General features: G+C 64.2%; 56 protein-coding genes (2 of these 56 only partly in view). 31 read left to right on the forward strand and 25 right to left on the reverse strand.

Annotated elements, in window-relative coordinates:
* A protein-coding gene (locus tag NKG59_RS07260; RefSeq protein WP_253536119.1) for a glutathione peroxidase crosses the window boundary here: on the reverse strand, positions 1-93 show its start. 603 nt of this gene lie to the left of the window's left edge; only the first 93 of its 696 coding nucleotides appear in the window; it begins with the start codon at positions 91-93; its stop codon lies beyond the left edge, outside the window.
* A 404-nt stretch (positions 94-497) separates the two neighbouring features.
* On the opposite strand from NKG59_RS07260, the gene NKG59_RS07265 reads away from it, so the two are divergent.
* Both NKG59_RS07265 and rfaE2 read left to right on the forward strand, forming a co-directional pair.
* The gene (locus NKG59_RS07265) at positions 498-1,352 is read left to right on the forward strand and encodes a ferritin (RefSeq protein ID WP_009239234.1); all 855 of its coding nucleotides are present in this window, start codon (positions 498-500) and stop codon (positions 1,350-1,352) included.
* A 74-nt stretch (positions 1,353-1,426) separates the two neighbouring features.
* Positions 1,427-1,924 (forward strand): D-glycero-beta-D-manno-heptose 1-phosphate adenylyltransferase, encoded by a 498-nt coding sequence (gene rfaE2 / locus NKG59_RS07270; protein WP_253536121.1) that lies wholly within the window; start codon positions 1,427-1,429, stop codon positions 1,922-1,924.
* A gap of 4 nt (positions 1,925-1,928) precedes the next feature.
* Here the strand turns inward: rfaE2 and NKG59_RS07275 are convergent, their stop codons facing one another.
* The 3 genes from NKG59_RS07275 to NKG59_RS07285 all read right to left on the reverse strand — a co-directional run bounded on the left by NKG59_RS07275 (position 1,929) and on the right by NKG59_RS07285 (position 4,566).
* The gene (locus NKG59_RS07275) at positions 1,929-2,705 is read right to left on the reverse strand and encodes an SPOR domain-containing protein (protein WP_253536123.1); all 777 of its coding nucleotides are present in this window, start codon (positions 2,703-2,705) and stop codon (positions 1,929-1,931) included.
* A 101-nt stretch (positions 2,706-2,806) separates the two neighbouring features.
* Positions 2,807-3,688: a type III pantothenate kinase gene (locus NKG59_RS07280; protein WP_253536125.1), complete on the reverse strand. Its 882-nt coding sequence runs from the start codon at positions 3,686-3,688 to the stop codon at positions 2,807-2,809.
* Entirely contained in the window at positions 3,685-4,566 is an 882-nt protein-coding gene (locus tag NKG59_RS07285) for a biotin--[acetyl-CoA-carboxylase] ligase (RefSeq protein WP_253536127.1), read from the reverse strand. Before NKG59_RS07285 ends, NKG59_RS07280 begins: the two co-directional genes overlap by 4 nt.
* Positions 4,567-4,753: 187 nt before the next feature.
* Here NKG59_RS07285 and NKG59_RS07290 point away from each other — a divergent pair, with 187 nt between their 5' ends.
* The 5 genes from NKG59_RS07290 (at position 4,754) to NKG59_RS07310 (ending at position 9,703) form a co-directional block, all read left to right on the forward strand.
* Positions 4,754-5,878 (forward strand): MlaE family ABC transporter permease, encoded by a 1,125-nt coding sequence (locus NKG59_RS07290; RefSeq protein ID WP_045202416.1) that lies wholly within the window; start codon positions 4,754-4,756, stop codon positions 5,876-5,878.
* Positions 5,875-6,753: an ABC transporter ATP-binding protein gene (locus tag NKG59_RS07295; RefSeq protein WP_045202418.1), complete on the forward strand. Its 879-nt coding sequence runs from the start codon at positions 5,875-5,877 to the stop codon at positions 6,751-6,753. Before NKG59_RS07290 ends, NKG59_RS07295 begins: the two co-directional genes overlap by 4 nt.
* Positions 6,753-7,721 carry an MlaD family protein gene (locus tag NKG59_RS07300; protein ID WP_253536129.1) on the forward strand — a complete coding sequence of 323 codons (969 nt, stop codon included), beginning with the start codon at positions 6,753-6,755 and terminating at the stop codon, positions 7,719-7,721. The genes NKG59_RS07295 and NKG59_RS07300 overlap by 1 nt, the downstream gene beginning before the upstream one ends.
* 9 nt (positions 7,722-7,730) lie before the next feature.
* Positions 7,731-8,396, forward strand: a complete 666-nt coding sequence (locus NKG59_RS07305; RefSeq protein WP_045202420.1) for an ABC-type transport auxiliary lipoprotein family protein — start codon at positions 7,731-7,733, stop codon at positions 8,394-8,396.
* A gap of 104 nt (positions 8,397-8,500) precedes the next feature.
* Positions 8,501-9,703: a VanZ family protein gene (locus NKG59_RS07310; RefSeq protein ID WP_301288102.1), complete on the forward strand. Its 1,203-nt coding sequence runs from the start codon at positions 8,501-8,503 to the stop codon at positions 9,701-9,703.
* Here NKG59_RS07310 and NKG59_RS07315 read toward each other — a convergent pair.
* Both NKG59_RS07315 and NKG59_RS07320 read right to left on the reverse strand, forming a co-directional pair.
* Positions 9,691-10,935, reverse strand: a complete 1,245-nt coding sequence (locus NKG59_RS07315) for a rhizoferrin export MFS transporter (RefSeq protein WP_253536133.1) — start codon at positions 10,933-10,935, stop codon at positions 9,691-9,693. The genes NKG59_RS07310 and NKG59_RS07315 overlap by 13 nt on opposite strands.
* Positions 10,932-12,899 (reverse strand): NRPS-independent rhizoferrin synthetase, encoded by a 1,968-nt coding sequence (locus NKG59_RS07320; RefSeq protein WP_253536135.1) that lies wholly within the window; start codon positions 12,897-12,899, stop codon positions 10,932-10,934. Before NKG59_RS07320 ends, NKG59_RS07315 begins: the two co-directional genes overlap by 4 nt.
* Positions 12,900-13,282: 383 nt before the next feature.
* Between NKG59_RS07320 and NKG59_RS07325 the strand changes: the two genes are divergently transcribed.
* Positions 13,283-13,501 (forward strand): hypothetical protein, encoded by a 219-nt coding sequence (locus NKG59_RS07325; protein WP_253536137.1) that lies wholly within the window; start codon positions 13,283-13,285, stop codon positions 13,499-13,501.
* An 80-nt stretch (positions 13,502-13,581) separates the two neighbouring features.
* Entirely contained in the window at positions 13,582-15,684 is a 2,103-nt protein-coding gene (locus tag NKG59_RS07330; RefSeq protein WP_253536139.1) for a phosphocholine-specific phospholipase C, read from the forward strand.
* A gap of 179 nt (positions 15,685-15,863) precedes the next feature.
* On the opposite strand, the gene NKG59_RS07335 is transcribed toward NKG59_RS07330, so the two are convergent.
* The 3 genes from NKG59_RS07335 to NKG59_RS07345 form a co-directional block, all read right to left on the reverse strand.
* Entirely contained in the window at positions 15,864-16,166 is a 303-nt protein-coding gene (locus NKG59_RS07335) for a hypothetical protein (protein ID WP_253536140.1), read from the reverse strand.
* Positions 16,163-17,233: a DMT family transporter gene (locus NKG59_RS07340; RefSeq protein WP_253536141.1), complete on the reverse strand. Its 1,071-nt coding sequence runs from the start codon at positions 17,231-17,233 to the stop codon at positions 16,163-16,165. The genes NKG59_RS07335 and NKG59_RS07340 overlap by 4 nt, the downstream gene beginning before the upstream one ends.
* Positions 17,234-17,421: 188 nt before the next feature.
* On the reverse strand, positions 17,422-18,867 hold the full coding sequence (locus NKG59_RS07345) for a PAS domain-containing protein (RefSeq protein ID WP_253536143.1): 1,446 nt from the start codon (positions 18,865-18,867) through the stop codon (positions 17,422-17,424).
* Between the two features lie 270 nt (positions 18,868-19,137).
* Between NKG59_RS07345 and NKG59_RS07350 the strand changes: the two genes are divergently transcribed.
* The 5 genes from NKG59_RS07350 (at position 19,138) to NKG59_RS26550 (ending at position 24,294) form a co-directional block, all read left to right on the forward strand.
* Positions 19,138-20,661, forward strand: a complete 1,524-nt coding sequence (locus NKG59_RS07350; protein ID WP_045202430.1) for an aldehyde dehydrogenase family protein — start codon at positions 19,138-19,140, stop codon at positions 20,659-20,661.
* A gap of 17 nt (positions 20,662-20,678) precedes the next feature.
* Positions 20,679-22,400, forward strand: a complete 1,722-nt coding sequence (betA, locus tag NKG59_RS07355) for a choline dehydrogenase (protein ID WP_045202432.1) — start codon at positions 20,679-20,681, stop codon at positions 22,398-22,400.
* On the forward strand, positions 22,400-23,209 hold the full coding sequence (locus NKG59_RS07360) for a TorF family putative porin (RefSeq protein ID WP_253536145.1): 810 nt from the start codon (positions 22,400-22,402) through the stop codon (positions 23,207-23,209). The genes betA and NKG59_RS07360 overlap by 1 nt, the downstream gene beginning before the upstream one ends.
* Before the next feature lie 66 nt (positions 23,210-23,275).
* Positions 23,276-23,578: a CBU_0592 family membrane protein gene (locus tag NKG59_RS07365; RefSeq protein WP_045202433.1), complete on the forward strand. Its 303-nt coding sequence runs from the start codon at positions 23,276-23,278 to the stop codon at positions 23,576-23,578.
* Positions 23,579-24,069: 491 nt separating this feature from the next.
* Entirely contained in the window at positions 24,070-24,294 is a 225-nt protein-coding gene (locus tag NKG59_RS26550; RefSeq protein WP_476655362.1) for a hypothetical protein, read from the forward strand.
* Positions 24,295-24,372: 78 nt separating this feature from the next.
* Here the strand turns inward: NKG59_RS26550 and lipA are convergent, their stop codons facing one another.
* From lipA to NKG59_RS07385, 3 genes are all read right to left on the reverse strand, one after another.
* Positions 24,373-25,374 carry a lipoyl synthase gene (lipA, locus tag NKG59_RS07375; protein ID WP_004633801.1) on the reverse strand — a complete coding sequence of 334 codons (1,002 nt, stop codon included), beginning with the start codon at positions 25,372-25,374 and terminating at the stop codon, positions 24,373-24,375.
* A 42-nt stretch (positions 25,375-25,416) separates the two neighbouring features.
* Positions 25,417-26,106 (reverse strand): lipoyl(octanoyl) transferase LipB, encoded by a 690-nt coding sequence (lipB, locus tag NKG59_RS07380; protein ID WP_045202435.1) that lies wholly within the window; start codon positions 26,104-26,106, stop codon positions 25,417-25,419.
* Between the two features lie 159 nt (positions 26,107-26,265).
* A complete protein-coding gene (locus tag NKG59_RS07385) occupies positions 26,266-26,625 on the reverse strand; it encodes a DUF2917 domain-containing protein (RefSeq protein WP_045202436.1) in 360 nt (119 codons plus the stop codon).
* 150 nt (positions 26,626-26,775) lie between these two features.
* On the opposite strand from NKG59_RS07385, the gene NKG59_RS07390 reads away from it, so the two are divergent.
* Positions 26,776-27,738 carry a transcriptional regulator GcvA gene (locus NKG59_RS07390; RefSeq protein ID WP_045202438.1) on the forward strand — a complete coding sequence of 321 codons (963 nt, stop codon included), beginning with the start codon at positions 26,776-26,778 and terminating at the stop codon, positions 27,736-27,738.
* A gap of 89 nt (positions 27,739-27,827) precedes the next feature.
* Here the strand turns inward: NKG59_RS07390 and NKG59_RS07395 are convergent, their stop codons facing one another.
* The 4 genes from NKG59_RS07395 to NKG59_RS07410 all read right to left on the reverse strand — a co-directional run bounded on the left by NKG59_RS07395 (position 27,828) and on the right by NKG59_RS07410 (position 30,454).
* Positions 27,828-28,127, reverse strand: coding sequence for a DUF493 family protein (locus NKG59_RS07395; RefSeq protein WP_253536148.1), 300 nt, complete (start codon positions 28,125-28,127; stop codon positions 27,828-27,830).
* 20 nt (positions 28,128-28,147) lie between these two features.
* Positions 28,148-29,350: a D-alanyl-D-alanine carboxypeptidase family protein gene (locus NKG59_RS07400; RefSeq protein ID WP_045202440.1), complete on the reverse strand. Its 1,203-nt coding sequence runs from the start codon at positions 29,348-29,350 to the stop codon at positions 28,148-28,150.
* A gap of 92 nt (positions 29,351-29,442) precedes the next feature.
* Entirely contained in the window at positions 29,443-30,090 is a 648-nt protein-coding gene (locus NKG59_RS07405; RefSeq protein ID WP_045202441.1) for an alpha/beta hydrolase, read from the reverse strand.
* Positions 30,091-30,124: 34 nt separating this feature from the next.
* The gene (locus NKG59_RS07410; protein WP_045202559.1) at positions 30,125-30,454 is read right to left on the reverse strand and encodes a (2Fe-2S) ferredoxin domain-containing protein; all 330 of its coding nucleotides are present in this window, start codon (positions 30,452-30,454) and stop codon (positions 30,125-30,127) included.
* Between the two features lie 452 nt (positions 30,455-30,906).
* Here NKG59_RS07410 and NKG59_RS07415 point away from each other — a divergent pair, with 452 nt between their 5' ends.
* The 3 genes from NKG59_RS07415 (at position 30,907) to NKG59_RS07425 (ending at position 35,658) form a co-directional block, all read left to right on the forward strand.
* Positions 30,907-32,196, forward strand: coding sequence for a dicarboxylate/amino acid:cation symporter (locus NKG59_RS07415; protein ID WP_045202443.1), 1,290 nt, complete (start codon positions 30,907-30,909; stop codon positions 32,194-32,196).
* A gap of 101 nt (positions 32,197-32,297) precedes the next feature.
* A complete protein-coding gene (locus NKG59_RS07420; protein ID WP_253536150.1) occupies positions 32,298-34,316 on the forward strand; it encodes a sensor histidine kinase in 2,019 nt (672 codons plus the stop codon).
* Positions 34,317-34,341: 25 nt separating this feature from the next.
* Entirely contained in the window at positions 34,342-35,658 is a 1,317-nt protein-coding gene (locus tag NKG59_RS07425) for a sigma-54-dependent transcriptional regulator (RefSeq protein ID WP_045202445.1), read from the forward strand.
* Between the two features lie 57 nt (positions 35,659-35,715).
* On the opposite strand, the gene NKG59_RS07430 is transcribed toward NKG59_RS07425, so the two are convergent.
* From NKG59_RS07430 to NKG59_RS07440, 3 genes are all read right to left on the reverse strand, one after another.
* On the reverse strand, positions 35,716-36,453 hold the full coding sequence (locus tag NKG59_RS07430; protein WP_253536152.1) for a DUF2278 family protein: 738 nt from the start codon (positions 36,451-36,453) through the stop codon (positions 35,716-35,718).
* Positions 36,454-36,596: 143 nt separating this feature from the next.
* Entirely contained in the window at positions 36,597-37,157 is a 561-nt protein-coding gene (locus NKG59_RS07435; RefSeq protein ID WP_253536153.1) for a TlpA disulfide reductase family protein, read from the reverse strand.
* A gap of 102 nt (positions 37,158-37,259) precedes the next feature.
* Entirely contained in the window at positions 37,260-37,775 is a 516-nt protein-coding gene (locus tag NKG59_RS07440) for an O-acetyl-ADP-ribose deacetylase (protein WP_253536155.1), read from the reverse strand.
* Positions 37,776-37,861: 86 nt separating this feature from the next.
* On the opposite strand from NKG59_RS07440, the gene NKG59_RS07445 reads away from it, so the two are divergent.
* Both NKG59_RS07445 and NKG59_RS07450 read left to right on the forward strand, forming a co-directional pair.
* Positions 37,862-38,431: a hypothetical protein gene (locus tag NKG59_RS07445; protein WP_253536157.1), complete on the forward strand. Its 570-nt coding sequence runs from the start codon at positions 37,862-37,864 to the stop codon at positions 38,429-38,431.
* 96 nt (positions 38,432-38,527) lie between these two features.
* Positions 38,528-39,169: a LysE family transporter gene (locus tag NKG59_RS07450; RefSeq protein ID WP_253536160.1), complete on the forward strand. Its 642-nt coding sequence runs from the start codon at positions 38,528-38,530 to the stop codon at positions 39,167-39,169.
* A gap of 65 nt (positions 39,170-39,234) precedes the next feature.
* On the opposite strand, the gene NKG59_RS07455 is transcribed toward NKG59_RS07450, so the two are convergent.
* The 3 genes from NKG59_RS07455 to NKG59_RS07465 all read right to left on the reverse strand — a co-directional run bounded on the left by NKG59_RS07455 (position 39,235) and on the right by NKG59_RS07465 (position 41,918).
* Positions 39,235-40,767 carry a YifB family Mg chelatase-like AAA ATPase gene (locus NKG59_RS07455; protein WP_253536162.1) on the reverse strand — a complete coding sequence of 511 codons (1,533 nt, stop codon included), beginning with the start codon at positions 40,765-40,767 and terminating at the stop codon, positions 39,235-39,237.
* Between the two features lie 215 nt (positions 40,768-40,982).
* Positions 40,983-41,495: a hypothetical protein gene (locus NKG59_RS07460; protein WP_045202452.1), complete on the reverse strand. Its 513-nt coding sequence runs from the start codon at positions 41,493-41,495 to the stop codon at positions 40,983-40,985.
* Between the two features lie 165 nt (positions 41,496-41,660).
* Positions 41,661-41,918: an accessory factor UbiK family protein gene (locus NKG59_RS07465; protein WP_024976770.1), complete on the reverse strand. Its 258-nt coding sequence runs from the start codon at positions 41,916-41,918 to the stop codon at positions 41,661-41,663.
* A gap of 534 nt (positions 41,919-42,452) precedes the next feature.
* Here NKG59_RS07465 and NKG59_RS07470 point away from each other — a divergent pair.
* From NKG59_RS07470 to bfr, 10 genes are all read left to right on the forward strand, one after another.
* Entirely contained in the window at positions 42,453-43,268 is an 816-nt protein-coding gene (locus NKG59_RS07470; protein ID WP_253536164.1) for a TorF family putative porin, read from the forward strand.
* Positions 43,269-43,314: 46 nt separating this feature from the next.
* The gene (locus NKG59_RS07475; protein WP_027678364.1) at positions 43,315-43,653 is read left to right on the forward strand and encodes a P-II family nitrogen regulator; all 339 of its coding nucleotides are present in this window, start codon (positions 43,315-43,317) and stop codon (positions 43,651-43,653) included.
* Between the two features lie 30 nt (positions 43,654-43,683).
* Positions 43,684-45,231 (forward strand): ammonium transporter, encoded by a 1,548-nt coding sequence (locus tag NKG59_RS07480; protein WP_253536166.1) that lies wholly within the window; start codon positions 43,684-43,686, stop codon positions 45,229-45,231.
* Between the two features lie 368 nt (positions 45,232-45,599).
* Positions 45,600-46,895, forward strand: coding sequence for a glutamate--cysteine ligase (gene gshA / locus NKG59_RS07485; protein ID WP_253536168.1), 1,296 nt, complete (start codon positions 45,600-45,602; stop codon positions 46,893-46,895).
* Positions 46,896-46,925: 30 nt separating this feature from the next.
* Positions 46,926-47,897: a glutathione synthase gene (gene gshB, locus NKG59_RS07490; protein ID WP_253536170.1), complete on the forward strand. Its 972-nt coding sequence runs from the start codon at positions 46,926-46,928 to the stop codon at positions 47,895-47,897.
* A gap of 119 nt (positions 47,898-48,016) precedes the next feature.
* Positions 48,017-48,472: a PTS sugar transporter subunit IIA gene (locus NKG59_RS07495; RefSeq protein WP_045202458.1), complete on the forward strand. Its 456-nt coding sequence runs from the start codon at positions 48,017-48,019 to the stop codon at positions 48,470-48,472.
* Positions 48,441-48,710, forward strand: a complete 270-nt coding sequence (locus tag NKG59_RS07500) for an HPr family phosphocarrier protein (protein ID WP_004637085.1) — start codon at positions 48,441-48,443, stop codon at positions 48,708-48,710. The genes NKG59_RS07495 and NKG59_RS07500 overlap by 32 nt, the downstream gene beginning before the upstream one ends.
* 44 nt (positions 48,711-48,754) lie before the next feature.
* Positions 48,755-50,506, forward strand: coding sequence for a phosphoenolpyruvate--protein phosphotransferase (gene ptsP / locus NKG59_RS07505; protein WP_253536171.1), 1,752 nt, complete (start codon positions 48,755-48,757; stop codon positions 50,504-50,506).
* Positions 50,507-50,738: 232 nt separating this feature from the next.
* A complete protein-coding gene (locus tag NKG59_RS07510; RefSeq protein ID WP_024976763.1) occupies positions 50,739-51,014 on the forward strand; it encodes a (2Fe-2S)-binding protein in 276 nt (91 codons plus the stop codon).
* A gap of 149 nt (positions 51,015-51,163) precedes the next feature.
* Positions 51,164-51,643: a bacterioferritin gene (gene bfr, locus NKG59_RS07515; RefSeq protein ID WP_253536173.1), complete on the forward strand. Its 480-nt coding sequence runs from the start codon at positions 51,164-51,166 to the stop codon at positions 51,641-51,643.
* 66 nt (positions 51,644-51,709) lie between these two features.
* Here the strand turns inward: bfr and NKG59_RS07520 are convergent, their stop codons facing one another.
* The 3 genes from NKG59_RS07520 to gpmA form a co-directional block, all read right to left on the reverse strand.
* A complete protein-coding gene (locus NKG59_RS07520; protein ID WP_253536175.1) occupies positions 51,710-52,459 on the reverse strand; it encodes a HesA/MoeB/ThiF family protein in 750 nt (249 codons plus the stop codon).
* Between the two features lie 69 nt (positions 52,460-52,528).
* Positions 52,529-54,142, reverse strand: a complete 1,614-nt coding sequence (locus NKG59_RS07525) for a S41 family peptidase (RefSeq protein WP_253536176.1) — start codon at positions 54,140-54,142, stop codon at positions 52,529-52,531.
* A gap of 118 nt (positions 54,143-54,260) precedes the next feature.
* Complete coding sequence (gene gpmA / locus NKG59_RS07530) at positions 54,261-55,007, reverse strand: 2,3-diphosphoglycerate-dependent phosphoglycerate mutase (RefSeq protein ID WP_024976760.1); 747 nt, start codon at positions 55,005-55,007, stop codon at positions 54,261-54,263.
* 179 nt (positions 55,008-55,186) lie between these two features.
* On the opposite strand from gpmA, the gene NKG59_RS07535 reads away from it, so the two are divergent.
* Positions 55,187-55,376: the 5' portion of a rhodanese-like domain-containing protein gene (locus NKG59_RS07535; RefSeq protein WP_045202462.1), read on the forward strand. The gene runs 233 nt beyond the window's last position; the window shows 190 of its 423 coding nt (coding positions 1-190); the start codon lies at positions 55,187-55,189; its stop codon lies off the right edge, out of view.

Genomic DNA, 55,376 nt, shown 5'->3' on the forward strand with positions numbered 1-55,376 from the left:
CGCGATCATCAGCAAATGATGTCGACGCAGCACCCCCGACGCATGCAGTTGCAGGCGCGGGCGTCGCCCGGAAACGGTGGCGGAAAACAACATGGCGAATCTCCAAAAGCGGACGCTCTGCCGACGGGCCGGAGTTTGTCTTTAGTCTAGGGTATAACGCCCCGGGGTCGCACCAAGTGAAATGTGCGGTATGCGTTGCGCGCCATTCGCCCCACGAATTGCAGCGCTTCCTATACTGGAAACCTTGCCGGGCGGTGCCCGGTCCGACACAAAAGACGACGGCCAGCGTGCTGTCGATCACATCGCGGTGTACCGCGAGACAACGCGCGGCCGCATCGCGCGTCAGGGGGTCGCCAAGCCACGTTGCGGTTGTGGCGCCGGCAGGCCTGTTGTCACGAGGAAACGGGCAGACACAGAACTTTGCTCCGGCAACCCTGAAAATCGGGGGTTGGTCAAGCATGTCTGCTAGAATCCGCCTGCAAATTCAAAGGCTTACCATGCTCTATCCCGAATTGTTCAAGTCGTTGGAAGCGGTCCGCTGGAATATGGAAAAGGATATTCCGTGGGATACGTTCGATGCGTCGCTGTTGACCGACGCGCAAGCGCAGACCATCAAGATGAATGCCATCACCGAGTGGTCAGCCCTGCCTGCCACCGAGATGTTCCTGCGTGACAATCGCCACGATTCCGATTTTTCGGCGTTCATGAGCGTGTGGTTCTTTGAAGAGCAGAAGCACTCGCTGGTGCTGATGGAATATCTGCGCCGCTTCCGCCCCGAACTCGTACCGACCGAAGAAGAGCTGCACAACGTGCGCTTCGAGTTCGATCCGGCCCCGCCGCTGGAAACGCTGATGCTGCACTTCTGCGGCGAGATCCGCCTGAACCACTGGTATCGCCGTGCCTCTGAATGGCACACCGAGCCGGTCATCAAGGCGATCTACAAGCATCTGTCGCAGGACGAAGCCCGCCACGGCGGCGCCTACCTGCGCTACATGAAGAAATACCTGGGCCAGTTTGGCGACAGCGCGCGCAGCGCATTCGCCAAGATCGGTGTGCTGATGGCTTCGGCGCGCCGCACCGAAAAGCCGCTTCACCCGACCAATCTGCACGTGAACAAGGCGTTGTTCCCGCAAGACACGGTGCAGTCGCGCCTGCCGAACCCGGACTGGCTGGAGCACTGGCTGGACGAGCAGATCAAGTTCGACGCCGGCTGGGAAAAGAAGGTCATCGAGCGCATCCTGCACAACATGGGTCTGCTGTTCGAGCGTACCTTCGAAACCGTGCAAGACCTGAACCGCTACCGCAAGGAACTCAACGCACGTCTGCTCGGCTCGGCCGAACAAGCCGCCTGATCCTTGCCACTGGCAGTGAGCGGCCCATCGATTCGATGGGCCGTTTTGTTTTCCACCTCGATTTCGCTTTCGCCATGACCGCTCGCCAGCCTGCGCCCGCCTTTGAACAGAAGATCTGCGACTCCGCCGACGTGGAGGCCCGCGTGCGCGCCTTGCCGCGCCCAGTGGTCTTCACCAACGGCGTGTTCGACATCCTGCATCGTGGGCACGCTACGTATCTGGCGCAGGCACGTGCGCTAGGCGCTTCGCTGGTGGTGGGCGTAAACACCGATGCCTCGGTACGGATGCTGGGCAAGGGTGACGACCGCCCGCTCAACACGCAGGACGATCGCCTAGCCGTGCTGGCTGCGCTGGAAGCGGTGAGTCTGGTGGTGTTGTTTGCCGAGCGCACCCCGGTCGAACTCATCCAGCGCGTGCGTCCCGACATCTACGTCAAGGGCGGCGACTATGACATCGATGCGCTGGAAGAAACGCGTGTCGTGCGCAGCTGGGGCGGTACGGCCCTGGCGATTCCGTTCGAGCATGACCGCTCGACGACGGCGCTGCTCAAGCGCGTGCGCGCGTCGTCCTGAACGCTTAGCGCGATGCCGTGACCGCCGCGCAAGCGTGCAGGTCTTCGGCGCCCAGCGTTTTCTTCAGCGCGGCCAGTTGGGCTGCGACGCCCGAAGCCGCATCGGCGGTGGTGCTCACGCGTAGCGAGGTCTGCGCGCCGAGCCGGTGCGTTTGCGTGACCACGGCGGTGCGCACGTCCTTGGCGCGCAGTTCATCCAGACGCTGCTGCGCGCGCTCCTTGTCGCGGAACAGGCCAAGCGATACCACAAACGTATTGCCTTCTTGCACGATGGCTGAATCCGCCACGTTGCGGCGTTTGAGTTCGGCGACCTTGCGATCGGCGTCGTCGCGCGTGTCGCGGGCCGGCATGTGGACCCACCAGCGGTTGTCTTCCTGACGCGTGATGCGCTCAACCTGCACGCCCGCCAGTTGCTTGAGCTGATCGATGCCGCGCGTGGCCTGTGCTTCTGTCAGGCCGCCGAGTTCGGTGCAAGTGCCGCCGCTGTCAGCGGTGGTCAGAGCCGTACGCTCGATGTTCGCCTGCGGGCCCGATGCGGCGGGCGAGGAAGCCGACGGCGGCGAGTCCGGCGCCGATTTCGGTACGGCGGTGGCCGGTGCAGAAGCGGGTGCCGGTTCGAGAATACGGATTGCTTCGGTCCGGATTTGGCGGCGCATGCGATCGGGTTCGCGCTCGCTCTCGAACCAGGCCTTGGACACTTCGGGCCCGAATACGCCGGTATTGGCCGCGAGCAGAACGCCATTGACGAGCAGCAGGAGCAGCAGGGCGAGGCGAAGCGTCATGGTGCGAACGGACGTGGATTCGGATGGTGGCTCGGAATGCAGGAACACAGCAGCAACAACGGTAAGACGTCAGACGAAAACTGCAGCCCGGCCGACCGAGGCTACGCCAACGTCGCGGCGCCTTCCCGGCTCGCGCGCGCCAGCACCTGAAGGCCGAGCAGCACGAGATTATCGTGCATCTGGAACGGCATGCGCAGATGCGGCCCCAACGCGGCGCGTGCTCCGCCGCTCAGCACGCAGCGTGCCGGGCCGGGGTATTGCTTCTGCAGTGCCATCCACGTCTGCGCAATTGCACCCGCCTGGGCGATAACACAGCCCAGCGCGATGGCGTCCTGCGTATTGTCGGCCCAGGGCGGCGCAACGACGTCGCCGGCACTCAGGTAGCTGACATCGACTTCGGGCAACTGCGCCGTGTTGCGTGACAGCGCGCGCATCATCAACGTGAGGCCGGGAAGGATCAGGCCGCCGGCAAACAGGCCATCGGGCGTGACGATGTCGAGGGTCGTGGCGGTGCCTGCCGTCACGAGCAGCAGGGCCGTGTCGGGCCACAAGTGGCGGGCGCCGACCGCGCCCACCCATCGGTCGGTGCCAAGCTGCGTGGGGTCGCGATACCCGTTGCGCAGGCCGGCGGTGGCATCTTCCGATGCCGCAATGCGCACGCGTGCCCCGTCGAACACGCGGGCGATGCGCGCGGTGAGTGCATCGCGCAGTGCCGGGCCGGCCACCGCGCTGATCCACACCTCGGGTGGGGCAACGCCGGAGGCGTGGCAATCGCGCCAGTCTTCCACCAGTTCCGCCAATCGATCATGCGCGCGGGCGCCGGCATGCTGCCAGGGCGTGCCGCCCGGTTCTTCGGGCAGGGCGAGTTCGGCATCGGCACCACCGGCAATCCACGCCCACTTGATGCGCGTGTTTCCCGCGTCGATCAGCAATAGCGGACGGGCGGGGGCGGCGTGCGCGGCAGAGACCTTCAGGCGCGTCATGGCTGTTCTGCCTCTGCGCTGCGCAAGGAAACCTCGCCGCTGTGGATCCACTGCACACGTCCGCCCGATTCAATCGCCAGGCGGCCTTGTGCATCGATGCCATGCGCCACGCCTTCGAGCACCATGGTGCCGTCCTGCCACAGGCGCACCCGCTCGCCGGCAAAGGCATCGCGGGCGGCAAACGGCGCAACGAACGGCGCCAAGCCCTGTGCGCCGAAGCGCTGCAGGTGTTCACCCAGCGACGTGAGCAGCGCCGAAAACACGGCATTCGGTTCCGGCGCATCCACCAGTTCTTCCACGCCCGACAAGCCGCGGCCCAGCCTGGCTTCCAGCACGCGCGGCCGTTCCAGGTTCAGGCCGATGCCGATGACGGCCCAGGTCCGGCCCGGCTCTGTCCGCACGGTCTCGACCAGGATGCCGGCCAGCTTGCGCCCGGCAATTTGCACATCGTTGGGCCATTTCAGTGCGAGCGCCTGTCCGCTCCCGCCCCGGGCTTCCGCGTACCCAGCCACGGCATCGGCCACGGCCACACCCACGGCCAGGCTCAGGCCGCCGAGCTGCGCGGGCTCGCCCGCAAAGGCACAGGCGATGGAGAAGGTCAGGCCGTGGTCGCCACCCCACGGGCGGCCTTGGCGACCGCGCCCGGCGGTCTGGCGCTGCGCGGCCAGCACGCGCGCGCCCAGCAGCGGAGCGGCGCCGGCTGGGGCGGGAATCGTCGTGTTGGCAGGCCAGGCGGCATCACGCACCGCGGCCATCAGATCGGCGCTGGTGGAGCCGGTGGTCTCAACTACATCGACAGGCCAGCCGGCAGCCGGGCCACTGGGCTGGATGCGCTCGCGCGCAAGGCGCCACCGCGCGGAGGGTTCGGCAAGAGACATAAAAAACGGGCGATCAAGTTCGCGCTAAGAAATGCGCGCATTGTACGAGCGGCCATCCAAACAGGGGCGCGGCGCTTGCTTCAAGCGACGAAAAGGCCTCACAGTGTGGCAGCCAGTGTGACAGCGTTTGGCGGCGCCTTGGCTACAATTCGACCGATATCCGGCATCACCGCTTACGGAGAACCGTTTGATCACCAGCCGTACACCGCAGCTTGAGGTGCGCGTTGTCGATGGACGCTCTGTCGCCTTTCTCTCCGGCGACTGGACCACGCTCGCGCTGGCCGAGCGCGCCGGCGTGCGTAGCGCGCGCCAGCAGATCCGCGCCGGGCTGGACAACGCCAACGCTTGGTGCCTGACCGAAGTTGGTCGTATCGACCACTTTGGCGCGCAACTGCTCTGGCGCGCCTGGGGCAACCAGTGGCCCGAACATCTGGATGCCCGTCCCGACCAGCGCCGCATGCTCGATCGCGTGGCCAAGCTCGACCCCGGCGGCTGGAGGCAGCGCTTGGCGCCGCGCATGAACCCGGTGGCGATCCTCGGCGAGGGCATGCTCGATTTTTTCGATCACGCCCGTAACGGCATCGCCATGGTCGGTCAATTGATGTTCGACTTCGGCAGGTTCGTGCGCGCACCACATCGCGGGCCATGGCGCGAGATCTCCGCCAACATCTACAGCACGGGCTACAAGGCGCTGGGCATTACGGCGCTGGTAGGCTTCCTGATCGGCATCGTGCTGAGCTATCTGTCGGCCAACCAATTACGCGTGTTCGGGGCCAGCATCTTCATCGTCAACATTTTGGGGATGGCCATCATTCGCGAGCTTGGGCCTGTGCTGGCTGCGATTCTGGTGGCAGGGCGATCCGGCTCGGCCATCACCGCGCAGATCGGCGTGATGCGGGTGACCGAAGAGCTGGATGCGATGCGCGTGATGGGCATCTCTCACGGCTTTCGGCTGATTCTGCCCAAGGTGATTGCGCTGGCGATTGCCATGCCGCTGCTCGTGGCGTGGACGGATCTGCTGGCGCTGGCGGGCGGCATTCTTGCGGCCAAGTTCCAGCTCGATATCAGCCCGACGTATTTCATCACCTCGCTGCCCGATGCGGTGCCGGTGGCCAACCTGTGGCTCGGCATCGGCAAGGGCGTGGTGTTCGGCATGCTGATTGCGCTGGTGGCGTGCCACTTTGGTTTGCGCATCCAGCCCAACACGCAAAGCCTGGGCGAGGGCACGACTACGTCCGTGGTGGTGTCGATCACCATCGTCATTCTCGCGGATGCCGTGTTCGCCATTCTCTTCAAGGACGTCGGGATATGACGCGCCCCCGCCATCCGCATATCGAGCACGCCGGGGCGCCGCCGGCGATCACGCCCGCGCGCGAACGCGTGATCGAGGTGCGCAGCGTCACCAAGCGCTACGGCAAGGTGACCGTGCTCGACAACATCGATCTGGACGTGTTTCGCGGCGAGGTGCTTTCCGTCGTCGGCGGCTCGGGCAGCGGCAAGACGACGCTGCTGCGCCAGGTGGTGGGGCTGGAGAAACCCACCTCGGGCACGATCCACATCTTTGGCGAAGAGCTGACCTGCCAGGTCGGCAACGATCTGCAGTCGATGCGCAACCGCTGGGGCATGCAGTTCCAGCACGGCGCGCTGTTCTCTGCGCTGTCCGTGATCGACAACGTGGCGTTGCCGATGCGCGAATTGCGCACATTGCCCGACGCGTTCGTCCAGCGCGTGGCGATGCTCAAGCTGCAGATGGTGGGGCTCAAATCGACCGATGCCGACAAGATGCCGTCGGACCTGTCGGGCGGCATGATCAAGCGCGTGGCGCTGGCCCGGGCGTTGGCTCTGGAGCCGGAACTGGTGTTTCTTGACGAGCCGACCGCCGGGCTGGACCCGCGCGCGTCGGACGATTACGTTGCGCTCATCCGCGAGTTGCGCCAGGAGCTGGGCCTGACCGTGGTGATGGTGACGCACGATCTCGACACCCTGGTAGCGCTGTCCGACCGCATTGCCGTGCTGGCGGATCGCAAAGTGGTGGCGGCCAAGCCGCTGGAGCAGATCATTCAGATCGATCATCCGTTCATCAAGGAGTACTTCCTGGGTGAGCGGGGCAAACGGGCCCTGATGGCGCTGGGCCCGCAGATGACGGAGGCGGTGGCTGCAGCCTCGCTTTCGACGCAGGAGGATTGATGGAAAACAAGGCCCACGCATTCCTGGCCGGGCTGTTCACGATCGGGCTGGTCATCTTCATCGGGCTGGCCGTCATGTGGTTCAACCGCGACCAGACCGTTCGCGTGCCGTACGACGTGGTCACGCGTTCCACCGTCAACGGGCTGAATCCGCAGGCTTCCGTGAAATATCGCGGCCTGGACGTCGGCAAGGTCGACAGCATCCGCTTTGACGACAAGGTGCCGGGGCAGATCGTCGTGCGCGTGCTGGTCGACAAGGATGCGCCCATCACCACCACGACGTATGGCCGCTTGGCGTACCAAGGTGTGACGGGTCTGGCCTACGTCCAGCTCGACGACCGCGGCTTCGACAACAGCCAGCACGCGCCCAGCCCGGTGCGACTGGCCACATCCCAGAAGGACCCCGCTCGCATTCGCATGGACGCCGGCTTCCTCGACGAACTGGACAAGCGCGGCGACCAGATGCTCTCCAAGCTCGATCAGACGCTGAACTCGCTGTCGATCATGTTTGACGACGAGCACCGCCAGCAGGTCACGGCGTCGCTGCAATCGTTCCAGAAGACGATGGACGCTTACAGTGCGCTCGCGCAGCAGGCTGAGCCGACCATGCGCCGTCTGCCCAAGATTGCCGACAACCTCGATTCCACGCTGGTGGCCACGCGCAAGCTCACGCAATCGCTGTCCGACCCGAAGGGGCCGTTGATGACGACGCTTTCCGGCGCCGGGACCGATCTGACGGCGGCTACGCAATCGATGCAATCCGCCGCCAATGTGCTGACCTACGAAACGCTGCCGCAGCTCAACGGCTTTGCGCGTGAGGCTCGCCAGGCCGTGCGCGGCTTCGACCATGCCGTGACGGACTTCAACGCCCGGCCGCAGAGCGTGCTGTTTGGCCCCGCGCCCGGCGTGCCCGGCCCCGGCGAGACCGGCTTCACCGCGCCCGCCGCCCGCGCTGCGGCCCAGCCCTGAGGAGATTCCATGCCGATGTTGTCTGCTGTGTTCCGCCGCTCGCACGTGCTGCCTGCTTTGATGGCGCTGTCGCTTCTGGCAGCTTGCTCCAGCGCGCCCGTGGCGCCCGCCGCGCTGTATGACTTTGGGCTCGCGCCGGCCGCCAGCGCGGGCGCACGCCTGCCCACCGCCTTGCGCGTGGCCGACGTGGCCGGCCCCGGCTGGATGGACGGCAATGCCATCTACTACCGCCTCGCCTATGCGCAAAGCCAGCGCACCGACGCGTACGCCAACAGCCGCTGGGTGGAATCGCCCGTGAGCCTGTTCGACGCGCGTTTGCGCAATGCGGCGGCCGCGCGCGGCCATGTGGTGGGCTATCCCACGCCCGATGTGCCGAGCCTGCGTATCGAGCTGGTCGACTTTTCACAGGTGTTCGACAGGCCCGAAACCAGCCGGGGCGTGGTGCGCCTGCGGGCAACGGTGTCGCTGGCGCGGGGGGTGATCGACCAGCGCGTGGTGCAGGCCGATGCGCCTGCGCCCAGCCCTGACGCTGCGGGTGGGGTGACGGCGCTCACGCAGGCGTCCGACAAGGCCATCGGCGAGGTGCTCGACTGGGTGGCGGGTTTGCCGCTGGCGGCGTCAACCTCTGCCGTGCCTGCAACGCCCGGCGCTGCATTTGGCACGCGCCGGCGCTGATACCTCAGCCTCTCCACCGGATGGAGGAACCATCCGTGATGAGCGGCATCGGACGCTATCATGGGCGGTTTCTTCCGGGCATGTCCGCTCCTCCTTCTAGATAGCTGCTTCTTCCGGTGACGGACTTCCACTCGCAACCCGCCGTACCCACTCCGCATCGCCACTCGCCGCTTGCACGCGCCGGGCTGGGGTGGTTCGTGCTGTTGGTCGTCTACGCAAGCCTGTATCCGTTTGCCGGCTGGACAGACGCCGGCGTCTCGCCGTTTGCCTTCCTGAGCGCACCGCTGCCGCGCTACAACACCGGCTTCGACATGCTCACCAACGTGTGGGGCTACATGCCACTGGGCATGCTGACGGTGCTGGCGCTGCATCCGCGCATCACGGGCTGGCGTGCGGTGTTGCTGGCGCTCCTGGCGGGGTTGCTGCTCTCGGGCGCCATGGAAGCGATCCAGACTTATCTGCCAACGCGCGTTTCCTCCAACGTCGATCTGGCGACGAATACGCTGGGCGCGCTGCTGGGTGGCATCGTCATGCTGCCGTTTGCGGCGCGGCTGATCGACCGCGGCGGGCTGCGCCGCCTGCGCCGCCGCTGGTTCGAGCCGCATGCCACCTTTGCGATCCTGCTGATGCTGGCGTGGCCGTTTGCACAGATTTTTCCGCAGGAATTCCTCTTCAGCATGGGCGGGGTGATCCGCAGCATCCTGCTCGATCCATCGCCGGATGCGTTTGTCGTCAATTTCCTCAACGGCTGGTTTCCGGAGCTCTTCGACTGGCAGGACAAGCTGACGGCGCACCCGGAAGCACTGCAGCGCCAGGAACTGCTGGAAGCGCTCATCACCGCTTGCAGCTGGATCGGCACGGGGCTGCTGGCCAGCGTGGCCATGCGCCGGGGGGCGCCCATGCTGCGGCTGTTGGCTGCGCTGCTGGCCGGCGCGCTGCTGGTGAAGGCGGGGGCGACACTGCTGCAGTTTCCGCTGGGCGGCGCGTGGGATTGGCTCTCATCCGGCGCGCGTTTCGGGCTGGTCGTCGGCTCGCTGGTGCTGGTGCTGCTGGTGCGCCTGCCGCGCTGGCTGCGCGGCGCGCTGGCCATGGCCCTGCTGATCGCGCTGATCATCTTGTCCAACGTGCTGCCGCCGAGCCCCTATTCGTGGGTGTCGGCGCAAAGCTGGCGGCTGGGGCGGTTCGTCCATTTCAACAGCCTGTCGCAATGGATCGGCTGGCTGTGGCCGTTTCTCGGCCTCGGTTACCTCGCCTGGCGCGCCGAGCAGACGCAGCTGCAGCGGCGCGCCGGACGTCAGGCGCGTTGAGCACGCGCCGTCGCCGATGCCGCCTCTGGTGACGCCACGCGTCGCACCGCAATCAGCGCCGCCAGTGCCGCAAGGTACACCGCGGCCATGGCGACAAAGCCTGCACGCCACCCAAACAGACCGGTCGACAACCCCGCCACGCCCAGGCCGATGAGCGCGCCGCCCTTGGCTGCGCTGCTGCACAACCCCAAAGCAAAACCTTGACGATCTTCCGGGCTGGTTTCTGCCACCAGGCTGTTGAGGACCGGCAGCAGCCCGCCAAGGCACAGACCCCACGCCAGGCGCGCAGCGATGAACGCGCCTTCCCCTTGCGCAACGCCCTGCCAGAGCGCAGTAAGGCCGCAGACGGCGGTCAACGCGCAGACGCGCCCCAGCGTGACGTGCACGGGCAAGCCTGCAAAACGCTTGGCCCACCAGCGCGCAGACAACGCCAGTGTCGCGGCCGTAGCGCTGTAGGCCAGACCTGCCAGCATCACCGACCCATGCAGCGTCTCGGTGATATACGGCGCGAGAAAGCCTTGCGGCATGACGCGCGCGGCCTGCACTGCCACCATGCCAAGCAGCAGGCCGATCACCAAACCGCCCAGCGGAGCGCGACGTGCCTGGCGAGCATCGGCGTTCCGCTCGGTCTCGGATCTCGGAGCGGGCTTGATAGCGGGCAGGCAGAACATCGCCAGCGGAATGCACGCCAGGATCACGACCGCCCCCGCCGTGTTGGCCATGCGAAAGCCCATCAACCCCACAAGCCATGCGCCGACCGGTGGCGCCATGAAGCTGCCGCACGCCGTGACGGTCTGCAGATCGGCGAAGACGCGCCGGCGCATGTCGGCGGGCGCCACGCGCATGGCGTAGATTTGCGCGGCTGCCAGAAAGCCCGCCAGCCCGCCTTGCACCGTGCGCGCCAGCAGCACGCTGGCCGCCGAGTCTGCATAGACCGACCACAGCTGTGATGCCGCCAGCGCGACCAGCGCCCGCAGGATCATCGGCTTGGGCCCGACGCGGTCGGCCAGGCGGCCCCACCATGGCGCAGTGACGAGCGTGGCGGCCATCGGCGCGAAGTACGCTGCGCTCGCCACCCACGCGAACGGCACATGCGGCACCGGCGACAGCTCGCGCAGGAACAGCGGCCAGAACGGCCCCGTCATTTCCATCGCGCCCATTGAAAGGGCCTGGATGACGAGGAGCCACCGGATGGCCCCCCGCCACGCGTCCACAGTCGTTGCCGGGTTCATGCGCGAGCTGCTGCGGCCAGCGGATTGGGCAGCGCGGCATGCATGTCGTCAGACTGGTCGCGCAGACGCATGCGGACGAACGTCTTGAACGTCCATGGCGCTTCGAGCAGCGCGTGGCGCTCGCGCGTCCAGGTGTCGGCATCCAGCGCTGGGCGGTTGGCTTCGAACACGGCGTGCATGGCGTCATGCCACTGGCGTAGCCCGACGACGCTACCGTGCTCGGGAAACAGCGCCAGCGCCAGTTCACCGATATGGCACAGCAGGAAGGCGTGGATCAGCTTCTTGCGCGGGATGTCCCGATCGGGATACGTGGTGTGGCCGGCACGGAACGGCTCGATCGAGAAGCCTTGTGACTGCAGCGTCGGCAGCGCGATCTTCACGTCGCCAAAGTCGCGCACAACCAGCCGCACCGGCATGCCGGCCGCGTCGATGACGACGAAGGTGTTCTGCTGATGCGCCTCCAGAGCAATGCCGTAACGCAGATAGAGGCCGACGATGGCCGGAATGGCTATGCGCAGGTACGCGTCGAAGAAACGCGCGGCCCGCTCGGCGCGCGTGCCGTCGGCTTGGCGCGCCAACACGGTGTCGAGCAGCATGGGTGCGTCTGCGTGCGCCATGTCGGCGGTGAAGTCCGGCGTGAAGAGGGCGCCGACCGGCAGCAGCCGCGCGTTGCCGGCAATGCGCGTGGTGGGGTTGTCGCGCACGATCATCGACAGATGCCGGGCGCGATCGTCATCCGTGCCAGCCACGTGGATGCCATGGCGCTCCGGCACGATTGACAGGACGCTCGCCAATTCTGCATCGGTCGCGAGAATGCGTTCCAGCAGGGCGCTCACGCGCGGCCCCATCACTGCCGATTTGGGCGATACGGTGCGCTCAACGCTGGTCAGCCGCATGCTGACCGGCAGCTTGAGCATCGGGCCGCCCGGCGCGTCGGTCGCGGCCACGGTGCGGAATGACATTGTCGGGCGGGCGGCAATGCTGATGTCCGGCAGGTTGATCAATTCGCCGGCGGCGAATTCAGCGGTGAAGGTCTCGCCGAGCGTCGTGTCGCGCTGCCAAGGGTGAACGGGCAGCGGCAGCCACGCTTCGGGCGCGAGCTGGCGTGCCAGCAAGGCTTTGCGAAACGCCGCCATGGCTTGGGGGAAGGTCGCTGCGAACCAGTTGGCGTACGGCTGCACACCGTCCATCGTGGTGACCTGCAGGCGATGCGCCGCGACGGCCACCAAGCCGATGGGCACCTGAGCCTCGAACTCTGGTGAGAGCGCGATGACCTGTTCAGGAGCAAGCCCCAGCCGCGTCTTGTAGGCCGGATGCCATGGGTGGCCACCGGTGCCCCACTGCTCGGTACGCGCCAGGGCGTGCGGCGTGCCATCGCCGCAGAGCAGGGCCAGCGCGTCCTGCGATGCCGCAACGCGATGCTCGGCGGCTAGACGCTCACCCCAGACCAGTCGATAGGCCTGGCACAGCGTGTCGTTATCCTGGCTGTTGTCCAGTTCCGTCGCGAGCCGGGCGATGGCGGCCAGGCGGTGGGCGTCGGTGGCATCGCCAATGTCCAGCATGGGCGTGAGCCAGTGGAGCAGGGCGGATGGACGTTCAATGGGCGTCGGCGGGCGGTCGTGCGCCAGCACAGCGACGTCGCCCGTCAATGTCCAGCTGCCGAGCGCGCCCGGCCGCAAGCCGGTGAAGCGCAACAGCACGCGCTGCTGCCAGATCGGCAGCAACGTCACATCGGCGCGGGTATCGGCGATGAGCTGGTCTGCGTTGAGCAGCGCTTCACGAAACAGCGCCTGGAGCAGGCGCGACAGCACTCGCCGCCGTGCCAGTTGTTGTGCCGCTGACCAATGCTCGGCCTGCACGCCAACTTCGAGCAGCGCGGGAATGGATTCAAGACGGAAGTTGCCGGCCGCGGCGGCAGCGGATGCGGTTTGGGTCTTGGCGGCGGTATCGGATCGACGTTGCACGAGGGCTCCTACGGGACATGAGCGTGTGCAGGCGAGCGGGGCTTGGCCCTGCAACACAGGGGGTCCAGATGTAGGGGCCGCTTCAGAGACAGGCGGGAATGCAACGCCCTCCCTGAGGGGCTGCAAGGGAGGCTCGTTCTTCTAGGTATGTGCGCCACGCAAACAGCCTGGTCGGCTGCGCGGTGGCGCCATTTGGTGCGCTGCAGTGTAGATGAGAATGATTCGCACTTGCAACACTATTCCATCAATGTGCGAGATCGGGTGACGGAGCCGACGCGTGCCGTCTTCACGTAACCGACATGAATCCTTTCTACCTTAGCGCGTGGTGAGTAGACGGCGCGCGCAGCACAGTCGGACTCGCCGATGTCATCTGGAGGTCATCTGTGTCTGCCAACCGAAATGCCAGCGCTTCACGCCGCGTGCCTGCGTTTGTGGCCGGTGCTGCCGCGCTGTTCGCGCTCGTGTTGAACGGTTGCGATGCTTCTGACCCACATGTGCCTGCCGTGGTGCGCGCGCCGGCTTCCGCGCCGCCCGCCTCGCCGCCGCACGCGGTTGCCTCGCAAAACGGCTTGGCACCGCCTGTGATTCATACCGTCGACTGACTTTGTTCGTTGCGTTCAGTCAGTCGCTGCCCCGTGTTGTTCCCCCCACCCCCCAAATACACAGACATCAGGACGAGAACATGACCTCCAACAGTCGCCGTGGTTTTCTCCGTTCCGCTGCCCAGTTGGCTGCTGCATCCGCAGCCATGGGCGCGGTGCCCGAAGGCATTCGCAAGGCGCTGGCGATTCCCGCTCATAACGCGCACCGCAATATCGAAGACGTGCAGCACATCGTGATCCTCATGCAGGAAAACCGCTCGTTCGACCATTACTTCGGCACGCTCAAGGGCGTGCGCGGGTACGGCGATACGCGCACCGTCACGCTGCCGACCGGCAAGAGCGTGTGGCACCAACCGCTCGCCGGCGGCGTGGGCGAAGTGCTGCCGTTCCGCCCGAGCGCGCCGGATCTGGGCTTGCAGTTCCTGCAAGACCTGCCGCACGGCTGGAACGACACGCACCTTGCCGTCAACGGCGGGCGTTACGACGGCTGGGTCCCGCACAAGGGCACCACGACGATGGCGTATCTCACGCGCCAGGACATTCCGTTCCACTACGCGCTGGCCGATGCCTTCACCATCTGCGACGCCTATCACTGCGCCACGCCCACGTCGACCGACCCGAACCGCTACTACATGTGGACGGGCTACGTCGGCAACGACAACGTCGGCGGCGGTCCTGTGATCGACAACGCAGAAGCCGGCTACGGCTGGTCGACGTATCCGGAAGTGCTTGAGGCTGCCGGCATCTCGTGGAAGATCTACCAGGACATCGGCACCGGGCTCGACGCCGCAGGCTCCTGGGGCTGGACGAGCGACGCCTACATCGGTAACTACGGCGACAACTCGCTGCTGTACTTCAAGCAATACCAGAACGCGCAGCCCGGTAACCCGCTCTACGACAAGGCGCGCACCGGCACCAACGCCTCGGCGGGCGACGGCTACTTCGACATCCTCAAGCGTGATGTGCAGAACGGCACGTTGCCGCAGGTGTCATGGATTGCCGCGCCCGAGGCTTTCTCGGAGCACCCGAACTGGCCGGCCAACTACGGCGCTTGGTACATCGATCAGGTCTTGCAGGTCCTGACCTCCAACCCCGAGGTGTGGAGCAAGACCGCGGTGTTCATCACCTACGACGAGAACGACGGTTTCTTCGATCACCTCGTCCCGCCGTTCGCATCGTCGGGCAGCAATGGGCTGTCGACGGTCGACACCACGGGCGAATACTTCCCGGGCAACAGCACGTACGGAGCCGGCAGCTACGGCCTGGGCCAGCGCGTGCCGATGCTCGTGGTGTCGCCGTGGTCAAAGGGCGGCTACGTGTGCTCGGAAACGTTCGACCACACGTCGATCATTCGTTTCATTGAGCAGCGCTTCAAGCGCACGCACCGCGTGAAGTCGCCGAACATCTCGAAGTGGCGTCGCGCCGTGTGCGGTGATCTGACGTCCGCGTTCAACTTCGCCACGCCCAACGAGGTGGTACCCGCATTGCCGAGCACCGCCGCCTACGTGCCGAAGGACAAGCTGCGCCACGCCAGCTACGTGCCGCTGCCGCCGCTGGTTCAGGCCGTACCGAAGCAGGAAGCCGGTGTGCGCCCGTCGCGCGCCCTGCCGTACGAACTGTTCGTGCGCGGCCGCCAGGATGAAGCCGCCGGCAAGTTCCAGCTGGAATTCGTGAACACCGGGGACGTGGGTGCAGCTTTCCTCGTCTACGCCGCCGGCAGCTCCGAGGCGCCGCGCACTTACACAATAGAAGCGGGCAAGCGCTTGTCGGACAAGCTGGCCGTGAGCGCGGGCGGCGCCTACGACTTCACGGTGCACGGCCCGAATGGCTTCCTGCGCCGCTTTGCCGGCAAGCTCGCGCTGTCGGGCCTGCTGCGTCCGCATGGCCATGCGTTGGAAGTGAAGGAAGGTTATGACGTGGCCAACGGCAACCTGCAACTGCGCCTCATCAACCACGGCCGTGCGCCCACCGTCTTCACAATCAAAAGCGCTTACACGGGCGAGAGCGTGCAGCGCGAAGTGCGCGGCGGTGACGATGCGTCGGTGTACCTGGACCTGCGCAGCCAGCACGCTTGGTACGACTTGACCGTCACGGCCAGCACCGATGCCGGCTTCGAGCGTCGCCTTGCCGGTCACGTTGAGACAGGCCGCGTCAGCGCGTCTGATCCGGCGCTGAGCGCATAAGCGGTACCCACGCAAAAACGGCCCGCCGGCGTGGTCTGCCGGCGGGCCGCTTTTTTTTCCGACGCTTCTGCGTCAGAGCTGCTTCGTGTACGTGCGTGCTTGATACAGCGCCAGCGCGCTCAGCCCGACGATCACCACGATCGCCAGCACATCGGCAAACGGATAGCCCCAATATTGCGTCATTGCGTTGTCTCCTTCGGTTCGATGTCGAGCAGGCCGGTATCGGCCATGCGTTGACGGCCAAACTCGGTGATGGCGTAGCGGAAGTGCACCTTGCCGTTGGCTTCGTCCAGCGTGTCTTCAGCCGTTTGCACCAGGCCGCCGGAGTAGAGATCCGCGAGGATGGCGCGAATGCTGCCCGTCCAGTATTCGTCTTCGGGTTTGCTGTATTCAATGCAGGTGCGATGGGCGATTTCGCTGTCCCACAGCGTGTCGTTGCCCGCGAGCAGTTGCAGAATGTAGCCCTTCATGTGCAGCTTCATGCGTGCGTCTCCGTGGTTGCAGGTGCCGGACCGCCGCGGATCACTTCCAGGTTTTCGGAGCTTTCCGACACCATCACGAAGCCGCCGAAGATCACCAGCGCCAGCCCAATCAGGAAGTACCACTCCGGAAACTGCAGCGTGAAAATGGCGGTGAAGAGAGTGGCGAACATCGCGTAGAACGCGCCCAGCGCCTGACCACGCCCCACGCCGATCAGCGGGAATGACTTGTACCAGGCCACCGCGCAGAACGAGAAGGTGACGCCGCCCACTACCAGCCACAGCAGCGCCTTGCTGTGGACAATGCCCGAGGCAATCTCCGTAACCGGCACAGGCACATGCGCAAACAGCGCGATGGCCGGCAGGATGAAGACGACCCAATAGATAGCTTCGGCGGTGTAACGGATGGAGACCCCGCAGTCAGGGTCGGTCACGTCCATGGCGCGGCCCACGATCGCGCCTTCCAGGCCCCAGCCGATCGCCGCCATGGCGCCGCCCAGGTAGCCGATCCACTGATTGCCGCCGCTGTGCGATTCGGCCATCAGTGCCGGCGCGTAGATCGCCACGCCGCCCAGGATGATGATGGCGATGCCCACCGCCGCCCGCGCGCTGATGCGCTCGTTGTACCAAAGCTTGGCGACCGTCGCGCCCACCACCGGATACAGCAGCCCGGCCACTGCCGCGAACACGGCGCCGACATAGCCCATCGCCAGATAGGAGCCGAAGTTGGCCATCAGTCCGCCGACGACTGCCGCAATGAAGTACCAGCGCGAGATCTTACGGAACTGGCCGATGGTGCGGAAGTAATCGCCCAGCTTGCCGAGGGAGCCGAGCCACACCCACTGGAAGAGCGTCACCATGACGCTATGGAACGCCGTGATGACGGCCGCGCAGACAAGGAAGACGCGCGGATCGGAAAGGTCCATCGTGGCAAACGGAGATTCATGCCAGACGGCCGTGCCCGGCACATACCAGGCGCCCCAGAGGATGGCCGCCCATAGCGCCCAGCGGTAGCCCCATTGCAGCGTGCGTCGATGATGTGCCGCGCGGGCGGAGGAGGAAGAGGCCAAAACGATCTCCTTGTTCTGTAGGCGCCAGGTGCAGAGAAAACACGTGTGGCGCCTTAGTTACTGGAGGTTAATAAATTAACTGTTAGTTCTTTGGAGTCTATGCCGGCCCTCCAGGCGTGCCGGAAAAAGTCGCAATGATTGACGGGATTGTCAGAAGTTGACGTCTGGGACGTCAGGCAAGACCCAGGCTACGACGTGCCCATCTCCAGCACCGTATCCACCACACTAATCAGGTGCAGCGGTGCGTCGGTGGCCGGGTCGCGCGCCAAGGACGTGGTCATGCGCACTGGCACTGCCGAGCCATCGCCGCGTACCAACTGCAGCGAGAGCGCATACGTGGGCACCGTACCGGCCAGCAACTCGCCGTATTGACGCAGATGACTAGCGAGGTCGTTGCGGTGGGTAAGGTCCAGCAGCGTGCGTTGCTGCAGCGCCGTTTCAGGCTGGCCCAGCAGCGTGCACAGCCACGGGTTGGCGCGCAGGCAGCGGCCTTCCAGGCTGACCTGGGCGATACCGACCGGCGCCTGCTCGAACAACGTCCGCAGCTTCGCCTCGCTGTCGCGGAAGGCCGCTTGTGCTTCCACTTCAGCGGTAATGTCCTGCGCCGCGCCGATCATCGTAGGCTTGGCTGCGGAAGGGTCCTGCGCTTCGCCTTCCTCACGAAGATGGCGACGCGAGCCGTCGGGCAGGGTGATGGTGTATTCGACGCGATACGGCTGCCGTGAGGCGACGGCCCGGTCCAGCACGGCCTGCACACGGGCGCGATCCGCGGGAACGATGGCGTCCAGATAGCGCGCCATCGTCACCGGCGTGGATTGCGGCGCCCAGCCGAAGATGCGGTAAGCCTCATCCGTCCAGCGGCAGGCGTCGCTGCCGGGCTCCCAGATCCAGCTGCCGAGGTGTGCGATCTGTTGCGCCTTGGCCAGCAGCGCCTCCGAATCACGTAACGCGGCTTCGGCCGTGTGGCGCTCGGTTGTGTCCAGGCTCAGGCCGATCATCTTGACCGGGCGGTCCTGCGCGTCACGCACGAGCGTCGCACGTGAGACGATCCATCGCACAACGTCGGGCGCGGGGGCAATGCGGAATTCATGCTCGTAGACGCCCCCCGCACTCAGGTTCTGCGAGACCGCGGCCTGCACACCCGGCACGTCTTCGGCGAGGACGCACTGCCAAAAATCTTCCAGCGTGCGGATCGGCCGGCCAAACAGGCGCGCGACATTCGGCGAATAGGCGACCGCGTCCGTCAGCAGGTTCCACTCCCACGTGACCACGCCGGAAATCTCCTGCGCGAAGGTCATGCGTGCCTCGCTTTCCATGATTGCGGCGATGTGCTTTTGGCGGCCTTCGCGGGCGCGGGCGTCGGTCGTCAGGCTCGCTTCCAGGTCGGCCAGGGCGCGGTCGCCGTAGCGCAGCCAAAGCCAGTTCACGCTCAGGAAGCGGGCCAGCGCCAACAGATTGGCGTATTCGATCTCGCCGCCGCGCGTCCATTTGTGGACAGCGGAGGGTGACACCCCCAGCGCTGCCGCCACTTGCTTGAGCTGGATGCGGCCACGCGTCAGCACGCCTTTGAGGCGGCCGGCAAAGCTGTCTTCATCGAGCGGGCCGTCTGGCGGCGAAAGTGCTGCGGCGGTCATGGAGTGGATTTACTGGGAGTGATTCGCGACAGTATAGCGTGCCGAATATAGCAAAAATCTATTCAAATTTGATGTTGTTAGGTCATAACGATTGGCCTGAAGCAACTAATTTTTCCTAGACTAGTCCAAAATTCTCCAAAGGTAAATAAAAACACCAACAGTGAATTTACGGGTCGCCGCATCCGATTGGCGTCTGACAGGACACCATGGTGCCGGCATTTCGGGCGCCGACTTCTTTGTGCGCCCCCATCATCCATAGGGGTACTCGATATGACGCAAGCTTCCCTTTCAACCGATTTCCGTTCTGCCACCCTGGCTCCTCGTCTTGATCTCTACATCGACGGTCAGTGGGTGCAGCCCGAAGGCGGCGTGTACCGCGACATCGTCGATCCCGCCACCGAAAACGTCCTGACGCAGGCCGCCGATGCCTCCGTGGCCGATGCGCAGCGCGCCATTGCTGCCGCCCGCCGCGCATTCGACGAAGGCCCGTGGCGCCAGACCGGCACGCGCGAGCGTGCGCGCCTGCTCAATCGCATTGCCGACGCCATCGACGCCGACGCCGAGAACCTGGCGACGCTCGAATCGCTCAACACCGGCAAGACCATCATCGAAAGCCGCTGGGACATGGACGGCATTGCTGCGACGTTCCGCTACTTCGCGGGCCTGGTCGCCACGGAATCCGGCCTGATCAACGAGGCACCGGACACCGTCATCAGCCGCACGCTGCGCGAGCCGGTGGGCGTGTGCGGCCTCATCACGCCGTGGAACTACCCGCTGCTGCAAGCCGCTTGGAAGATCGCGCCGGCGCTGGGCGCGGGCAACACCGTCATCGTCAAGCCGAGCAACCTGACGCCGCTGACCACGCATCGCTTTACCGAGCTGCTGATTGAAGCTGGCGTGCCGGCGGGCGTGTTCAACCTCGTCACGGGCGCAGGTGAAGCTGGTGCCGAGCTGTCGCGCAACCTCGATGTGGATCTCGTGTCGTTCACGGGCGGCGCTGTTGCAGGCGCGGCAGTCATGAGCGCCGCTATCGGCAACTTCAAGAAGATCGGCCTGGAGTTGGGCGGCAAGAACCCGAACATCATTTTTGACGATGCGGATTTCGATACCGCCGTCGATTACGCAGTCAACGCGGCGTTCTTCCATGCGGGCCAAGTGTGCTCGGCCGGATCGCGCCTGATGCTGCAGGATGGTATCCACGACCGCTTTGTCGATGCGCTGGTCGAGCGCGTCAAACGCATCCGCGTGGGCAATGGCTTCGCTGAAGGCACGGAGATGGGCCCAGTGCAATCCGCCTTCCAGCGCCAGAAGATCATCAACATGATTCAGGCCGGCGTGCAGGAAGGCGCGGTGCTGCGTTGTGGCGGCAAGGCACCGGAAGGCGAGGCATTCCAACGAGGCTTCTGGCTGGAGCCGACCGTGCTGACCAACGTGCGTGACGACATGAAGATCGCCACCGAAGAAATCTTCGGCCCGGCACTGACCGTCGAGCGCTTTTCCACCGAAGAAGAAGCGGTGCGCCGTGCCAACGCCACGCCGTTCGGTTTGGCAGGCGCTGTGTGGACGGCCGACCTGAACCGCGCCAACCGCGTGACCCGCGCACTGCGTTTCGGCACCGTGTGGGCCAACGACTATCACCCGTACTTTCCCGAGGCACCGTGGGGCGGCTACAAGGCCAGCGGCATTGGCCGTGAGCTGGGCCGCGGCGGTCTGGACGAATACACCGAACTCAAGCACAGCTACATCAACCTCGCTCCGCAGCCGATGGGCTGGTTCGGTGCGGACGCTGAGTAAGAACGGGAGGGCATGTTTTGACCACGAATACCGCACAGGAATATGACTACATCATCGTGGGCGCCGGCTCGGCTGGCTGCGTGCTGGCTGCGCGCCTGACCGAAGACCCGGACGTGACCGTGCTGCTGCTCGAAGCAGGCGGTCCCGACCACCGCTGGGATTTCCGCACGCAGATGCCCGCGGCGCTGGCGTATCCGCTGCAGGGCACCACGTACAACTGGGCCTACGAAACCGAGCCCGAGCCGCACATGAACAACCGCCGCATGTCGCAAGGCCGTGGCAAGGGGCTGGGCGGCTCATCGCTCATCAACGGCATGTGTTTCATTCGCGGCAACGCGATGGACTACGAGCGCTGGGCGAGCGATTTTCAGTTGGACGATTGGACCTATGCCGACTGCCTGCCGTACTTTCGCAAATCGGAAACGTATGACAAGGGCGCCAACGACTGGCATGGCGATTCCGGCCCGCTGCAGGTGACCACGCCCAAGCACGACAACAGCCTGCTGTTCCACGCCTTTATCGAAGCCGGCGAGCAAGCCGGTATCCCGGCCACCGACGATCTGAACGGCTATCGCCAGGAAGGTCTGGGCCCGATGGACCGCACCGTGACCGCCAAGGGCCGCCGCGCCAGTACATCGCTGTGCTATCTCGACAACGCACGCAAGCGGCCCACGCTGACCGTGCTGCCGCGCGTGCTGGCTGATCGCGTGATCTTCGACGGCACGCGTGCCGTGGGCGTCGAGGCGCTGATGGATGGCAACCGCGAAACATGGCGTGCGCGCCGCGAGGTGATCGTCACCAGTGGCGCCATCGCTTCTCCGCAGTTGCTGCAGCGCTCAGGCGTGGGCAATGCGGATGACCTGCGTGCGATGGGCATCCACTCGGTCGCGCACCTGCCGGGCGTGGGCGAGAACCTGCAGGACCACCTGGAGATGTACATCCAGTACGAGTGCCTACGTCCGGTGTCGATCTACGAAAACACGCTCTGGTACAACAAGCCGAAGGTTGGGCTGGAGTGGTACATGCACGGCACCGGCGCCGGCGCCAGCAACCACTTCGAGGCGGGCGGCTTCATTCGCAGCGATGACAGCTTCGAGTGGCCGAACATTCAGTACCACTTCCTGCCGCTGGCCGTGAACTACGACGGCAGCAACCCGGTGAAGATGCATGGGTTCCAGTGCCACGTGGGTTCGATGCGTTCTCCGTCTACCGGTTACGTGAAGCTCGCTTCGCGCGATCCGCGTGACAAGCCGCGCATCCTCTTCAACTACATGGCGCACGATGTGGATTGGCGCGAGTTTCGCGCCGGCGTGCGGATCACGCGCGACATCATCGCGCAGCGTGCCTTCGATCAATATCGCGGTCGCGAAATCAGCCCCGGCCCGAGCGTGCAGACCGACGCCGAGATCGATGCCTTCGTGCGCCATCACGCCGAGACCGCCCTGCATCCGTCTTGCACCTGCAAGATGGGTTCAGCAGACGATCCGATGGCAGTGGTTGACAACGAAGGCCGCGTGCACGGCTTGGAGGGCCTGCGCGTGGTCGACGCGTCGATCATGCCGCGCATCGTTACCGGCAACCTGAATGCGCCGACGATCATGATGGCGGAGAAGATCGCCGACCGGATTCGCGGTGTGGCGCCGCTCGCGCGCTCCGATGCGGCGTTCTATGTGCATGGGAAATCGCCGCTGCAGGCGCCAGCCAAACCGCTGGTCGCCAGTGAACTGGTGGTGCCCTGATGCGCTGGCGCAAGGTCGCGACGATGGTGGGCGGGGCGGCGGCGTGTGCTGCTGTGCTGCCCGCGCTGGCGGATGACGTGCCGGCCAGCGAGGACAAGCGCTGGTCGGCCAATGCATCGGTTGTTTCGCAATATGTGTCGCGCGGCCTGCGCCAGACATGGGGAAAACCTGCCCTGCAAGCCGGCGTTGATTACACCGCGCCAAGCGGTTTCTATGCCGGTGTGTGGGGCTCCCAAGTCAGCGATCACGTCATCGCAGGCGCGCATGCCGAGGTTGATACCTACCTCGGCTATGCCACGACCGTTGCGCACGGCGTGGAGTTGACTACCGGGCTCTACCGCTACTGGTACCCCGGTGCACGCTACGACAAGGCTGTCGGCGGCGGCCCCGCCACCGGCTACGACTACACGGAATGGATGGTCGGCGCCGGCTGGCGCGGCGTGTCGGTCAAGCTATGGACCACGCTGTCGAACTACTTTGGCTTCGATGGTAATTCGCTGGCCGACGGCATCGACCGCGGCAGCCGCGGTTCCACCTACGCCGAAGCCAACTGGGCCGTGCCCTTGCCCAACGACTTCACGCTTGGCCTGCACGTCGGCCACGAGCACGTGCGCAACCACAGCGCATTCAGTTTTACCGACTACCGCATTGAACTCTCGCGGCCCATTAACAAGTTCTTGACGCTGTCTGCTGCTTTGACTGGCGCGGATGCATCGGCCTATGCGCATCAGCTCTCCGCGCGCAATGGAGCAGATCGCATGACGCTCGGCCGACGCACGGTCGCACTCAAGTTGACGGCCACGTACTGAGCGGCGGGCGACGGCGCTCTGCCTGCAACCCCTTTCTCCTCAACCTCTGCTTTCAAAGCACACACCATGGCCTCCCTGGGTTTTACCGACGTTGTCGGTCTGGTCGGCGTCGCCGCTTATGTTTCTGCGCACTTTGGCGTGCAGGTCCTGCATAAGCCGCCGACCGGCGCATTCGCCGTTCGCCTCAACCTGCTTGGACCGATTTGCATCCTGATTTCGCTGATGGGCTCGTTCAATCTTGCGTCGTTTCTTACCCAGTTCTTCTGGCTGGCGTTGACGCTAATGGGTTGGTGGCGCAATAAGCAGGCGGGGCGCCCGGTAGCGGAACCCGCTGGCGCGCCGCGCCCGGGGCACCCGGCGCAGCAGTAGGTTCGCCCTGCCAGCCAAAAACCGCGTCTACGTGCGCGGTTTTTCTTTGTTTGAAAGCGTGAGGGCCTTCGTTGAAATGTGATTTAAGAGGCTCTCAATCAATGCAATGGGTTAAGCCATCGAATAATTGTTGAGTAAAAAAGAACAGTCTTTTCCTTGATCGATTATTTATTCATTGAGGGCAACGATCTATTCTGATCACAAGCGCAACGAACTGAGCGCAACCGAATATCCAGACAGATCAGGAGCCCATCATGAACACCCGTCTCGCAACCGCTTTCTCCCGTAACGCTTTGCTGGCCCTGGTGGCCACGGTTTCGGCTTCCGCCGCTCTTCTGACGGCTCAGCCGGCCGCCGCTGCTGTCCAAAGCAGTGCTGATCCGTACACGCAAGGTGCCGTCGCCAAGGCTGATCCGTACACTCAGGGCGCTGCTGCCAAGTACGACGTCTATACCCAAGGTGCCGATCGCCAAGCCGATACCTACGGCTATCTGTCGTGGAAGAACGACCGCTTCGATCCGTACACTCAAGGTGCCGTCGGCAAGGCTGACCCATACACCGATGGCGCAATCGCCAAGGCCGATCCGTACACCGACGGCGCTGCCGCCAAGTACGACGTCTACACGCAGGGTGCTGATCGTCAGGCCGACACCTACGGTTATCTGTCGTGGAACGGCGATGCCTCGTATCCGAAGGATGCCGCTTCGCGCGTCTGATCGAACCGCATCAAAGCAAAAGGGCCTTGGGGTGCAACCCAAGGCCCTTTTTGTTTGTGCAGTGGCGCTGCTTCGTGATCAGACCACGCCGGCTTCGTGTGCTTGCTGATCCGCATGGTACGAGCTGCGCACCATGGCGCCCACGGCCGCGTGCGTGAAGCCCATCTCATACGCCTTCTCTTCGAACATCTTGAAGGTGTCCGGGTGCACGTAGCGCAGCACCGGCAGGTGGTGGCCCGACGGCGCCAGATACTGGCCGATCGTGAGCATGTCGATGTCGTGCTCGCGCATGTCGCGCATGACTTCGAGGATTTCCTCATCGGTCTCGCCCAGGCCGACCATCAGACCCGACTTGGTCGGCACGTTCGGGTTGCGGGCCTTGAAGTCCTTCAGCAGCTTGAGCGAATGCGCGTAGTCGGCGCCGGGGCGGGCCTGCTTGTACAGGCGGGGCACCGTTTCGAGGTTGTGATTCATCACGTCGGGCGGGCATTCCTGCAGGATGTCCAGCGCCTTTTCCAGGCGGCCGCGGAAGTCCGGCACCAGCACTTCAATGCGCGTGGCCGGCGACAGGGCGCGCGTACGCGAAATGCAATCGACGTAATGCTGAGCGCCGCCGTCACGCAGGTCGTCGCGGTCGACGCTCGTGATGACGACGTAGTTGAGCTTGAGTTCGGCGATCGTCTTGGCCAGATTTTCCGGCTCGTTCACGTCGAGCGGGTCTGGGCGGCCGTGCCCGACGTCGCAGAACGGGCAGCGGCGCGTGCACTTGTCGCCCATGATCATGAACGTGGCCGTGCCCTTGCCGAAGCACTCGCCGATGTTCGGGCAGCTTGCCTCTTCGCACACCGTCACGAGGTTGTTGGCGCGCAGGATGTCCTTGATTTCGTAGAAGCGCGAGTTGCCGGTGGCGGCACGCACGCGAATCCAATCCGGCTTTTTGAGCTTCTCGGCCGGCACGATCTTGATGGGAATGCGTGCGGTCTTGTCGAGCGACTTCTGCTTGGCCGTCGCGTCATACGGCTTGTTCGACGGGGTGGCAGGGGTGGCGACTTCAGTGGCGCCGGCGGCGGAATCGGTCATCGTGTTCTCCGCACGGGCTCGCGGCTCGTGCATTTCCGGGCGCTATGCGGTAGCGGCCTCGGCGGGGTGCGCTTGCGCGCGTTGCTGCAATTGGGCGACCAGCGCATTGGCCAGGCCGCGGGAAACGGGTTGCCAGTCGTTCGCATCGACGGCGCGTCCGGACGCATCACGGGCGCCGGCGGTCACCATATCGACGGTTTCCAGGCCGGCATAGCCACACGGGTTGATCTGCGTGAAGGGCGACAGGTCCATCGCTAGGTTCAGGCTCACGCCGTGGTAGCTGCAGCCGTTGCGGATCTTCAGGCCCAGCGCGGCTATCTTGGCGCCCGCATGCGGCCCGCTCGACAGGTAGATGCCGGGGGCGCCAGCCTTGCGTTCGGAGGCGACATTATACGTGGCGAGCGTCTCGATGACGGCCGCCTCGATGGCGTCGACCAGCGCCTTCACGAATAGTCCGCGTCGGCGCAAATCCAGCAAAAGGTAAGCGACGACTTGGCCGGGGCCGTGGTAGGTGATCTGGCCGCCACGATCAACTTTCACCAGCGGGATGTTGCCGGGAGCCAACAGATGTGCCGGATCGCCCGCCAAGCCGAGCGTGAACACCGGCGGGTGTTCGACCAACCAGATCGTGTCGGGCGTATCGGGGCCCCGCTGCGCGGTGAATGTCTGCATTTCGTCGAAGCAGGCGGCGTAGTCCTGCAAGCCGCGCTCGACGATGTCAATCGGAATCATGCCCGCGAGTGTAGCGCAGGGCCGCTAACGGCGCCCCGCGCCTTTGCCCGCTTCGCTTGCAGGGTCGAGCAAAAAAATGCCGGCGCGATGGGAGGCATCGGCGCCGGCGTCGGCTTTTGCGGCAGATGCCGCAAAGGAGGCTAGGAACAGGTTTCGGGCTCAGGCGGCCACGACCGGTGTGTCGGCGTGCTCGTTCCAGCCGAGTGCGGCGAGTGTGTGGCGCCATCCGTTCGTGACGTGCCACGGCTGGCGCGGCATGTGGCCGTCGGTGGCTTCCACGGCCAACGCGACTGGGCCGAGGGCTTTCGGGTCGACCGAGACGACGATTTCTTCACCGCGTTTTACGGCAACACTGCCGCCCGCGTGCAGCCATTCGTCGCCGGCTTTGTTCTCGTGTGTGATCCATACGTCGTGCCCGCAGGCTTCTTCGACGCGCAGATTCTGGTTGGCCGGCATGCGCAATGCCACCACTTCGCCGGGCTGCAGAGTGAATACAATTTTTGTTAGTACAGCTTTCATGATCGGCTCCTTCACGGCAGTGGGATGGGGCCTTGCCGTTGAAGGAATTCTAGGTGCTTGGTTGCCTTGTACCAAACGATATATATTGCGTTTCTTGATAGTGCAGCTCACATAAAAATCACGCTGACCTACGAAAATCCGGAGGGAAAGATGACCGAAATCCGCGAACCGATGCGCTTGCCGTCACTTGGCGCGCTGCGGGTGTTCGAGGCGGCGGCCCGCTATGAGAGTTTTTCGCGTGCGGCGACGGAGCTGTTCGTTACGCACGGCGCCGTCAGCCATCAGATGCGCACCCTGGAGGATGAGCTGGGCGTGCCGCTGTTCGAGCGGCGCGGCAAGCGCGTCATGCTCACCCACGCGGGCCGTGCATACGCCGATCGCGTGCGCGAGGCGCTCGACCAGATCGCCCAGGCCACGCACCAGCTGCGCGCCGGCAACCGCGACAACCGCCTGGCCATCAGCACGATGCCGTCGTTTGCCGCGCGTTGGCTGACGCCGCACATCGGCACCTTCATCGAGCGCCATCCCGAGTTGGAAGTGGAGCTGTTCTCCAGCCCCGCGCTGGTCGACTTCGCGCGCGAAGAGGTGGACGTGGCATTGCGCATGGGTTCGGGCAACTATCCGGGCCTGTACGTGGAAAAGCTGCTCGACGATGTGTTCTTCCCGATCTGCAGCCCCGCGTTCAACGGCGGACGGTTGCCACGCACGCTGGCCGAGATGGCGAGCATGACCTTGCTGCGCAGCGAGGGTGAGGCATGGAAGCCGTGGTTCGATGCGGCCGGCCTTGAGGGGTTTGTCGAGCCACGCGGCGGGCTGATGTTCCAGGATTCGTCGTTGCTATTGCAGGCCGCGGCAGCGGGGCAGGGTATTGCGCTGATCCGCCCGACGTTGGCCTTCAATGACCTGCTGACCGGTCGCGTGGTGCGCCTGTTCGAGACGACGATCCCATGCCCATGGAACTATTACTTCGTGTGCCCGCACAGCGCGCTGCAGACGCCGAAGATGCAGGCGTTCCGCACGTGGCTGCTGCCGGAGATTGCGGCGTTCAAGCTCAAGCTGGCGGGGCTGATGAACGACAACGCGGTGTGCCTGGGGCACGTCTCGAAGGGCTGAGCCCGGCCATCGAAAAAAACGCGCTGACAAAGCAAACGCCCCGGCATGACCGGGGCGTTTTGCTTTCTGCTTGGTGGCGAAGAGGTGCGTTACAGCACGATCTTCACCATCGGGTGGCTTGTCAGCGTCTGGTACAGCGCGTCGAGCTGTTCGCGGCTCGTCGCACGCACGATCACCGTCAGGCCCAGGTAGTTGCCGCTGGAAGACGGGCGTTTTTCCAGGCGCCCCTCGTGGAACTCCGGGTCGTGCAGACGAACCACCTCGACAATGGTCGCGGCAAAATCGTCATGCATCGGCCCCATCACCTTGATGGGGAAATCGCTCGGGTATTCGATGAGCGACTGTTCGGGCGGAATGTGGCCCGGCGGGGGAGTGTGAGAGGAGGTCATGTCGAAGTAAATGAGGGCGATTACTTCTTTTTAAACCACAGCTTGACCGCGTCGATCGTGCGGCCGACGAAGCCGGCTTCCGGCACCGCTTCGAGCGCCACCACCGGGAACTCCGACACTACGGTCGAGCCGTCCATCACCTTGACCGTGCCCAGTTGCTGGCCTTGCGCGATCGGGGCGATCAGCGGGTCCTTGCGCTCGAGCACAGGCTTCAGGCGCGCACCTGCGCCCTTGGGCACCGTGATCCACTTGTCTTCCGACACGCCCAGTTTCACGTTTTTGGCCTGGCCCTTGTACACGTCGGGCGTCTGCAGCGCTTCCTTGGCCTTGTACAGGCGCACCGTATCAAAGAACTGATAGCCGTAGTTCAGGACTTTCAGGCTCTCCTGTGTGCGGATAGCGTCGCTCTTGGTGCCGACGATGACCGACAGCAGGCGACGATTCGCGCCCGGCACGTCCGGCAGCGGGCGGTTGGCCGAGGTGACGAGGCAGTAGCCGGCCGACTTGGTGTGGCCGGTCTTGCCGCCATCGACCGTCGGGTCGAGCCACAGCAGGCGGTTCCGGTTGGACTGCTTGATGTTGTTATAGGTGAAATCCTTCTGCGAATAGAACTTGTAGTCCTGCGGGAAATCCTTGATCAGCGCCGAAGTCAGGATCGAAAGATCACGTGCGGTGGAGTAGTGATTCGGATCGGGCAGGCCCGCGGCGTTCGCGAAATGCGTGTTCTTCATGCCCAGACGCTCGGCTTCGCGGTTCATCAGCATCACGAAGTTGGTCTCGGTGCCGCCCACGGCCTCGGCCAGCACCAGGGCTGCATCGTTGCCCGACTGGATGATCAGACCTTGCGTCAGCTCTCGCACAGAAACAGGCTTGCCGGCCTGCAGGAACATGCGCGATTCGTCGGTCTTGACCGAGCGCACGGTCTCGGTGGGCGTGATCATCTGGTCGTACTTGAGCTTGCCGTCGCGCACGGCTTCGAAGACCAGATAGGCCGTCATCAGCTTGGTGAGCGAGGCGGGCTCGATGCGTTCGTCCATGTTCGCGCCGCCGAGCACCTGGCCGCTGGTCACGTCAGTCAGCATCCACGAGCGGGCCGCGACCTGCGGGGCAGGTACCGGTTGCGCCATGGCGGGCAGCGCGGTGACCAGCACGGCGGCTGCTACAGCGGTTGCGGCGGCGGAATGGAGGGCGAGGGGCGTGAAATGGGCGAAGCGGGTCTGCATGTCGGGTCCTGCGGTCTGCTTGGAGTTCAATGGCGCCGCCTGCCAGAAAAAAGGGGGGAGGCGCGGCGTCCGGAAAATCAACGGGTTTGGTGTTACGGCTGCGGCGCCCAGGCGCCGGTAATGAGCTGCCGGATCAGATGCAGCTTGCGGTGGAAGAAGTGATCGGCGCCCGGGATGACGATCACGGGCAGCTCCTGAGGGCGCGCCCAATTGAGCACGTCGATCAGCGGCACGGTGTCATCCTGTTCGCCGTGGATGATGATGGTGTCGGCCGGCACTGGCGCGACATCCCAGCGGGAGGTGGCGGTGCCGACCAGCGCCAGACGCTCGGCAGGCGTGCCGGCTTCGGCCAGGCGACGTGCCACCTGAGACACGACAAAGCTGCCGAATGAGAAACCGCCCAGTGCCACAGGCAGCGTGGCCACGTCGGCGGACCATTCGGTCTGCGTGCGCATCCAGTCGAGCACGGCCAGCATGTCGTCCTGCTCGCCGATGCCGTTGTCGTGCGTGCCTTCGGTCTTGCCCACACCGCGAAAATTCAGGCGCACCGTCACATAGCCCAGGCCGACGAAGGTGCGTGCCAGCGTCTGCGCGACCTTGTTGTCCTTGGTGCCGCCGAACAGCGGATGCGGATGGCCGATCAGCGCCAGGCCGCGCGGCGCGGTGTCCGGCTGGTCGATCGACAGGTCGATCTGCCCGACGGGGCCAGGAATCAGGCGTTCTTCGGTATGAACGTTCATGGAAAAGGGAAAAGCAGATGCAGTAAAGCCGGGCTCACGCGTTGGCAGGGCGGTCGACCATCAGCCGTTCGACCGGTTTGCCTTCAACCAGATGGCTCTGGATGATTTCGTCGATGTCTTCCTTGTCGACAAAGGTGTACCAGACGGCCTCGGGGTAGACCACCATGACCGGACCGAGTTCGCAGCGGTCCAGGCAGCCGGCCTTGTTGATGCGCACGCGGCCCTCGCCGTTGATGCCGAGTTCCTTGCAGCGCTTCTTGGCGTATTCCTGCATGGCCTTCGCGCCGAAATCGGCGCAGCAGCGCGAGCCGTCCTCGCGTTCGTTCAGGCAGAAGAAAACGTGGTGCTTGTAATGGCTGCTCATGGGCGGACCGAGAAGGCTGGGAGGGCTGCGTGACGGCACGCGCGGCAAGATGCAAATGGCTTCCTGGCGTCGCGCACCCATGTGGATTTGCGTAACGAGCCGGCATTATACGGCCCCGATGTCCCCATTCCTTCCTGGATACGAGTGCGACGCGACGGCGCGATGCTGCATCGCAACACGTTTTCCGGATGTCTGGACACCTTCTGTGCGCGGATTCCGGGATTGACGACGGCTGAGGCGGGTGCCATCGTAGTCACACCGAGGTGGGACAAGGGTTGGCGGGCCGCCAGTGCTTGAGTTTGACGTTGGCATAGCCCTTGCAATAAAGAGCGACCTGCTGCGGGAGGCGCCGGACACATCGGCGTATCGAGGCAGGAGAGAGACCACACCAGGGCGGGTCGGACCGGGCGAGCAGTTGAGCGCACGGCCGGTCTGTGACACTCGAGGAAGACATGAAAAAACCGTTCTATAAAATCCTGTACGTACAGGTGCTGGCGGCCATCGTCATCGGCGTTCTGCTGGGCCATTTTTCGCCCGCACTTGCCGTCAAGATGAAGCCGCTGGGCGATGGCTTCATCCAACTGATCAAGATGGTGATTGGGCCGATCATCTTCTGTACCGTCGTCTCCGGCGTTGCCGGCATGCGCGACATGAAGAAGGTGGGCCGCGTGGGCGGTAAGGCGCTGCTCTACTTTGAGATCGTCTCGACCTTCGCGCTGGTGATTGGCTTGGCCGCGGGCCACATCTTCAACCCGGGCTCGGGCTTCAACGTTGATGTGAACACCATCGACGCCAAGGCCGTTGCCCAGTACGCCGCCAAGGCGCATTCGGCCAGCACGGTCGACTTCCTGCTCAACATCATCCCGAGCACGGTTGTCGACGCCTTTGCCAAGGGCGACATCCTGCAGATTCTGCTGATCGCGTTGCTGTTTGGCGGTGCGCTTTCGGCCATCGGTGATCGTGCACAGATCGTCACGGACTTCATCGACCAGGTCGCGCACGTGTTCTTCCGCATCGTGCACATCATCACGCGCGTGGCCCCGATCGGTGCCTTTGGCGCCATGGCCTTCACCATCGGCAAGTACGGCGTGATCTCGCTGGTGCCGCTGCTCAAGCTGGTCGGTACGTTCTACCTGACTGCCATCATCTTCGTGGTGGTGGTGCTGGGCATCATCGCGCGGCTGGTCGGCTTCAACATCTTCCGCTTTGTGTCGTACATCAAGGAAGAACTGCTGATCGTGCTGGGCACGAGCTCGTCGGAATCTGCGCTGCCGCACCTGATGGAAAAGATGGAAAAGCTGGGCTGCTCGAAGTCGGTGGTGGGCCTGGTGGTTCCGACCGGTTATTCGTTCAACCTGGACGGTACCAACATCTACATGACGATGGCGGTGATCTTCATCTCGCAGGCGCTGAACATCGAGCTGACCTGGACGCAGCAGCTGACCATCCTGGCCGTTGCCATGCTGACGTCGAAGGGCGCATCGGGCATCACCGGTGCGGGCTTCATCACGCTGGCCGCAACGCTGGCCGTGGTGCCGGATATTCCGGTGGCGGGCATGGTGCTGATTCTCGGTATCGACCGCTTCATGAGCGAATGCCGTGCCCTGACCAACATCACCGGCAACGGCGTGGCCTGCGTGGTGATCTCGGCCTGGGAACGTGAACTGGATCGCGCCAAGCTGGCTCGCGTGCTGTCGGGCGACCGTAGCGATGAGCGCGTGCCGGCCACCCCGGCAGTTTGATCGATCGAACGTGGCTGGCGCCTGCGGGCGCCAGCGCTTGAAAGCGCAAAGCGTATGATTGCGGGGCCTGTCCTTCCAGACGGCCCCGCTTCTTTTTTGGGATGCACCTCGTGAAGCACCTCGGCGGCATGCCGACTTCGGGCACGGCGTTGGAAGGCACGGCAACACTCTCTGCCGCCGACCTCCAGCCGATGTCCGATCCCGATTTCTCCCTGACCAGCGCCTCCGGCTCGCGACGCGGCTTCTGGTGGCTGGTGGCGCTCGGGCTCGTGGTGGTGATGGCCATGGTGTGCGCAACCACGTTTGTGGTGGCGTGGAACCGGGGGCTCACGCAGGCCCAGCAGGCCGCGGGCGGGCGGGTCGATCGCTATGCCGCCAACCTCAAGAGCACGCTCGATCGCTACGAATACCTGCCGGCGCTGGTGGCGTTGCATCCGTTCATCCACGATCTGCTCGCCAATCCGACGCCTGCCAACGTCGACCGCGCGAACCGCTATCTGCGCGAAGTCAACGATCGGGCGCACGCCACTGCGACCTACGTGATCTCCCCAAGCGGCAAGGCGCTGGCCGCATCCAACTACAACCAGCCTGACAGCTTCGTCGGCGCTGAATACCTGTTCCGGCCGTATTTCCAGCAGGCAGCGGAAGGTCACGTCGGGCGCTTTTACGGCATTGGCATCACACGTGAAGAGCCCGGCTATTACATCTCGCAGCCGGTCATGCAGGACGGTCGCGTGATCGGCGTGACGGTCGTCAAGCTGAACCTCGAATGGTTCGGCCGTGCCAGCCACGATGCGTCGGAACCCGTGATGGTGGCGGATGAGAACGGTGTGATTTTCCTGTCGTCCGTGCCCGCGTGGCAGTACCGCACGGTGGAGCCGCTCACCTCCAAGCTGCAGGCGCAGTTGGAAGCGACGCGCCAGTATTACCGCAAGCAGATCACGCCACTGCCGTTGCAGCCTGAGGCACCTGCCTTCCTGCGATTGACCGGACGGTTGCCGGAAGGTGCAGAACTGATTCGCGTTGGCGAGCGCACGAACGCCACGCGCTATCTGCAGGTTTCGCGTGACCTCGTCGAGCCGGACTGGACGCTGATGTACCTCACGCCGGTGGACCCGGTAATGAGCGCCGCCCGCAGCGCCACCGTGGCAGCGGCGTTTGCCTTTGCGTTTGCGTGCCTGCTGCTTTTCTACTGGCGCCAGCGCCGCCTGCGCATGATGGAGATGGTGCGCAGCCGCCGCCTGCTCGAAGCCGCGTATGACCAGCTCGAACGCCGCGTCGAAGACCGCACGGCCGACCTGATGGCCACCAACGAACAACTGCAACACGAGATCGTCGACCGCACGCGCGCCGAGGCCGAGTTGCGCGCCACGCAGGACGAACTCGTGCAGGCCAGCAAGCTCGCGGCCTTGGGCCAGATGGCCGCCGGCATCACGCACGAACTCAACCAGCCGCTGGCCGCGCTGCGCACGTTCTCAGACAACACGCGCATCCTGCTTGAACGCGGCCAGCACGGCGCCGCCACTGACAACCTGCAGGCGATTGCCGACCTGACCGAGCGCATGGGCAAGATCACCGCGCAGCTTAAGCTGTTTGCAGGGCGCTCGCGGCGCAAGGTGGTGGATGTGCAGGTGCGCGTGGCGCTCGATCACACGCTCGCACTGTTGCGTCCGCGCCTGGGCGACGTGGCACTCGAACTGCACTGGCATATCCCGGAAGCAGATGCCGTTGTTCGCGCGGATGAACTGAAGCTGGAGCAAGTGCTGATCAATCTGATTGGCAACGCGCTCGATGCGATCAACGCCAATGAACCCGCCCGCGCCGGACGCATCGACATCAGCATCGGTCCCGCCGAGGGCGCGCCGGCGCAACCGAACCAACTGACCATCGCCGTGCGCGACAATGGCCCTGGCATTCCGCCAGATGCCATGCCGCACCTGTTCGAGCCGTTTTTCACGACCAAGGAGATCGGCCAGGGGCTCGGCCTTGGGCTGGCGATCTCCACCAGCATCGCGCGCGACTTTGGTGGCTCGCTGTCGGCTGCCAACATGCCGGGTGGCGGTGCGCAATTTACGCTGACGTTGGTACGCGCCGACGTCACCTCCGCGGCGTCCACCTGATCAGTTTTCTACACAGACTCGAACCATGTCCGAAGGCTTGAACGTTCTCTTCATCGAAGACGACCCGCCTGTGCGCCAGGCCACCGCGCAGAGCCTGGAGTTGGCCGGCTTCAACGTGCAGGCGTTCGGCAGCGCCGAAGAAGCCGTGGGCAAGATCGACGCAAACTTCCCCGGCGTGGTCGTGAGCGACCTGCGCTTGCCGGGCGCAAGCGGCCTGGACGTGCTCGCGCACTGCCAGTCGTTTGGCACGGGGATTCCCGTGGTGCTCGTCACAGGCCACGGCGACATCACGATGGCCGTGCAGGCGATGCGCGAAGGCGCGTTCGATTTCATCGAGAAGCCGTTTCCCGCCGAACGCCTGACCGAAACCGTGCGCCGTGCCGTCGAGCGTCGCGCGCTGGAGCTGGAAAACCGCGCACTGCGCCGTGAACTGGCCGGTCCGGCGGCAGGCACGCGCATCATCGGGCGCTCGCCTGCGATGGGCGCTGTGCGCGCGTTGATCGAGAACGTTGCGACCACCGATGCGCCGGTGCTCATCAACGGCGAGACCGGCACGGGCAAGGAGCTGGTCGCGCGCAGTCTTCACACGCTTTCGCCGCGTCACGACAAGCCGTTCATCGCGCTGAACTGTGGCGCCGTGCCCGAGCAGATTTTCGAGAGCGAGATGTTCGGCCACGAAGCTGGTGCTTTCACCGGCGCGGGCAAGCGGCGTATTGGCAAGCTCGAGCATGCCTCGGGCGGTACGCTGTTCCTCGACGAGATCGAGAGCATGCCGATCGCGTTGCAAGTCAAGCTGCTGCGTGTGCTGCAGGAGGGTGCGCTGGAGCGGCTGGGCTCGAATGCTTCGGTGCGCATCGACGTGCGCATCGTTGCGGCTGCCAAGGGCGATATGGAAGCGCTGATTGAGGCGGGTGGTTTCCGGCGCGATCTGTACTATCGCCTGAACGTTGTCGTCATCGATTTGCCCCCGCTGCGCGAACGCCGCGAAGACATCATCCCGCTGTTCGAACATTTCCTGCTTGACGCCGCCGTGCGCTATCAACGCCCGCTGCCGATGCTGGCTGAGCGCCAGCGCCACGAGCTGATGCAATCGAACTGGCCCGGCAACGTGCGCGAACTGCGCAACGCGGCCGATCGTCTTGTGCTTGGCGTCGGCCGCACGCCGGTCGTGCCGGATGCATCGGAAGACGGCATGCCGCTCAAGGAGCGCGTCGAACGCTACGAACGCACGGTTATTGCGGAAACCTTGGCGCGCACGGGCGGCTCGGTGCACCAGGCGGCGGATATTCTGCAGGTTGGCCGTGCGACGCTGTATGACAAGATCAAGCGATACGGCCTTTGACTTGGTACGCCCGCATGCAACAACGCCCGGCATCGACCGGGCGTTTTCTTTTCGCGCTCAGCCAAGAATCGGATGGGCATCCGCCACCGGGTATCCACGATCGTCTGTCGGAATCCGCTGGGTTTGGAATGCGATCAGCAATGCCTGAAACTTGCCGTCGATTTCCACGATGACAGCGCCATCCTGCTGTGTGCCGTTCTCGCGCGAATGGTCCTTCACCCCCGGTGTATGCACGACCGGGTTGCCCTGGTTCATGTGGGTTTCGTGCAGGCCATTGTGCTGCGGCTCGAACAGGAAGCCGAAGCCGTAGACCGTTACGCCGGTGCGCGGTGGCCAGCCTTTGCGGTCGTCGTCGCCGGAGCTGCCGTGGTAGACGTAATCGATCGGCGTGGCGGTGCGGTCCAGCATCAGCATGTCGTCGACGAGCGCGTTGATGTCGTTGTGCTCGGTCTCAGTATCCAGCGCGATCGGCCGCATGTTGGGAAAGTCGACCAGCCCGGCGTCGCGCACGTAGTCCAGACGTGGGAAGCCGTTCTCGTGCAGCCCGGGGGCCAGCGCAGCCAGGTCGGCGGTGATCGGCAACTGCAGATCGGCCGTCCACTGATACAGCACGTGATAACCGGCGGCACCGGCGCCCGGCATGCTCGAGTCGGATTTCACGTTGGCGAGCACCACGAACTCCGAACCATCCGGCGTTTCTACCACGATCGCGTAATGCGGATTACCGTTGTAGCCCTCCAGATAGGGCACGCCGAATTTCAGCTTGCCCTTGAACATGCAGTAGTGATTGGCCATGCAAACTCCATCGAATCTAGGATTGACGGACCGCCATTGCAACAGGCCCGCGTGAACCTAGTGTGGAACGTGGCTCGCCCAGAAACAAAAACGCCCGGCGTTGACCGGGCGTTTCGTTTGAACTGCGGGGAGGCGCGGACCGCTCAGGCCTGCTTGCCCAGCGTCTGTTTGAGCAGCGCGTCGAACGACGACCATTCCGGTTCGCCCACGTAGCGCTTGAGGATGCGGCCGTCGCGGTCGACCAGGAAGGTGGTGGGCGTGAGTTGCACGTCGCCGAAGGCCTTGGCGGCCGAGCCGTCGGCGTCCATTGCGACCTTGAAGGGCAACTGGCGTGTCTGGCTGAAGTTCATCACGTACATCGGCGCGTCGTAGCTCATCGCCACGGCCACGTATTCCAGACCTTCGCCCTTGTACTTGTTGTACGTCTGGATCATGTTGGGCATTTCCTTGATGCACGTGGCGCAGCTCGTGGCCCAGAAGTTGACGAGATAGACCTTGCCCTTCAGGTCTTGCGTCGAGAGCTTTTTGCCATCCAGCAGCGTGAAGGTGGCGGCGGGCACCTGCTGCGACGGCGAGAACGCACGCCAGCCGAACCAGCCTGCCACAGCCAGCACCAGCACGATCACGGGGAGCAGCCAACGGCGGCCGCCGGACGTGGCGGTAGCTGGCGCTGGGGTTGCGGAGGAAGTCAGGGTCGAGGCCATGGCGGCAACGGGTCCGGAAGGAAAATCAAGCGTCTATTGTAGGCCCGTCGTGCCAGCGCCGCATGTCAACCGCGGCAATCCGTCCATAGGGCGATTTGCGCGTCACTTCCCATTGGCTAGGGCCGCTTCGTACAAGGCCAGGTCAGCGGAAGAAAAGCAGCAAAAGGTGATCGCATCCAGGCCGATGCCATGTTCTCGCGCGGCACGTACGGCAATCGGCGCCGCCAATTGTGGCGGGAAGCCGTACACGCCGGTGCTGATGCACGGGAATGCGATGCTGCGTACGTCGTGCCTGCGCGCCAGTTCCAGACTGTTGCGGTAGCAGGCGGCCAGCAATCCCGCCTCGTCTTGCCGGCCGCCGCGCCAGATCGGCCCGACGGTGTGAATGACGTAGCGGGCCGGCAATCGAAAACCGGGGGTGAGCTTGGCCTCACCGGTGCGGCAGCCGTGGAGCGCGCGGCATGCCTCCAGCAGTTCCGGGCCGGCCGCGCGATGGATCGCGCCGTCCACGCCGCCTCCGCCGAGCAGCGAGCTGTTCGCCGCATTGACGATGGCATCGCAGTCCAACGTGGTGATGTCGGCGCGCAGGGCACGCAAGGTGACGGACGGGATTGGCATGGCGCGGTCCTTGGCGGGCGGAGGGGGGGCGTCTCTGTCCGATAATAGGCGCCTTGGAAACGGACAGAAAACCCACAGGAGGCGACGTGGCAGTCACAGCAACGGCAGGGTGGCGGATCGGGTTGGGCGCGGCGGCGTGTGCGCTGTTGATGGCCTGCTCCCCCAAATACGACTGGCGCACGGTCCATTCCAACGAGGGCGCCTACGCCGTGGATTACCCTGCCAAGCCCACCGCAGAAGCCAGGCCCATCGCCATCAACGGCCAACGCATGCCGATGACCATGCAGGCCGCCAACATCGACGGCACGCTGTTCGCCATCGGCGTGGTGGAACTGCCCGCGGATGATCCAGTCTGGCGCCAGCGCGCGGTGGAGGCGCTGCGCAATGGCTTGTCCGCCAACTTGAAGGGCCGCGTGACCGAGCACGACATCGCCGTGCAGACCGCTGCACAGCCGCCTTTGTCATTGCCGGCGGTGGAATTGATCGCCCAGGGGGCAGGCGGGGACGATCCCGCGCCGCGCCGGCTGACCGCGCGTGTGGTGGCCACCGGCAAGCGCGCATATCAAGCTGTCGTGCTGGAATCGGGCGATGCCGCACGCGATGCGCGCCAGCAGGAGCAGGTCGACCAGTTTCTCTCCAGCTTCCATCCGTACTAGAACCTGAGCACGCTGGAGCGAACTCGCCGCAGCCGGTGCACAATCGTCGTCTTCCGCTTTACCGCAACACAACTAACCACATCACGGGGAACCATCATGACGTTGCAAGTCTGGCTGGCCTTCTTTCTGGCCGCCTGGGTGATCGCCATCTCGCCGGGGTCGGGCGCCATCCTGTGCATGAGCCATGGCCTGACGCATGGCGTGCGCCGCACGTCGGTCACGATTGCGGGGCTGGAACTGGGCATTGTCGTGATCCTGTTCATTGCGGGTGCTGGGCTGGGCGCGCTGCTGATTGCGTCGGAGCACGCCTTTACGGCCATCAAGATCATCGGTGCGATGTACCTGATCTATTTGGGCATCGTGCAATGGCGCACGCCCATTCAAATCGCCAAGCCGGCGGAGGGCGAGCCCGTGAAGGTGTCTGGCAGTGGCGCGCGCCGCCGCTTCCTGGTGGGGTTGCTGACCAATCTGACGAACCCGAAGGGCATCCTGTTCATGGTGGCCGTGCTGCCGCAGTTCATCGATCCGGCCAAGCCGCTGCTCTCGCAGCTCGGCATCCTGGCGGCGACGATGGTGTTCGTCGACCTGATCGTCATGCACTGTTATGCGCTGCTGGCCTCGCGGGCGCAGCGACTGTTCCGCAATCCGCGCGCACTGCGTTGGCAGAGCCGCTTCTTCGGCGGCATGCTGATGAGCATTGGCGCAGCGCTGTTTTTCGTGAAGCGGCAGACTGCCTGAGTTTCAAACGCCGCCCCCCGGGGCGACTCGCCAACTGGGTTGAAGGCGCAGCGCGTGGATGAAGGCTAATCCGCCTTCACCCCGCGTCGATACTGAATTGCCTCGCCCACATGCGCTGCATCGATCTGCTCGTCGCCTGACAGGTCGGCAATCGTGCGGGCGAGCTTGAGCACGCGCGCATAGGCGCGTGCAGACCACGAAAAGCGCGTCATCGCGTGGCGCAGCAAGCCATCGGCCGCATCGGTGCGGCTGCAATGCAGATCGATTTCGTGACCACCCAGCAAGGCGTTGCGTTTGCCTTGCCGTGCAAGCTGTCGCGCGTACGCGGCAGAAACCCGCTCGGCCACGTTGAGCGTCGGTTCGCCAGGCGGTCCGTCGAGCAACTCTTCCTGCGAGGGCGTCGGCACTTCGATCTGCACATCGATGCGATCCAGCAGCGGCCCCGAAATGCGCGCCTGGTATCGCTCCACTTGATCCGGCGTGCAGCGGCACGCCCGCAACGGATGCCCGCGATAGCCGCACGGGCACGGGTTCATTGCGGCAATCAGTTGGAAGCTGGCAGGAAAGTCTGTCTGATGCGCGGCGCGTGAGATGGTGATGTGGCCGGTCTCCAGCGGCTCACGCAGGACTTCGAGCACGCGGCGCTCGAACTCTGGAAGTTCGTCGAGGAATAACACGCCCTGATGCGCCAGCGAGATTTCGCCCGGCCTTGGCGTATTGCCCCCGCCCACCATCGCCACCGCAGACGCCGTGTGGTGTGGTGAACGGAATGGCCGCACCTTCCAGCGCCGCGCGTCGAAGCCGCGCGTGGTCAGGCTCATCACGGCGGCGGCAGAAAGCGCTTCGTCATCGCTCATGTCCGGCAGCAAACCGGGAAACCGTTGCGCGAGCATCGATTTGCCGGTGCCGGGCGGCCCGATCATCAGCATGGAATGACCGCCGGCGGCGGCCACTTCCAACGCGCGCCGCGCTTGCGGCTGCCCGCGCACGTCAGCCAAGTCGGGATAGCGGATGTCCGCGTCGACCGGCGCAGGCAATGCGGGGGCGAGCTTGCGGTCCGGTGCGCTCAAGTGGTCGCACACCTCGATGAGCGTGCGTGCAGGAAGGACTTTTGTGCCGCTTACGAGCGCGGCTTCGGCGGCGTTCTCGGTGGGCAGCACGAAGGCGCGGGCAAGCGGTGTGTCGCCGTCGGCGAGGACGGGGTTGCGCGATAGCGCATACGCCATCGCCAGCGCCCCGCGAATCGGCCGCAGATCGCCGGACAGCGAAAGCTCGCCCGCAAACTCGTGCGCGTCCAGATGCGTGTGCGGAATCTGGCGGCTGGCGGCGAGGATTCCCAGCGCGATCGCCAAGTCGAACCGGCCCGATTCTTTCGGGAGATCCGCGGGCGCCAGATTAACGGTGATTCGCCGTGCCGGAAATTCAAAGCGGCTGTTCTGGATCGCCGCCCGTACGCGATCCTTGCTCTCCTTCACCTCGGTGTCGGGCAGACCGACGATGGTGAACGATGGCAGGCCATTCGCCAGATGGACCTCCACCGAGACGGCTGGCGCATCGATACCCGAGAGCGCGCGCGAACGCAGTACGGCGAGGCTCATCGCACGCCCCTCCGAGGGAATTCACTGGCAAGGCGGAGGGCGTGGTATCGGTGCATGGCGTGACGGAGCGTGGCGGTTGCGGAACCCTCCACTGTGCCAGCCGCGTTGCGCCGCCATGTTCACCGGCATCCAAATTTGACGATCGTCGTTGGCATGAGAAACGAGCGAAAAAAAACCGGAGCACTGGGCTCCGGCGTCGTTGTCGGCAGATCAACTCACGGGAAGGCCGGCATGGCCGTGTCTTCGCCGCTGAAGTGGCCCTCGGGATGCGTCTTCTGCAGCAGCGCGCGTACCTCTTTCACGCGCGAGCGCGGCACATCGACCATCAGCAGGATCTGCCCATCCTCCACTGCCTGCTTGAACGGTTTCAGGCGGCTGTTGGGCACCGAGCTGCCGATCATGCTCGAGGCCCAGGCGCCAAACAGCGCACCAACGACGGTGGTAATGCCGACCATGCCCCACTGCGGCCCTTCGCCGATGATCGGAAAGATCGCTGCCACGATGCCCGCCAGCACGCCAGCACCCCCGCCGATCACCAGCCCATTCTGGGTGGCGTGGACGATGTCCGAAGTCTGGAGGATGTTGGCTTCGTGCAGGCCGGTGAGATCGACGCCGGGCTTGGAGACGAAGTGGATGTGGCGCTCGGTGATGCGCGCCAGCAGGAGGTCGTTCATCACGCGCCGGGCGCTGACGACGTCCGGCATCAGGAAGTAGAGACGATGTTGCATGATCTTCTCCTCAAGCGCGGTGCGCGCGCGCCTTAAGGACGTTCTAGATCAGTTCGCCAGCCGCAACAAGGCGGCGCATCGATCTTTTCGCTGTGCGCCGCAGCAAGGGTGCGGCGGCCGGCACCGCAGCCTTGCAGATGCGCGCCAGGCGCAACATCCGGCGGATTACTGATCAGCCGGGGTAGCTGACTTGAGTTGCGCTTCCAGCGCGGCCACGCGCGTTTCGAGTTCTTCCAGACGTGCACGCGTACGTGCCAGCACTTGCGATTGCACGTCGAATTCCTCACGCGTGACCAGATCGAGCTTGGAAAAGCCCTGCGTCATCATTGCGCGGACATTCTTTTCGATGTCGGCCGCCGGCGAGTTACGCAGCGCTTCGCTCACGCGGTTTTGGAAGTCGGAAAAGAGATCGGTGGGTTTCATGTTGTTTGCTCCGTGGGTCGTGCTGTCTGCGCCAAGCCGGTGCATGCACCGCAACTGTGCGAGGAAATTGCTGTGCCGTGGTGCGAAGGCCTGCGTTTGGCGCGTGGTTTCGGTGCTGCCGGCCGCGATGGTACCGGCTGAGCGCTTCGAACGGCACACCTTGCGTCAAATCTCGCTGCGATGCGGCATTGGCGGCGCCACACAAACGGGGACAGAACGACGGGTCGCAGTTTCCGCACCCGGCCGTGTAGGCCACTGCATAAGGCTGAAATCACTCTATCACATGGTTTTCATCGCGCCATGACGGGGTAAGCCACCATGACGGAAAGCCGCGTCTAGCAACCTTTGGCGGGCAGCGATTGCCGCCACGTGCGACCCGTCCCCAATTTCTTCCGCTTTCCGCTGCCGCGGCAGCGTGACGCTGTAACCGAAGACGCCCTCCAATCCGACGACATCGACATGGCATGACAGTTGCAGAACTGGAGCGAATTTTTTTCCATCGCCGTTGCGACTTTCTAAAGGGGGAGAGCCGTTATGAAGAAGTTTGCGTACGCAGCCAGCCTTGTACTCCTGACCGGTGCCGTTGCCGGTGTGAGCCAATCCGCCATCGCGCAGTCTGCACCTGCGTCTGGCGCACCGGCCGCCGCGCCCGCGCCGGCGCCTGCTGCGCTCACGGCCAACGTCACGCTGGCCAGCCAATACCGCTATCGCGGCATCATGCAGACCAACAACAAGCCGGCCATTCAGGGCGGCTTTGACTACGCCATTCCGGGCGGTGTGTTGCCCGAGGGCTTCTACATCGGCAACTGGAACTCGTCGATCAGCTGGTTGAGCGATTCGAACTCGAACGTCTCCGCGCCGATCGAGATGGACTTCTACGGCGGCTACAAGACCGAGATCATCAAGGACGTGCCGATCGACGTGGGCGTGCTCCAGTACTACTACCCCGGCAGCTACCCCGACGGCTTCACGCGTCCGCACACGACCGAAGGCTATGCCCAGATCGGCTACGGCCCGGTCACGTTCAAGTATTCGCACGCGTTTTCGAACCTGTTCGGCACGCCTGATTCGCATCACAGCCAGTACTTCGATCTGTCGGGCAACTTCGACACCGGCTTCTGGGGCCTGACGCTGAACCTGCATGCTGGCTACCAGCAAGTGCCGCATCAGACCGTGCGCGCCTCGTATGCCGACTGGAAGGTCGGTGTGACGAAAGACTTCGGCAACGGCTGGGCGGCTTCGCTGGCCTACATCGATACGAACGCTTCGCGCGCGTTCTATACGAACACGCGTGGCAACTACATGGGCAAGGCCACGGCCCTGCTGTCGATCACCAAGACTTTCCAATAACGATGCGCGGCGGTGCTCCGGTGCCGCCGACCGAGGAGGAACCAGCATGAAACTCATCATGGCCATCATCAAGCCGTTCAAGCTCGACGAGGTCCGCGAGGCGTTGTCCGAAGTGGGTGTGTCAGGCATTACCGTCACGGAAGTCAAAGGCTTCGGACGCCAGAAGGGTCATACCGAGCTTTACCGCGGCGCGGAGTACATCGTCGACTTCCTGCCTAAAGTAAAGATCGAGGTGGCCGTGCCCGACGACGTGGTCGAGCGCGCCGTCGAGGCCATCGAAAAATCTGCGCGCACCGGCAAGATCGGCGACGGCAAGATCTTCGTGGCCGAGGTCGAACAAGTCATCCGCATCCGCACCGGTGAGACCGGCGGCGACGCCCTATAAGCCCCAATCCGCCAAGGAAGAGGTCAAAACATGAAAACCTGGTTCACACGATTCCTGACGGCTGGGGCCGTCGTTGCCGTGCTTGCAGGCGCTGTGATGTCGGCGCCGGCCGTTGCACAGGACAAGCCGGCGGCTGAAGCATCGGCGCCGGTTGCAGCCTCCGCTGCTTCCGAGCCTGCCGCTGCTGCACCGGCTGCAGCCCCCGCCGCTGCTGCAGCTCCGGCCGCCGCAGCTGCTGCGCCTGCTGCACCGGCTGCCGCTACACCTGTTCCCAACAAGGGCGACACGGCGTGGCTGCTGATCTCCACCGCGTTCGTCATCCTGATGACGCTGCCCGGTCTGGCGCTGTTCTACGGCGGTCTGGTGCGCAAGAAGAACATGCTGTCCGTGCTGATGCAGTGCATGGGCATCTTCTCGCTCATCATCATCCTGTGGGCCGTCTATGGCTACAGCTTTGCGTTCACCGAGGGCAACGCGTTCTTCGGCGGGCTCGATCGTCTGTTCCTGAAGGGCCTGACGCCGGATTCTGTGGCCGCCACCTTCAGCAAGGGCGTGGTGGTACCGGAATACGCGTACTTCGCCTTCCAGGGCGCATTTGCGGCGATTACCTGCGCGCTGATCATCGGCGCCTTCGCCGAACGTGCGAAGTTCTCGGCGGTTCTGCTGTTTGTGGTGCTGTGGTTCACCTTCAGCTACCTGCCGATCGCGCACATGGTCTGGTTCTGGCCGGGTCCGGACGGCTTTACCGACGCCAAGGCGGCCGAGGTGATGACCGCTAAGTCGGGCTGGCTGTTCCAGAAGGGCGCGCTGGACTTTGCCGGCGGTACCGTGGTGCACATCAACGCCGCCGTGGCGGGTCTGGTGGGTGCCTTCCTGTTCGGCAAGCGCATCGGCTTTGGCCGTGAGGCGCTCAAGCCGCACAGCCTGACGCTGACGATGGTTGGTGCTTCGCTGCTGTGGTTCGGCTGGTTCGGCTTCAACGCCGGTTCGGCCCTGGAAGCCAACGGCAGCGCCGCGCTGGCCTTCGTCAACACGCTGCTGGCAACCGCCGCAGCCGTGCTGTCGTGGAGCTTCGGCGAGTGGTTCGGCAAGAGCAAGCCGTCGATGCTGGGTGCTGCATCCGGCGCCGTGGCTGGCCTTGTGGCCATCACGCCGGCTGCCGGCTTTGTCGGCCCGATGGGTTCGATCGCGCTCGGCATCATCGCCGGCCTGCTGTGCCTGTGGGGTGTGAATGGCCTCAAGCGCATGCTGGGCATGGACGACACGCTGGACGTGTTCGGTGTGCACGGCGTGGGCGGTATCCTCGGCGCGCTGCTGACCGGCGTGTTCGCGGCACCGAGCCTCGGCGGCACCGGCATCTACGACTATGTCGCCAACAAGGTTGCCGACGATTACTCGATCGGCGGCCAACTGTGGATCCAGTTCCAGGGCGTGGCGACCACGGTCATCTGGTCCGCAGTGGTGGCGTTCATCTCGTACAAGATCGTCGATGCCATTGTCGGCCTGCGCGTGCCGGAAGAAGAGGAGCGCGAGGGTCTGGACATCACGTCGCACGGCGAAACCGCCTACGAAGACTGACCATCTGTCTCATCCTGCAAAAGACCCGGCTGCGCGCCGGGTTTTTTGTTACGCCGCCCCCCGAGCCGGACGTCCTTAAGTCCGATGTAAAAAACCTTCAATTGCCTCTCGTTATGCGGACGCTTACATTGCAGACGTGGTTTCCTCCACCTGCAGAACGCTCCCCGTATCTGTCAGGCTATTCCCCAAGCGCGGCAGCCCCGCGCTTTTTTTTGTCCGTCTTTTTTGTGTGGCTTGCTGCACTGCCGCACTGCGCCTCTTGCGAATCCCCGCTCCTGACCGCATATCGATAGCCCGCTGTCGTCTGCAAGCTATTGCCTGTTCCTCTACAATCGGAGTGGGCGATAAATAACATCAATAGGAAGGGTATGGTTCCGCACTTGATCACCGCGCTGAACGGGCCGCTGCTCGAGCTCGAGCAGAAGATTCTTGACGCCACGCCCGCCATCGAACGCTGGTTCCGCCTAGAATGGCAGGAACACACGCCGCCGTTCTACTGTTCCGTCGATTTGCGCAACGCCGGCTTCAAGCTGGCGCCGGTCGACACGAACCTGTTCCCGGGCGGCTTCAACAACCTCGCGCCCGAGATGCTGCCGCTGGCCGTGCAGGCCGCCATGGCTGCCATCGAGAAGATCTGTCCGGACGCCAAGAACCTTCTGCTGATCCCCGAGCGCCACACGCGCAACATGTTCTATCTGCAGAACGTGGCGCGTCTGTCGCAAATCATGCGCCAAGCCGGGTTGAATGTGCGCCTCGGATCGCTTTCGGAGGACATCATCGAGCCGACGCCGATCGACTTGCCTGATGGGCAACGCCTGGTGGTCGAGCCGCTCAAGCGCATCGGTACCAAGGGCCGCCGCTTGGGCATGGAAGATTTCGATCCATGCTCGATCCTGCTGAACAACGATCTGTCAGCCGGCGTGCCGCCCATCCTCGAAAACATCAACGAACAATATCTGCTGCCGCCGCTTCATGCCGGCTGGTCGCAGCGTCGCAAGACCAACCACTTTGCTGCCTACGACGAAGTGGCCAAGAAGTTCGCCAAGCTGATCGACATCGACCCGTGGATGGTCAACCCGTACTTCACCAAGTGCAGCGGGCTGGACTTCCATGAGCGTGCCGGCGAGGAAGAACTGGCTCACGCCGTGGAGACGGTGCTCAAGAAAACCGCCAAGAAGTACAAGGAATACGGCGTGACCGAGACCCCATACGTGGTGGTCAAGGCCGACGCCGGCACCTATGGCATGGGCGTGATGACGGTGCGCGATCCTTCCGAGGTCAAGGGCCTCAACCGGAAGGAGCGCAACAAGATGAGCGTGGTCAAGGAAGGCCTGGAGGTTTCCGAGGTGATCGTGCAGGAAGGCGTGCACACCTTCGAGAAGATCAACGAAGCTGTGGCCGAGCCCGTCGTCTACATGATCGACCGCTATGTGGTGGGCGGTTTCTACCGGGTTCACACGGGTCGTGGCGTGGACGAGAATCTCAATGCGCCAGGCATGCATTTCGTGCCGTTGCCGTTTGCGTCGAATTCGCTGCCGGACAGCCATGCCAAGCCGGGCGCCGGCGAGCCGAACCGCTTCTATATGTACGGTGTGGTGGCGCGCTTGGCGCTGCTGGCCGCCTCGCTCGAGCTTGAGAAAACCGACCCGAATCCGCTGATCTGATCGGCCGTACCCGCTGCAGAAGGAACCGCCATGCGCATCCTGTTCATCGCCGACCCGCTGTCGACGTTCAAGACTTACAAGGATTCCACCTTTGCGATGATGCGCGAGGCGGCAACGCGCGGTTACGCCATCTACACGTGCCTGCAGTCGCAGCTCACGCTGGCGAACAACGTGGTCGAAACCGTTGCCACGCCTATCGCCCTGACCGGCGACGAGCACGACTGGTATCGCGCCGGCGATGCGCGCCTGCTGCCGCTCACTGGCTTTGACGCAGTGCTGATGCGCAAGGACCCGCCATTCGACATGGAGTACGTCACCAGCACGTGGCTGCTGGAGATTGCCGAACGTCAGGGCGCTCGTGTGTTCAATAAGCCGCAGGCGATTCGTGATCATTCGGAGAAGCTCGCCATCGCGCAGTTCCGCGAGTTCACCGTGCCGACCGTCGTGTCGCGCGATGCCAAGCGCCTGCGCGAATTCCACGCCGAGCAAGGCGACGTCATCTTCAAGCCGCTCGACGGCATGGGCGGTGCGGGCATCTTCCGCGTGGGGCCGGATGGCATGAATCTCGGGGCGGTCATCGAATCGCTCACCGACAACGGCGCGCGCACGATCATGGCTCAGCAGTACATTCCTGCGATCCGTGAGGGCGACAAACGCATTCTCCTGATCGGCGGTTCGCCGGTGCCGCATTCGTTGGCGCGCGTGCCGATGGCCGGCGAAGTCCGCGGCAACTTGGCTGCGGGTGGCACGGGCAAGGCGCAGCCGCTGTCCGAGCGTGATCAGGTGATTGCGCATGCACTTGCGCCCGTGCTCTGGCAGCGTGGCCTGCTGCTCGTCGGCCTGGACGTCATTGGGGATTACCTCACCGAGGTCAACGTCACCAGCCCGACGTGCTTCCAGGAAATCACTCAGCAGACGGGCTTCAATGTGGCCGGAATGTTCATCGATGCACTGGAGCGCGCCGCAGGCAAGAGCAGCGGATTGGCGCGCAAGCCCGCCTGATATGGCGGCATGGCCCCTCCGCCGAGGGTCCTCCACAAGGGGGAGGTCCGGTACACGGCCGCTCAATTGCGCCAAATGGCCCTGATACAATCAGCGTTATACCGATTCGCTTTTCGATCATGGCAGGGATTCTGATCATCGCTCATGCGCCGCTGGCCAGCGCACTGCGCGATTGCGCTGCACACGTCTATTGCGGTCCGCCCGAGGGGCTGGTCGCAATCGATGTCCTGCCCGATGCCGAGCCGGCTGCCGTGTTGGCTCAGGCGCGCGACAAGCTCGCCGAACTCGTTGAGGCCAACGGCGCACTGGTGCTGACCGACATCTTCGGGGCCACGCCCGCCAATATCGCTTCGCGCCTAGCCGATCCGGGCCGCGTGCGCGTGCTGGCCGGCGTGAATCTGCCGATGCTCGTGCGCGCCATCTGCTATCGCTCCGAAAAACTCGAACAACTTGCCGCCAAGGCTCTGGCCGGCGGCGCGCAAGGCGTACTGCAGGTCGGCTCGACAGCCGTTCAGAACCAGGTTGCCAATCATCCAGACAAATATGCTGCAGAGGGATATCACCATCATCAATAAGCTCGGGCTGCATGCCCGCGCCTCCGCCAAACTCACGCAGCTCGCCAGCAAGTTCGACAGCCAGATCAAAATGTCGCGCAACGGCCGCCAGGTCGACGCCAAGAGCATCATGGGCGTGATGATGCTGGCTGCGGGCATCGGTTCCACCGTCACGCTGGAGATCGACGGCCCCGACGAGCACGACGCCATGGATGGTCTCGTCGCGCTCATCAACGATCGCTTCGGCGAAGGCGAGTAACCCGCCCGCCGCATTCCACTTCAACGCCGCTCCGGCCAGCGTCTATGCCTTTTACCCTGCACGGTATTCCGGTCTCGCGCGGCATCTCCATTGGCCGCGCCCACATGCTGGCGCGTGCGGCGCTTGATGTGTCGCACTACCTCGTCGACGAAGACAAGGTCGACGCCGAGGTCGAGCGCTTGCGCAGTGCCCGCGCCACCGTGCGCGCCGAGTTGGCCGCACTCAAGCGCGACCTGCCCACCGATGTGCCCGAAGAGATGGGCGCCTTCCTCGATGTGCACGCGATGATTTTGGATGACGCGTTGCTCTCGCAGGTACCGGAGACGTTGATTCGCCAGCGACGCTACAACGCAGAGTGGGCGCTCACAACGCAACTTGAAGAACTGATCCGCCAGTTCGGCGAAATCGAAGACGAATACCTGCGCGAGCGAAAGGCCGACATCGAGCAGGTGGTCGAACGCATTCTGAAGGTGCTGGCCGGCGCGCCCGCGTTGGCACCCGCGCCGGTGGCGGTCGGTTGCGATCCGGATGCTGGCATGATCGTCGTGGCGCACGATATTGCGCCGGCCGACATGCTGCAGTTCCGTGGCCAGACCTTCGCTGGCTTCGTGACCGACCTGGGCGGTCGCACCTCGCACACCGCCATCGTGGCGCGCAGCCTCGACATTCCGGCGGCCGTGGGAGTGCATAACGCGAGCACGCTGATTCGCCAGGACGACATCGTCGTCATTGATGGCGACAACGGCATCGTCATCGTCGACCCGAGCGCGTCGATCCTCGAGGAATACCGCCACCGCCGCAGCGAAGGCGAATTGCAGAAGAAGCGTCTCGAACGCCTGCGCCATACGCCCACCGTCACGCTCGACGGTACGCAAATCGATCTGCACGCGAACATCGAAATGCCGGAAGATGCGGCCGCGGCCGTCAAAGCCGGTGCCGTGGGCGTGGGCCTTTTCCGCTCCGAGTTCCTCTTCATGAACCGTCGCGGCGCGCTGCCCGACGAGGAAGAGCAGTTTCGCGCGTACCGCACCGCCGTGGAATCGATGATGGGCTTGCCCGTCACGATTCGTACCATCGACATTGGTGCCGACAAGCCGCTGGATATCCGCGACGACGTGTTCGAGACTGCGCCCAATCCGGCGCTGGGTTTGCGCGCGATCCGCTGGTCGCTCTCGGAGCCGGCAATGTTCCTGACGCAGTTGCGCGCGCTGTTGCGGGCGTCTGCGTTTGGGCCCATCAAGATTCTTGTGCCGATGCTCGCGCACGCCCGCGAAATCGACCAGACGCTCGAATTGCTGGCACGCGCCAAGGCTTCGCTCGATACCGATGGCGTAGCCTATGACCCGGCCATCAAGGTCGGCGCCATGATTGAGATTCCGGCCGCCGTGCTGATCCTGCCGGTGTTCCTGCGTCGCATGGATTTCCTCTCGATCGGCACGAACGACCTGATCCAGTACACGCTCGCCATTGACCGTGCCGACAACGCGGTCGCCCATCTGTACGACCCGCTGCATCCGGCGGTACTGCAATTGATCGCGCGCACCATTCGCGAAGCGCATCAGGCGGGCAAGCCGGTTTCGGTGTGCGGTGAGATGGCGGGGGACGCCACCATGACACGCCTGCTGCTGGGCATGGGCCTGACCGAATTTTCGATGCATCCGTCGCAGTTGCTGAGCGTCAAGCAACAGATCCTGCGCTCGGACCGCCCCCGCCTGATGCGCGAAGCGGAGCGCCTGCTGCACGCCTGCGAACCGGCCGAAATTGAAGAGGCGCTGAGCGCGCTGGCGCGGGCCTGAGTCAGGCGTTCGCAAAGCGCCGGCTGCACTGAGTGTCGTGCCGGCGCATCGTCTTTCTCGAGCGAAATTTCTCTGTAAGTGATTGAAATGACACGTTTTTCTCAGGAAAGACGGGTCGCCTGCACCTGCATGCCCCTCCGCTCAGAATGGGGTAGAACAAGAATTGTTCTCATTTCGATTCTCTGCTATTCTGGTTTCACAGCGCGCGTTCTGAGCGCTGCGGAGGAACCCCGTGTACGTCTGTATCTGCAACCAAGTGACCGACCGCGAAATCCATGGCGCCGCCCGTCTGGGCGTATCAACGATGGACGAACTCGCTGAAACGCTCGGCGTGGGGACGTGCTGCGGACAATGCCGGGACTGCGCCAAGCAGGTGCTCGCCGAAGCGGTGAGCTGTGTCCCTGTCGATCAGATTTTGGGCCGTGCAAGCACGCATGCCATAATCGAACGTCGCGACGAGCCCGTCGCCAATGATCAGGCCCTCGTGCCCGGTGCATTGGCTGCCTGATTTCCCGTCTTTTTTCTGTCGCCGCGAATTGCCGCCCTGGCGTTGAGCCTCGGTGGCATTTGTTGCTTTCTAGCTAGGCACAGGGCTCGCTTTGAACGGACGCGTGCGTGCGTCCATCACCGCAGTTGCACTTTGCTGGAGCCCCAAGAATGAAAGGCGATAAGAAGGTCATCCAATATCTGAACGCCCAGCTCAAGAACGAGCTGACCGCCATCAACCAGTATTTTCTCCACGCGCGCATGTACGGCCACTGGGGGCTCAAGCGCATTGCGGACCATGAGTACAAAGAGTCGATCGGCGAGATGAAGCATGCCGATCGCCTGATCGAGCGCATCCTGATGCTCGACGGCCTGCCCAACCTGCAGGACCTCGGCAAGATCTTCATTGGCCAAGACACGAAAGAGATCATCGAGTGTGACCTGAAGCTGGAGCGTGCCGCACACGGCACCGTGGTCGAAGGCATCGCTTACTGCGAGTCGGTGAAGGATTACGTCAGCCGCGAAATCCTGGTCGACATTCTGGATGACACTGAAGAGCACATCGACTGGCTGGAAACACAGCTCGAGCTGATCGACAAGGTTGGCATTCAGAACTACCTGCAATCGCAGATGGAGCCCGAGGGCGAGTAAGTCTCGTCAGGCGGCAAAAAAGAAGGAGGCCTTGGCCTCCTTTTTTGTTGCGTGCTTTCGGGCGCTTCAGTGTGTGCCACCGCAGACGGGGCATGACGGCTGGCGAGCGATCCGCATCGTCGTCCACTCCATCGATAGACCGTCGAGCATCAGCAGACGACCGGCAAGCGAACGGCCGATGCCGGCAACCAGCTTGAGTGCCTCCGCGGCCTGTACCGTACCAACCATGCCCACCAGCGGTGAGAACACGCCCATCGTTGCACACGCCACTTCGGGCGCAGGCTCGTCGGGCGGGAACAGGCAGGCGTAGCAGGGGCCGCCGGCAAGGCTGTCGAACACGCTGATCTGTCCGTCAAAGCGGATGGCGGCGCCCGATACCAGCGGCACCCTAGCCTGCACGCAGGCAAGGTTGGTGGCTTGGCGGGTGCCGAAGTTATCGGAGCAGTCCAGTACCACGCTCACGCCATCAAGGAGCGCAACGATCGCATCCGCATCAAGTCGGCGCTGCACGGCATTCACGCGGACGTCCGGATTCAATCGGGCGATGGCCGCCTGCGCGGATGCCACCTTCGGTTGCCCGACCGATTCCGTTGTGTGGATGATCTGCCGCTGCAGATTGGTCAAGTCCACCGTATCGTCGTCGACGATGGTGAGCGTGCCCACGCCCGCCGCCGCCAGATAGGGCAGGGCCGCAGCGCCCAGCCCGCCCGCACCGATGACAAGCGCGTGGCCCTCAAGCAGGCGCGTCTGTCCCTCGATGCCGATTTCGTCGAGCAGGATATGGCGCGAGTAGCGCAGCAGTTGATCGTCGTTCATGGTGGTGCAATGAAAAAGGCCGTGCATTGCACGGCCTCGTAAGTTTGCCAGTGTTTGCCGGCAGGTGTCTTAACGGGCGCCGGTGGGCTCCGGTGCGGGCTGCACGCCGCTAGCGGGAACATTCGGCTTCGGTGCAGCCGGCTCGGAAGCCGGAGCCGCCTTGCCCTTGAGCAGCTTGGCCGGGGCGCTCGATTCCTTGGTCGCCGGCGATTTCACTGCCTTGTCCGGCACCGCCGCCGCCGCTTCCAGCACCGACTTCGAGCGCTTGACCGGCTGACCCTTCAGGTCGGCAACCGCCTGTTGCAGCATGAAGTCTTCCGCCGAACCGAACTCGATCGGCTTCTTGTTGCGCTCCTTCTCGCGCTGCTCGGGCGTCTTCTTGGCGTTTTCTTCTTCCAGGCGACGCAGTTCTTCGATGCGGCGCTTTTCGCGCTCGGTCATCTCGGCTTCTTCCGACTCCTGCTTGTTGTGCAGGTGGCGTTCGGTGTCGATTTCGCGCGTGATCAGCGCGTCGTCCGGGTCGCCGTCCGGGTTCTGGTCAACCGGAATATCCGGGCGGATGCCCTTGGCCTGGATCGACTTGCCCGACGGCGTGTAGTAGTACGCGATGGTCAGCTTGATGCCGGTGTCGTTCGACAGCGGACGCACCGTCTGCACCGAGCCCTTGCCGAACGTCGTCTTGCCCATCGTCTTTGCACGGTGATGGTCCTGCAGCGCGCCGGCCACGATTTCGGAGGCCGACGCCGTGTAGGCGTTGGTCAGCACGATGATCGGCACGGTCTTGAACTCTGGGTCCAGACCGACCAGCGGATCGGAATCGAAGTTGCTCAGGCGGTAATTGGCGAAGGTCGCCTTGTACGTACGCTTGGCATCCGGCACCTGGCCGTTGGTCGATACCACCGTCGCGTCCGGCGGCAGGAACGCGGCCGACACGCCAACTGCAGCTTGCAGCACGCCGCCGCCGTTGTTGCGCAGGTCCAGGATCAGGCCCTTCAGGTGGGCGTCTTGTTTGGCCAGGTCATTGAGCTTCTTGGCCAGGTCCGGCACGGTGCGTTCCTGGAAGCTGGTAATGCGCACCCACGCGATGCCGTTGTCCAGCATCTTGGCCTTGACCGACTGCACCTGGATCTCGGCGCGGGTGATGGTCAGCGGGAACGTGCGCTCTTCCTTCTTGCGGTAAATCGTGAGCGTGACCTTGGTGCCCGGCGCGCCGCGCATGCGCTTGACGGCTTGCTCCAGCGGCATGCCGCGCACGGGTTTGTCGTCGATGCGGGTGATCAGGTCGCCCGGCTGCACGCCGGCGCGGAACGCCGGGGTGTCTTCAATCGGGTTGATGACCTTGACCAGGCCTTCTTCCTGCGAGATCTCGATACCCAGACCGGCGAAGCGGCCCTGGGTCCCTTCCTGCAGCTCCTGGAAGTCCTTCTTGTCCAGGTAGGCCGAATGCGGGTCGAGGCTGGCGACCATGCCCTTGATGGCTTCGGTCAGCAGCTTGTCGTCGTCCACCGGCTCGACATATTCGCGCTTGATCTGGCCAAAGATGTCCGCCATGAGCCTGAGTTTCTCCAGCGGAAGCGGACCGACCGTCGCGTTTTGCGCAGTCGCGGAAAGCTGGAGCGTCGCCAGAACCCCGGTGACGAGGCCGATGGCGATCAGGCTGATGTTCTTGAGCGAAGTTCGCATGTGTCGAGCGTGGACGTGGGAACAGTAGATAAACATGGCCCGGGACGGCTCGCGCACATCCCGGGCTACAGGCTTCGACAGTATAAAGGCGTTGGAGTGCCGTAGCGTCCGTTACGGATTATTTCGACTTGCCTTGGCTGGCCACCGCTGCCAGCGACGCGGCAATCGCTTCCTGGTCGCCCAGGTAGTAATGGCGGATCGGCTTGAGGTTGGCGTCCAGCTCATACACAAGCGGCGTGCCGTTGGGGATATTCAGGCCGACGATGTCTGCGTCGGAAATGCCGTCCAGGTACTTCACCAGCGCGCGGATGCTGTTGCCGTGCGCGGCGATCACCACGCGCTTGCCGCTCTTGATGGCCGGTGCAATCGATTCATCCCACAGCGGCATCACGCGGGCGACGGTGTCCTTCAGGCATTCGGTCAGCGGTACCTGCTCGCGCGTAAGACCTGCGTAACGGGGATTGCCGAAGGCGTCGTTGTCGGCGCCGGGCTCGAGCGCGGGGGGCGGCGTGTCGTAGCTGCGGCGCCATACCAGGACTTGCTCGTCGCCATATTGCGCGGCGGTTTCGGCCTTGTTCAGGCCCGACAGCGCACCGTAGTGACGCTCGTTCAGGCGCCACTCATTACGGGTCGGGATCCACATCAGATCCATTTCATCCTGCACATGCCACAGCGTGCGGATCGCGCGCTTGAGCACTGAGGTATAGGCCAGATCGAACGTGAAGCCGGCTTCACGTAGCAGTTTGCCGCCTTGGCGGGCCTGGGCGACGCCGGTGTCGGTCAGGTCGACGTCGACCCAGCCCGTGAAGCGGTTCTCCAGATTCCACGTCGATTCGCCGTGGCGGATGAGGACGAGCTTGTGCATGACTGCCATGATGAGAAGTGAGAAAACCTGCGTGCGGCTAGCTGCGGCGACGTGTCGTACGTCATCGTGCAGCCGCTGAAACCGACTATTTTATAATGCCGCGGGCATTGGGCCCCCGAATCGTTCGGCTGATGTTCGCCCACTAGACTTGCCCCGACCCATCCCAGGAAACCGATACCGTGAAGTTCTTCGCCGATTACAACAACCTCGCACTGCTTGCCGTCGCCATCGTTTCTGGTCTGCTGCTGCTCTGGGCGCCCATCCAGCGCCGCATCGCGGGCGGTGGCGGCGCCAAGGTGAGTGCTCCGGTGGCCACCCAGCTCATCAATCGCCGTAATGCCGTGGTGGTGGATGTGCGCGAAAGCGGTG

This window comes from Ralstonia chuxiongensis (assembly GCF_024158925.1).
GTDB lineage: Bacteria > Pseudomonadota > Gammaproteobacteria > Burkholderiales > Burkholderiaceae > Ralstonia > Ralstonia chuxiongensis.

What these genes read in the sequence shown, in the direction of transcription:
- NKG59_RS07265 (WP_009239234.1), top strand. Translation starts at nt 498, where the DNA reads ATGCTCTATCCCGAATTGTTCAAGTCGTTGGAAGCGGTCCGCTGGAAT.
- rfaE2 (WP_253536121.1), top strand. Translation starts at nt 1,427, where the DNA reads ATGACCGCTCGCCAGCCTGCGCCCGCCTTTGAACAGAAGATCTGCGAC.
- NKG59_RS07275 (WP_253536123.1), bottom strand. Translation starts at nt 2,705, where the DNA reads ATGACGCTTCGCCTCGCCCTGCTGCTCCTGCTGCTCGTCAATGGCGTT.
- NKG59_RS07280 (WP_253536125.1), bottom strand. Translation starts at nt 3,688, where the DNA reads ATGACGCGCCTGAAGGTCTCTGCCGCGCACGCCGCCCCCGCCCGTCCG.
- NKG59_RS07285 (WP_253536127.1), bottom strand. Translation starts at nt 4,566, where the DNA reads ATGTCTCTTGCCGAACCCTCCGCGCGGTGGCGCCTTGCGCGCGAGCGC.
- NKG59_RS07295 (WP_045202418.1), top strand. Translation starts at nt 5,875, where the DNA reads ATGACGCGCCCCCGCCATCCGCATATCGAGCACGCCGGGGCGCCGCCG.
- NKG59_RS07300 (WP_253536129.1), top strand. Translation starts at nt 6,753, where the DNA reads ATGGAAAACAAGGCCCACGCATTCCTGGCCGGGCTGTTCACGATCGGG.
- NKG59_RS07305 (WP_045202420.1), top strand. Translation starts at nt 7,731, where the DNA reads ATGCCGATGTTGTCTGCTGTGTTCCGCCGCTCGCACGTGCTGCCTGCT.
- NKG59_RS07315 (WP_253536133.1), bottom strand. Translation starts at nt 10,935, where the DNA reads ATGAACCCGGCAACGACTGTGGACGCGTGGCGGGGGGCCATCCGGTGG.
- NKG59_RS07330 (WP_253536139.1), top strand. Translation starts at nt 13,582, where the DNA reads ATGACCTCCAACAGTCGCCGTGGTTTTCTCCGTTCCGCTGCCCAGTTG.
- NKG59_RS07335 (WP_253536140.1), bottom strand. Translation starts at nt 16,166, where the DNA reads ATGAAGCTGCACATGAAGGGCTACATTCTGCAACTGCTCGCGGGCAAC.
- NKG59_RS07345 (WP_253536143.1), bottom strand. Translation starts at nt 18,867, where the DNA reads ATGACCGCCGCAGCACTTTCGCCGCCAGACGGCCCGCTCGATGAAGAC.
- NKG59_RS07350 (WP_045202430.1), top strand. Translation starts at nt 19,138, where the DNA reads ATGACGCAAGCTTCCCTTTCAACCGATTTCCGTTCTGCCACCCTGGCT.
- NKG59_RS07360 (WP_253536145.1), top strand. Translation starts at nt 22,400, where the DNA reads ATGCGCTGGCGCAAGGTCGCGACGATGGTGGGCGGGGCGGCGGCGTGT.
- NKG59_RS07365 (WP_045202433.1), top strand. Translation starts at nt 23,276, where the DNA reads ATGGCCTCCCTGGGTTTTACCGACGTTGTCGGTCTGGTCGGCGTCGCC.
- lipA (WP_004633801.1), bottom strand. Translation starts at nt 25,374, where the DNA reads ATGACCGATTCCGCCGCCGGCGCCACTGAAGTCGCCACCCCTGCCACC.
- lipB (WP_045202435.1), bottom strand. Translation starts at nt 26,106, where the DNA reads ATGATTCCGATTGACATCGTCGAGCGCGGCTTGCAGGACTACGCCGCC.
- NKG59_RS07385 (WP_045202436.1), bottom strand. Translation starts at nt 26,625, where the DNA reads ATGAAAGCTGTACTAACAAAAATTGTATTCACTCTGCAGCCCGGCGAA.
- NKG59_RS07390 (WP_045202438.1), top strand. Translation starts at nt 26,776, where the DNA reads ATGACCGAAATCCGCGAACCGATGCGCTTGCCGTCACTTGGCGCGCTG.
- NKG59_RS07395 (WP_253536148.1), bottom strand. Translation starts at nt 28,127, where the DNA reads ATGACCTCCTCTCACACTCCCCCGCCGGGCCACATTCCGCCCGAACAG.
- NKG59_RS07400 (WP_045202440.1), bottom strand. Translation starts at nt 29,350, where the DNA reads ATGCAGACCCGCTTCGCCCATTTCACGCCCCTCGCCCTCCATTCCGCC.
- NKG59_RS07405 (WP_045202441.1), bottom strand. Translation starts at nt 30,090, where the DNA reads ATGAACGTTCATACCGAAGAACGCCTGATTCCTGGCCCCGTCGGGCAG.
- NKG59_RS07410 (WP_045202559.1), bottom strand. Translation starts at nt 30,454, where the DNA reads ATGAGCAGCCATTACAAGCACCACGTTTTCTTCTGCCTGAACGAACGC.
- NKG59_RS07415 (WP_045202443.1), top strand. Translation starts at nt 30,907, where the DNA reads ATGAAAAAACCGTTCTATAAAATCCTGTACGTACAGGTGCTGGCGGCC.
- NKG59_RS07420 (WP_253536150.1), top strand. Translation starts at nt 32,298, where the DNA reads ATGCACCTCGTGAAGCACCTCGGCGGCATGCCGACTTCGGGCACGGCG.
- NKG59_RS07425 (WP_045202445.1), top strand. Translation starts at nt 34,342, where the DNA reads ATGTCCGAAGGCTTGAACGTTCTCTTCATCGAAGACGACCCGCCTGTG.
- NKG59_RS07430 (WP_253536152.1), bottom strand. Translation starts at nt 36,453, where the DNA reads ATGGCCAATCACTACTGCATGTTCAAGGGCAAGCTGAAATTCGGCGTG.
- NKG59_RS07435 (WP_253536153.1), bottom strand. Translation starts at nt 37,157, where the DNA reads ATGGCCTCGACCCTGACTTCCTCCGCAACCCCAGCGCCAGCTACCGCC.
- NKG59_RS07440 (WP_253536155.1), bottom strand. Translation starts at nt 37,775, where the DNA reads ATGCCAATCCCGTCCGTCACCTTGCGTGCCCTGCGCGCCGACATCACC.
- NKG59_RS07450 (WP_253536160.1), top strand. Translation starts at nt 38,528, where the DNA reads ATGACGTTGCAAGTCTGGCTGGCCTTCTTTCTGGCCGCCTGGGTGATC.
- NKG59_RS07455 (WP_253536162.1), bottom strand. Translation starts at nt 40,767, where the DNA reads ATGAGCCTCGCCGTACTGCGTTCGCGCGCGCTCTCGGGTATCGATGCG.
- NKG59_RS07460 (WP_045202452.1), bottom strand. Translation starts at nt 41,495, where the DNA reads ATGCAACATCGTCTCTACTTCCTGATGCCGGACGTCGTCAGCGCCCGG.
- NKG59_RS07465 (WP_024976770.1), bottom strand. Translation starts at nt 41,918, where the DNA reads ATGAAACCCACCGATCTCTTTTCCGACTTCCAAAACCGCGTGAGCGAA.
- NKG59_RS07470 (WP_253536164.1), top strand. Translation starts at nt 42,453, where the DNA reads ATGAAGAAGTTTGCGTACGCAGCCAGCCTTGTACTCCTGACCGGTGCC.
- NKG59_RS07475 (WP_027678364.1), top strand. Translation starts at nt 43,315, where the DNA reads ATGAAACTCATCATGGCCATCATCAAGCCGTTCAAGCTCGACGAGGTC.
- NKG59_RS07480 (WP_253536166.1), top strand. Translation starts at nt 43,684, where the DNA reads ATGAAAACCTGGTTCACACGATTCCTGACGGCTGGGGCCGTCGTTGCC.
- gshA (WP_253536168.1), top strand. Translation starts at nt 45,600, where the DNA reads ATGGTTCCGCACTTGATCACCGCGCTGAACGGGCCGCTGCTCGAGCTC.
- gshB (WP_253536170.1), top strand. Translation starts at nt 46,926, where the DNA reads ATGCGCATCCTGTTCATCGCCGACCCGCTGTCGACGTTCAAGACTTAC.
- NKG59_RS07495 (WP_045202458.1), top strand. Translation starts at nt 48,017, where the DNA reads ATGGCAGGGATTCTGATCATCGCTCATGCGCCGCTGGCCAGCGCACTG.
- NKG59_RS07500 (WP_004637085.1), top strand. Translation starts at nt 48,441, where the DNA reads ATGCTGCAGAGGGATATCACCATCATCAATAAGCTCGGGCTGCATGCC.
- ptsP (WP_253536171.1), top strand. Translation starts at nt 48,755, where the DNA reads ATGCCTTTTACCCTGCACGGTATTCCGGTCTCGCGCGGCATCTCCATT.
- bfr (WP_253536173.1), top strand. Translation starts at nt 51,164, where the DNA reads ATGAAAGGCGATAAGAAGGTCATCCAATATCTGAACGCCCAGCTCAAG.
- NKG59_RS07520 (WP_253536175.1), bottom strand. Translation starts at nt 52,459, where the DNA reads ATGAACGACGATCAACTGCTGCGCTACTCGCGCCATATCCTGCTCGAC.
- NKG59_RS07525 (WP_253536176.1), bottom strand. Translation starts at nt 54,142, where the DNA reads ATGCGAACTTCGCTCAAGAACATCAGCCTGATCGCCATCGGCCTCGTC.
- gpmA (WP_024976760.1), bottom strand. Translation starts at nt 55,007, where the DNA reads ATGCACAAGCTCGTCCTCATCCGCCACGGCGAATCGACGTGGAATCTG.